Source organism: Janthinobacterium sp. SUN120 (assembly GCF_030397735.1).
GTDB classification, from domain to species: domain Bacteria; phylum Pseudomonadota; class Gammaproteobacteria; order Burkholderiales; family Burkholderiaceae_D; genus Janthinobacterium; species Janthinobacterium kumbetense.
The window spans coordinates 1-57,671 of sequence record NZ_JAPUBW010000008.1 but is presented as its reverse complement, the minus strand read 5'-3'; the positions used below and the strand labels follow the sequence as shown (position 1 = coordinate 57,671).

General features: G+C 63.8%; 37 protein-coding genes and 1 rRNA gene (1 of these 38 running past the window's edge). 14 read left to right on the top strand and 24 right to left on the bottom strand.

The window, feature by feature from the left end:
* The 16 genes from O0879_RS27545 to O0879_RS27470 all read right to left on the bottom strand — a co-directional run.
* Nucleotides 1-2,985, bottom strand: the 5' portion of a protein-coding gene (locus O0879_RS27545) for a glutamate synthase-related protein (protein ID WP_289919829.1). It extends 1,716 nt beyond the left edge of the window; only the first 2,985 of its 4,701 coding nucleotides appear in the window; its start codon is at nt 2,983-2,985; the stop codon falls past the left edge of the window.
* Between the two features lie 194 nt (nt 2,986-3,179).
* Entirely contained in the window at nt 3,180-3,887 is a 708-nt protein-coding gene (locus tag O0879_RS27540; RefSeq protein WP_289919827.1) for a transposase, read from the bottom strand.
* A gap of 155 nt (nt 3,888-4,042) precedes the next feature.
* Nucleotides 4,043-4,723: a response regulator transcription factor gene (locus O0879_RS27535; RefSeq protein WP_034753797.1), complete on the bottom strand. Its 681-nt coding sequence runs from the start codon at nt 4,721-4,723 to the stop codon at nt 4,043-4,045.
* A 138-nt stretch (nt 4,724-4,861) separates the two neighbouring features.
* Nucleotides 4,862-5,998 (bottom strand): HAMP domain-containing sensor histidine kinase, encoded by a 1,137-nt coding sequence (locus tag O0879_RS27530; protein WP_289919824.1) that lies wholly within the window; start codon nt 5,996-5,998, stop codon nt 4,862-4,864.
* Between the two features lie 49 nt (nt 5,999-6,047).
* On the bottom strand, nt 6,048-9,152 hold the full coding sequence (locus tag O0879_RS27525; RefSeq protein ID WP_251351534.1) for a DEAD/DEAH box helicase: 3,105 nt from the start codon (nt 9,150-9,152) through the stop codon (nt 6,048-6,050).
* 208 nt (nt 9,153-9,360) lie between these two features.
* Nucleotides 9,361-9,849, bottom strand: coding sequence for a YbjN domain-containing protein (locus O0879_RS27520; RefSeq protein WP_070280193.1), 489 nt, complete (start codon nt 9,847-9,849; stop codon nt 9,361-9,363).
* Nucleotides 9,850-9,878: 29 nt separating this feature from the next.
* Nucleotides 9,879-10,577 carry a hypothetical protein gene (locus O0879_RS27515; RefSeq protein WP_289919822.1) on the bottom strand — a complete coding sequence of 233 codons (699 nt, stop codon included), beginning with the start codon at nt 10,575-10,577 and terminating at the stop codon, nt 9,879-9,881.
* Between the two features lie 6 nt (nt 10,578-10,583).
* Complete coding sequence (locus O0879_RS27510) at nt 10,584-12,317, bottom strand: putative porin (protein WP_289919819.1); 1,734 nt, start codon at nt 12,315-12,317, stop codon at nt 10,584-10,586.
* Between the two features lie 37 nt (nt 12,318-12,354).
* On the bottom strand, nt 12,355-13,071 hold the full coding sequence (locus O0879_RS27505; protein ID WP_289919817.1) for an energy transducer TonB: 717 nt from the start codon (nt 13,069-13,071) through the stop codon (nt 12,355-12,357).
* Between the two features lie 10 nt (nt 13,072-13,081).
* Entirely contained in the window at nt 13,082-13,492 is a 411-nt protein-coding gene (locus tag O0879_RS27500; RefSeq protein ID WP_289919816.1) for a biopolymer transporter ExbD, read from the bottom strand.
* Between the two features lie 13 nt (nt 13,493-13,505).
* Nucleotides 13,506-15,287 carry a MotA/TolQ/ExbB proton channel family protein gene (locus O0879_RS27495; RefSeq protein ID WP_289919813.1) on the bottom strand — a complete coding sequence of 594 codons (1,782 nt, stop codon included), beginning with the start codon at nt 15,285-15,287 and terminating at the stop codon, nt 13,506-13,508.
* A gap of 56 nt (nt 15,288-15,343) precedes the next feature.
* Entirely contained in the window at nt 15,344-16,981 is a 1,638-nt protein-coding gene (locus tag O0879_RS27490) for a ShlB/FhaC/HecB family hemolysin secretion/activation protein (RefSeq protein WP_289919811.1), read from the bottom strand.
* A gap of 146 nt (nt 16,982-17,127) precedes the next feature.
* Nucleotides 17,128-30,780 carry a filamentous haemagglutinin family protein gene (locus tag O0879_RS27485; RefSeq protein ID WP_289919808.1) on the bottom strand — a complete coding sequence of 4,551 codons (13,653 nt, stop codon included), beginning with the start codon at nt 30,778-30,780 and terminating at the stop codon, nt 17,128-17,130.
* A gap of 181 nt (nt 30,781-30,961) precedes the next feature.
* Nucleotides 30,962-31,909 (bottom strand): FecR domain-containing protein, encoded by a 948-nt coding sequence (locus tag O0879_RS27480; RefSeq protein WP_289919806.1) that lies wholly within the window; start codon nt 31,907-31,909, stop codon nt 30,962-30,964.
* Nucleotides 31,902-32,459: an RNA polymerase sigma factor gene (locus tag O0879_RS27475; RefSeq protein WP_035823145.1), complete on the bottom strand. Its 558-nt coding sequence runs from the start codon at nt 32,457-32,459 to the stop codon at nt 31,902-31,904. Before O0879_RS27475 ends, O0879_RS27480 begins: the two co-directional genes overlap by 8 nt.
* A gap of 2 nt (nt 32,460-32,461) precedes the next feature.
* Complete coding sequence (locus O0879_RS27470) at nt 32,462-33,124, bottom strand: secretin and TonB N-terminal domain-containing protein (protein WP_289919804.1); 663 nt, start codon at nt 33,122-33,124, stop codon at nt 32,462-32,464.
* A 260-nt stretch (nt 33,125-33,384) separates the two neighbouring features.
* Between O0879_RS27470 and O0879_RS27465 the strand changes: the two genes are divergently transcribed.
* The 5 genes from O0879_RS27465 (at nt 33,385) to O0879_RS27445 (ending at nt 37,692) form a co-directional block, all read left to right on the top strand.
* Nucleotides 33,385-33,750, top strand: a complete 366-nt coding sequence (locus tag O0879_RS27465) for a hypothetical protein (protein ID WP_289919802.1) — start codon at nt 33,385-33,387, stop codon at nt 33,748-33,750.
* A gap of 94 nt (nt 33,751-33,844) precedes the next feature.
* Complete coding sequence (locus O0879_RS27460; RefSeq protein WP_289919800.1) at nt 33,845-36,193, top strand: Tex family protein; 2,349 nt, start codon at nt 33,845-33,847, stop codon at nt 36,191-36,193.
* Between the two features lie 4 nt (nt 36,194-36,197).
* Entirely contained in the window at nt 36,198-36,668 is a 471-nt protein-coding gene (locus O0879_RS27455; RefSeq protein WP_289919797.1) for a GNAT family N-acetyltransferase, read from the top strand.
* 105 nt (nt 36,669-36,773) lie between these two features.
* A complete protein-coding gene (gene grxD / locus O0879_RS27450; RefSeq protein ID WP_034753766.1) occupies nt 36,774-37,085 on the top strand; it encodes a Grx4 family monothiol glutaredoxin in 312 nt (103 codons plus the stop codon).
* Nucleotides 37,078-37,692: a UbiX family flavin prenyltransferase gene (locus tag O0879_RS27445; protein ID WP_289919794.1), complete on the top strand. Its 615-nt coding sequence runs from the start codon at nt 37,078-37,080 to the stop codon at nt 37,690-37,692. Before grxD ends, O0879_RS27445 begins: the two co-directional genes overlap by 8 nt.
* 151 nt (nt 37,693-37,843) lie before the next feature.
* Here O0879_RS27445 and O0879_RS27440 read toward each other — a convergent pair whose 3' ends face one another.
* Nucleotides 37,844-38,170 (bottom strand): hypothetical protein, encoded by a 327-nt coding sequence (locus tag O0879_RS27440; RefSeq protein WP_289919990.1) that lies wholly within the window; start codon nt 38,168-38,170, stop codon nt 37,844-37,846.
* A gap of 89 nt (nt 38,171-38,259) precedes the next feature.
* Nucleotides 38,260-38,667, bottom strand: coding sequence for a hypothetical protein (locus O0879_RS27435; protein ID WP_034753756.1), 408 nt, complete (start codon nt 38,665-38,667; stop codon nt 38,260-38,262).
* A gap of 244 nt (nt 38,668-38,911) precedes the next feature.
* Here O0879_RS27435 and O0879_RS27430 point away from each other — a divergent pair, with 244 nt between their 5' ends.
* The 7 genes from O0879_RS27430 (at nt 38,912) to O0879_RS27400 (ending at nt 46,051) form a co-directional block, all read left to right on the top strand.
* Nucleotides 38,912-39,286, top strand: a complete 375-nt coding sequence (locus tag O0879_RS27430) for a hypothetical protein (protein WP_251351519.1) — start codon at nt 38,912-38,914, stop codon at nt 39,284-39,286.
* A 94-nt stretch (nt 39,287-39,380) separates the two neighbouring features.
* A complete protein-coding gene (locus O0879_RS27425) occupies nt 39,381-39,785 on the top strand; it encodes a MerR family DNA-binding transcriptional regulator (protein WP_099666060.1) in 405 nt (134 codons plus the stop codon).
* A gap of 124 nt (nt 39,786-39,909) precedes the next feature.
* Complete coding sequence (locus tag O0879_RS27420; RefSeq protein WP_077398251.1) at nt 39,910-41,094, top strand: isovaleryl-CoA dehydrogenase; 1,185 nt, start codon at nt 39,910-39,912, stop codon at nt 41,092-41,094.
* A 53-nt stretch (nt 41,095-41,147) separates the two neighbouring features.
* Entirely contained in the window at nt 41,148-42,947 is a 1,800-nt protein-coding gene (gene aceK / locus O0879_RS27415; RefSeq protein WP_289919792.1) for a bifunctional isocitrate dehydrogenase kinase/phosphatase, read from the top strand.
* A complete protein-coding gene (locus O0879_RS27410; RefSeq protein WP_099666058.1) occupies nt 42,944-44,140 on the top strand; it encodes an acetyl-CoA C-acyltransferase in 1,197 nt (398 codons plus the stop codon). The genes aceK and O0879_RS27410 overlap by 4 nt, the downstream gene beginning before the upstream one ends.
* Before the next feature lie 74 nt (nt 44,141-44,214).
* Nucleotides 44,215-44,883 carry an SDR family oxidoreductase gene (locus O0879_RS27405; protein WP_289919790.1) on the top strand — a complete coding sequence of 223 codons (669 nt, stop codon included), beginning with the start codon at nt 44,215-44,217 and terminating at the stop codon, nt 44,881-44,883.
* A 40-nt stretch (nt 44,884-44,923) separates the two neighbouring features.
* The gene (locus tag O0879_RS27400) at nt 44,924-46,051 is read left to right on the top strand and encodes an acyl-CoA dehydrogenase family protein (protein ID WP_289914075.1); all 1,128 of its coding nucleotides are present in this window, start codon (nt 44,924-44,926) and stop codon (nt 46,049-46,051) included.
* A 479-nt stretch (nt 46,052-46,530) separates the two neighbouring features.
* Here the strand turns inward: O0879_RS27400 and O0879_RS27395 are convergent, their stop codons facing one another.
* From O0879_RS27395 to O0879_RS27380, 4 genes are all read right to left on the bottom strand, one after another.
* Nucleotides 46,531-47,451 carry a YihY/virulence factor BrkB family protein gene (locus O0879_RS27395; RefSeq protein WP_289907052.1) on the bottom strand — a complete coding sequence of 307 codons (921 nt, stop codon included), beginning with the start codon at nt 47,449-47,451 and terminating at the stop codon, nt 46,531-46,533.
* A 73-nt stretch (nt 47,452-47,524) separates the two neighbouring features.
* Nucleotides 47,525-48,604, bottom strand: coding sequence for an LD-carboxypeptidase (locus O0879_RS27390; protein ID WP_289919788.1), 1,080 nt, complete (start codon nt 48,602-48,604; stop codon nt 47,525-47,527).
* Nucleotides 48,605-48,692: 88 nt separating this feature from the next.
* Entirely contained in the window at nt 48,693-51,446 is a 2,754-nt protein-coding gene (locus tag O0879_RS27385) for a TonB-dependent receptor (RefSeq protein WP_289919786.1), read from the bottom strand.
* 221 nt (nt 51,447-51,667) lie between these two features.
* The gene (locus O0879_RS27380; RefSeq protein WP_289919979.1) at nt 51,668-53,485 is read right to left on the bottom strand and encodes an ABC transporter substrate-binding protein; all 1,818 of its coding nucleotides are present in this window, start codon (nt 53,483-53,485) and stop codon (nt 51,668-51,670) included.
* 216 nt (nt 53,486-53,701) lie between these two features.
* On the opposite strand from O0879_RS27380, the gene O0879_RS27375 reads away from it, so the two are divergent.
* Nucleotides 53,702-54,940: a nucleoside recognition domain-containing protein gene (locus O0879_RS27375; protein ID WP_034753725.1), complete on the top strand. Its 1,239-nt coding sequence runs from the start codon at nt 53,702-53,704 to the stop codon at nt 54,938-54,940.
* 8 nt (nt 54,941-54,948) lie between these two features.
* On the top strand, nt 54,949-56,451 hold the full coding sequence (gene dacB / locus O0879_RS27370; protein ID WP_289919784.1) for a D-alanyl-D-alanine carboxypeptidase/D-alanyl-D-alanine-endopeptidase: 1,503 nt from the start codon (nt 54,949-54,951) through the stop codon (nt 56,449-56,451).
* Nucleotides 56,452-56,473: 22 nt separating this feature from the next.
* Here dacB and O0879_RS27365 read toward each other — a convergent pair whose 3' ends face one another.
* Both O0879_RS27365 and rrf read right to left on the bottom strand, forming a co-directional pair.
* Nucleotides 56,474-57,337, bottom strand: a complete 864-nt coding sequence (locus O0879_RS27365) for a type II CAAX endopeptidase family protein (RefSeq protein WP_289919783.1) — start codon at nt 57,335-57,337, stop codon at nt 56,474-56,476.
* A 221-nt stretch (nt 57,338-57,558) separates the two neighbouring features.
* A 5S ribosomal RNA gene (rrf, locus tag O0879_RS27360) occupies nt 57,559-57,671 on the bottom strand.

Below are 57,671 nucleotides of genomic sequence, written 5' to 3'. Positions count from 1 at the left end.
GGCCATCTTGATCTGGATCTGGTCGGCCGAGTTCAGGTAGGCAGCCGTGACGCCGAAGCGTCCCGACGCCACCTGCTTGATGCGCGAACGCATGGAATCGCCTTCCTGCAGCGGAATATCGACGACGATCTGCTCGGCGCCCACGACGGACGCCATGGTGTCGCCCTGGCGGATCGGGATGCCCTTCAATTCCTGTGTGTAGCGGTTCGGATCTTCGCCGCCTTCGCCCGTGTTCGACTTGCCGCCGATGCGGTTCATGGCCACGGCCAGGGTCGCGTGCGCTTCCGTGCTGATGGAACCGAGCGACATGGCGCCCGTGGCGAAGCGCTTGACGATTTCCTTGGCCGGTTCCACTTCGTCGAGCGGGATCGCCTTGGTCGGGTCGAGCTTGAATTCGAACAGGCCGCGCAGGGTCAGGTGGCGACGGCTCTGGTCGTTGATGATTTGCGCATACTCTTTATAGCTGGAGAAATTGTTGCTGCGCGTGGAATGCTGCAATTTCGCAATCGCATCCGGCGTCCACATGTGGTCTTCGCCGCGCACGCGGAATGCGTATTCGCCGCCCGCGTCGAGCTTGTCCACCAGCACGGGATCGTTGCCGAAGGCCAGCGCATGCAGGCGCAGCGCTTCTTCCGCCACTTCAAACACGCCGATGCCTTCCACGTTCGAGGCCGTGCCCTTGAAGTATTTGTCCACCAGCGACTTGTTCAAGCCGATGGCTTCGAAAATTTGCGCGCCGCAGTACGACATATACGTGGAAATGCCCATCTTCGACATGACTTTCATCAAGCCTTTGCCCACTGCCTTGGTGTAGTTGTAGATGGCTTTGTCGCCCGACAAATCGCCCGGCAAGCCGTGCGCCATCTCGACCAGGGTTTCCATGGCCAGATACGGGTGAACGGCTTCCGCGCCATAGCCAGCGAGCAAGGCGAAGTGGTGGGTTTCGCGGGCCGAGCCCGTTTCCACGACGAGACCGGTGGACGCGCGCAAGCCCTTGCTCACCAGGTGCTGGTGCACGGTGGAGGTGGCCAGCAGCGCGGGGATCGCCACCTGGTCGGCGCAAATGGCGCGGTCCGAGACGATCAGGATGTTGTGGCCGGATTTCACGGCGTCGACGGCTTCCGCGCACAGCGAGGCCAGGCACGCTTCCACGCCTTCCTTGCCCCAGGCCAGCGGGTAGCAGATGTCCAGTTCGTACGACTTGAACTTGCCGCCCGTGTGGGCGCTGATGTTGCGCAAGCGGGCCATGTCGTCAAAGCCCAGCACGGGCTGCGCCACTTCCAGGCGCATCGGCGGATTGACGTTGTTGGTATCGAGCAAGTTCGGTTTCGGGCCGATGAAGGACACGAGCGACATCACCATCGCTTCGCGGATCGGGTCGATCGGCGGATTCGTCACTTGCGCGAACAGCTGCTTGAAGTAGTTATACAGCGGTTTGAGCTTGTTCGACATGACGGCCAGCGGCGAGTCATTGCCCATCGAGCCCGTCGCCTCTTCGCCGGCCACGGCCATGGGCGCCATGAGGAATTTCAAGTCTTCCTGCGTGTAGCCGAACGCCTGCTGGCGGTCCAGCAACGATGGCTGCTCTTTTTCGCCCTGGGCGCGGTCCTGTTTCGCCTGCCCCTCGGCCAGCTTGATCTCGTCGAGCTTGATGCGCACCGAGTTGATCCACGCTTTATATGGCTTGGCGTTGGCGTAGGTGTTTTTCAGTTCCTGGTCGTCGATGATGCGGCCCGCTTCCAGGTCGATCAAGAACATCTTGCCAGGCTGCAAGCGCCATTTCTGGATGATCTTCGACTCGGGAATCGGCAGCACGCCCGATTCGGACGCCATCACCACCAGGTCGTCGTCCGTGACGATGTAGCGTGCCGGACGCAAGCCGTTGCGGTCCAGGGTGCCGCCGATGTGGCGGCCGTCCGTGAACGCCATGGCGGCGGGGCCGTCCCACGGTTCCATCATGGCCGCGTGGTATTCATAGAAGGCGCGGCGGTTGTCATCCATGGTCGTGTGGTTTTCCCACGCTTCCGGAATCATCATCATCATCGCCTGGGCGATCGGATAGCCGGCCATCAGCAGCAGTTCCAGTGCATTGTCGAAGCACGCCGTGTCGGACTGGCCTTCATAGATCAGCGGGAAGAGCTTTTGCAGGTCGTCGCCCAGCACGGCCGACTTCATCACGCCTTCGCGCGCGCGCATCCAGTTGAAGTTGCCTTTCACCGTGTTGATCTCGCCGTTGTGGGCGATCAGGCGGTACGGGTGGGCCAGCGGCCATTCGGGGAAGGTATTCGTCGAGAAACGCTGGTGCACGAGGGCCAGGGCCGAGATGCAGCGCGCATCCTGCAAGTCCTTGTAGTACACGCCCACCTGGTCGGCCAGCAGCAGGCCTTTATACACGATGGTACGGGCCGACATCGACGGCACGAAGAATTCCTTGCCGTGCAGCAGCTTCAAGGCCTGGATGGCGTGGCCCGACGATTTGCGGATCACATACAGTTTGCGCTCGAGCGCGTCGGTGACCATGATGTCCGGGCCACGGCCGATGAAGATCTGGCGAATCACCGGTTCCTTGGCGCGCACGGTGGGCGACATCGGCATGTCCGTATCGATGGGCACGTTGCGCCAGCCCAGCACGACCTGGCCCTCGATGCGCACGGCGCGTTCGATTTCCTGCTCGCAAGCGATGCGCGATGCGTGTTCCTTCGGCAAGAAGACCATGCCCACGCCGTATTCGCCAGGCGGCGGCAATTCCACGCCCTGCTTGGCCATTTCTTCGCGGTAATACTGGTCGGGAATCTGGATCAGGATGCCGGCGCCATCGCCCATCAGCGCATCGGCGCCCACGGCGCCCCGGTGATCGAGGTTTTTCAGAATCAGCAAACCCTGTTCGACGATCGAATGGGTCTTGTTGCCCTTGATATGGGCGACGAAACCGACGCCGCAGGCATCGTGTTCATTGGCTGGGTCGTACAGGCCTTGCGCTTTCATGGGCTTCTCCGCTGCATATGACTATCGAAAAACTAGAGTAGTGCAACGCAACAAAAAACTCAACTACAACAATTAGGGTCGGAGTCGAATTAAATTCGATTCCGTCGCTCTAAAAATTTAATAGGGACATAGTCGAAGCAATTTCAATAAAAGCGCGGAAAGGAAGCATTTTTTGTTTTAAATGCGAATGCTTTTTAATTGGCGGCCGCGTCGGCCACGATTTTGCGGGGACGGCCCCGCTTGGCAGGCAGCACTTGCCGCTGCATTTTCTGCTCCAGCGCCTGCTTGAAAGCGTCGGAACCCAGCGGCCAGCCCTTCAATACAGCCTCTTCCACCACTTTCACCTGGCTGCTGCCCAGGCCTTGCTCGAACAGGCGCAGATACGCCGCCTCGCGGTCGAACGGCGTGTTGCCGAGCGCCCAGTACAGCGCATGGTCGGTGATGACGGGATCGGGACGCACGCCCGCATGGTGGGCATAGCTGGACCAGCTGTAATCAAGCGCCTGGCCCGCCAGGCCCGTTTGCACGGGCACGCATTCCAGGTAGCGGCAGCACGTGAGGAAGAAATTGTCGGGATCGATGACGGAAGTTTTGTAGCGTCCCTGCCACAAGGCGCCTTCGCGGCCGTATTTCTGGTTGAAATACGGCACGTAATAGCGTCCCAGCCACTGCATCAGCTGCCCCAGGCCCGCCGCATCGGCCGGCGTGGCCAGCAAATGTAGCTGATCAGGCAATAAAACATAGGCGTGGATGGCCACCTTGAACATTTTCGCCCCCGTTTTCAGCCAGGACAGGAATTGCGCATAGTCCGCCGCGTCCTGGAACACGGGTTGGCGGTTGCTGCCGCGCTGAATCACGTAATGGGGCAGTGCTGGAATGATGAGGCGGGGCAAACGGGCCATGGCAGAATCGGTAAAAAGAAGGCTAAGACCTTGATTTTACACACTTGCGAGCGCAAGGCACGACTCTGACCCTGTTTTATTTGAAATGCGGGAAAAAGCGGTTGACTCTGTCCCTTTTATTGCACCAACCACTTGCGGACGGCGCAACAAGGTCATCAGGACAGGTTGAAACTGGCCGACAGACTGTAGCCTTCGCCATACGCGCTGCGCAGCGGCAAGTCCTGGCCCAGGCCCGTCTTGGCTTTCTTGCGCAAACGATACACGAGCATGTCGACCCGGCGGCCCGCATCGGGATCTTCGCCCCCCATGCCGGCCACGATGACGTCGCGCGGCACGGGGCGGGTATTAATGGTGAGCAAGTGCAGGAAGTTGAATTCCTTTTCCGTCAAGGCGATGACGGCACCCATCAACTCAAGTTGGCGAGCGCTTACTTTCAACGTCCACTTGCCCGGCTCGGGTACGGGATCTTGCGGCCCGACGCGGCGGTCGAGCGCTTCGATGTGGGCCGCCAGTTCGGGGAATTTGATCGGCTTGGTCAGATAGTGGTCGGCACCCAGGCGCAAGCCCAGGATGCGGCTGTCGAAGGCGACACGCCCCGTCAGCACCAGCACGCCGATTTGCGGATACAGCTGGCGCATGCGGGGGATGACGTTGAAGCCGTCTTCATCGGGCAAACCCAGGTCCAGTACGACCACGCCGACATTGCCATGGCTCAACGCCGTCCACATACCGCCAGCGGAGCTGGTGATATGGACTTCGTGTTCGAGCTCAACGAGGAACTCCGCCATGTCTTCGGCGTAGTCGAGATTGTCTTCGACGATCAGTATTTTCGTCATTGCTACGCCATTCTTCCGTTAGTGAGCACACCGAGGGCAAACCATGCCATGCACTTCTACACCATGATGGACGGCACAATAGGTTTACGTCAAGGAATTATCACGGTTGCCTTCAGCGGAAGCAAGGCTTTTCCTTGTCTAGACAGGAAGCGGCAGCCAAATGCGGAAAAGTGCCCCGCCTTCGGGCAGATTATGCCCCTGCAAACTCCCGCCATGCACGTCCACCACGGCGCGCGCCATGTACAGGCCCAGGCCCGCGCCCGGATGCGTGGCATTAGTTCCACGGAAACCTTTTTCGAACAATTGCGCCAATTCTTCTTCCCGCAAGCCGGGCCCCCCATCGCGCACGCACAGGGCCACGCCGCCCTCGGGCACCAGCCTGGCCGACAAGGTGATGGCGCTGCCAGGCGGGCTGAACTTGACGGCGTTGTCCAGCAGGATTTTCAGGCACAGGGCCATGCCGGGCACGTCGCAGCGCAGCCTGGCCGGCAAGTCTTCGTCGAGTTCCAGCTGCACGCGGTGGCTGACAGGCACGGTGGCGGCCGCCTGCTGCAGCAAGGCCAGCGGCGCGATGCCGTCGGCGGCCCGCTCGCGGCCGATGGCCGCCATGCGTTCGGGCGACAAATAGTCGTCGATCATGCCCAACAAACGGTCGACGGCCGTCTGGATTTTCACGTAGCGCTTGCGCGTGGCCTCGTCCGCCTCGGTGGACGTCGAAACGAGACGCTGGATGGCGCCGTCGATGGTGGCCAGCGGCGTGCGGAATTCGTGCGACAGCATCGAGGCGAAGCGCTTCTGCTCCTTTTCCCGCTCGGCTTCCTGCGCCTGCGCAGCGCTGACGTCGCGCAAGGTACCCGCCAGGGTCACGCCCCGCCCTGCCGCCGCGGGCACGATGGTGGAATGGATTTCCAGGGCCAGCAGGTGGCCGTCGGCGTGCGGCAATTCCACTTCGCGCAACAGGGTCAAACGGCTGGCGTCACCGTCGCGCCAGCGCTGCAGCCGGGCCGGCACGTCCGCCGCCAGCTGCGCCGCATGCGCGCGCAAGGCGGGCAAGTCGTGGCCCGTCAGGCGCTGCGCGGCGGGACTGATATAGATCAATTCGAGGGTGGCGGCATCGAGCAGGAAGGCCGCGTCGCGGCCGTGTTCGGCCAGCAGGCGGAACTGCGCTTCGCCCGCCCGCGCGCGCAGCAGGGCGCGGCGCAACTGGACAAAGCGCAGCGCCATGAGGATGGCGCCGGCCAGCAGCAATACAAGAAAGGGCAGGAAGGGCAGCATGCGTTATACCTGGCAAGAAAGAATCGCCAAGTATAAGCGTGCGGCAACGTTAATCTTCCAGCGGGGCGAAAATCTGCTGCAAGTCTTCCTGTGTGAGGGCCATCTTTTGCGATTCGCCTTCGGCCAGGATCGATTGCGCCAGCTCCGATTTCTTTTGCTGCAGCAGCTGGATTTTTTCTTCCAGCGTGCCCTTGGCGATCAACTTGTAGACGAATACGGGCTTGTCCTGGCCGATGCGCCAGGCGCGGTCCGTGGCCTGGTTTTCCGCCGCCGGATTCCACCACGGGTCGTAGTGGATGACCGTGTCGGCCGCCGTCAGGTTCAGGCCCACGCCGCCCGCTTTCAGGCTGATCAGGAAGATCGGCACGGCGCCCTGCTGGAAGGCCGCCACTTGCGCGCCCCGGTCCTTCGTTTCGCCCGTCAGCAAGGCGTAGGGGATGTCGCGCGATTCGAGTTCTTCCTCGATCAATTCCAGCATGCTGGTAAATTGCGAGAAGACGAGAATCTTGCGCCCTTCGTCGAGCAAGTCTTCCACCATCTGCATCAGGTCGAGCAGCTTGGCCGAACCGGCCGATTGCTTCTTCGCCGGCAAGGATTTCACGAGGCGGGGGTCGCAGCACACTTGCCGCAGTTTCAGCAGCGCTTCGAGGATGACGATCTGGCTGCGCGCCACGCCCTTCTTGTCGATTTCTTCGCGTACTTTTTGATCCATCGCAAGACGCACGGTTTCATACAGGTCCCGCTGCGGCCCCGTCAATTCCACCTTGCGCACCATTTCCGTTTTCGGCGGCAATTCCTTGGCCACATTGTCCTTCGTGCGGCGCAGCAGGAAAGGCTTGATGCGGCGATTCAAGAGCATGCGGCGCAGCGGATCATCCTGGCGCTCGATCGGATGGCGGAACTGGGTGTTGAACGTCTTCTCGTCGCCCAGCAAGCCCGGCAGCAGGAAGTGGAATTGCGACCACAGCTCGCCCAGGTGATTTTCCAGCGGCGTGCCGGACAGGCACAGGCGGTGGCGCGCGCGCAGCAGGCCCGCGCTTTGCGCCGCCTTGCTGCGCGTATTCTTGATGTAATGCGATTCGTCGAGGATGACCAGGTGGAAATCGTGCTCGCGCAAGGTTTCCTCATCGCGCGGCAACAGGGCGTAGGTGGTCAGCACCAGATCGCATTGGTCGATCTGGTCGAACTGCTGGGCGCGGTCCTTGCCTTGCAGCAGCAATACCTTCAGGCCAGGCGCAAATTTGGCCGCCTCGTCCTGCCAGTTGCCCATCAAACTCGTCGGTGCAATCACCAGCGCCGGATGCGTCAAACGGCCCGCCTCCTTTTCCACCAGGATATGCGCCAGGGTTTGCACGGTTTTTCCTAAACCCATGTCATCGGCCAGGATGCCCGCCAGGTCGTGGTCGCGCAGGAATTGCATCCACGCCAGACCATCGGCCTGGTAATCGCGCAGGGTCGCCTGCAGGCCGGCTGGTGCCGCCACTTTTTGCACGGCGCCGAACTGGCTCAGCTTGCGGCCCATGGCGCGCAGCTGCTCGCCGCCCGTCCACTGCATGTCCAGGCCGCGCGCCAGCTCTTCCAGGCGCGCCGCATCCAGGGTCGACATGCGCACCGCATGTTTGATCTTGTCGCTGAAATACAGTTCCCCCAGCGTGTTCAGGATGGGACGCACGCGGCCCCACGGCAGGGCCACGCGCGTGCCGTCCGACAAGGTCGCCAGCATCTGGTCATCGTCGGCATGCGCTTCGATGACTTTCGGGTTGAAATCGTTGGGTGCGTTGCGGATCAGCTGTACCAGCACGGGCAGCAGCGGCACGCGCTCGTGGTTGACGACGATGCCCAGTTCCAGCTCGAACCAGGCGTTGCCGCTATCCGGGTCCTGGTCGTCGATTTCCGCGTACCAGTCGCCCACGTCGCTCACGTCGTAGCGGTACTTGGCCGTCTTTTCCACGATCCAGCCCTGCGCCAGCAAGGCGTCAATGCCGGACTCGGCAAAACGCAGCCATTCCGCCTGGGAAGGCAGTTGCAAGGCGCCCTTCAAGCCGCTCAAGGGGGCCGAGCCCGGCTTCTTGAATTGCAGCTCGGCCAACGTCGCCAGCGCGCGCGCTTCATCGACCGTGTTTCTCTGGATAATTTCCGTCACATCGCCCACTTGCCGCACCACGCGCTGCGACGGGTCGAACGAGACTCTTTCGCCATCGTAGTCGTAGGACAGCACGGCGAAGTCGCTCCAGCGCTGCGCGCCGCCATCGGCCAGCATGGCGCTGTCTAACAGCAAGACCGGCTGCGCCGGCACGTCCTTGCGCAAGCGCTGCGGCAACGGTTGCGGCAGCGGCATCAAATGCTGCAAGCCCTGCGCCAGCAGCAGTTGCGACACGCGCACCTTGTCGTTCGCGTTCAGGGGCGGCGCCTGCGCCACCAGCGCCTGCAAATCGGCCAGGGAAATGTCGGAGCCGCCCTGGTTCAGTTCCAGCACGCCGCACGACAGGTTGTCGATGTACCACGGCGGATCGGTGGGCAGCATGTAGTCGATCTGGTCGGCGCCATGGTGCTTCGCGCCTTCCGGCGGGTCCACTTGCCAGCCCAGGCGCATGGTCTTGCCCTCGTCGCGCCAGAACAGGCGCGCGGGACGCACGGGACCTTCCTTCAACGGGTACACGAGGCCATTGCCGACGTCGGCCCAGGAATTGGCCCACAACAATTTATCCTGCTCGGCCAGCATTTTCAGCAGGGCCGCACCCACCTTGCCCTTCGGCTCCGTGGCGCTGCCCGTCTGCGAATTCTGCCCGCTGCGCATGGCCACGAAGAAACGCACGAGGTCTTCGTCGGCTGGCGTCAAAAACGTGGGGGGCGCCGACAGCAGGGAAAAGATTTCGCTGATGGGGGACGCCGCCGCCACGTCGCCATTCGGCCGCAGCCGCGCCTTGTACAGGCACAGGGCCACGTGGCGGCCACCGCTGGTGGGCGCCAGCACGTAGATCAATCGATGCTGGTTGAGTTTGGGGTCCGGTTCGGCAATGCTCAGCACGGCTTTCGGATGGGCGGCTGCCTCCACCCGCTGCAGCCAGGTGGCGACGGCATACGGCAAAGGCGCTCCCGGCGCGCTGGCCGGGGCAACTGGGGTTTCACTGGTTTCGTCGCGGGTAAAATCCATGGGGCGCATTTTTGTGTAAAGGTCGTATCCAAATCGGCAACAGGCAATATTATCCGCCATACAGCCGTTGCTGGCTTGATTCACACACGCTCTTTGAGCAGTTTTAATGCGCGATGCCTAAAAAATAAGTATTTAATACGACACTTGGGACCCGCAGACGACAAAAAAGGCCCGTCACGAGCCTTTTTTACCGCCGTTGACCCGCTTGTCAGGCCGGCACAGTTTCTTCTTCTGCCACGTTGACGGCTTCGACCAGCGGAGCGGTGCTCGTATCGGCTGGCGTAAAGTTGCGCAAAAACAAGAAGAACTGGCCCATCATCTGCGTCCACAGTTGCAGATTGATATTCAGGTACTCGCGGCTGACGCCGCCGGCGACCAGCACATCCATTTCCAGCACGACGAAATCGCCATGCTGGGCCACGCGGGCAAAACGCTTGCTGCGGTGCCATTCGGCCAGCAAGCCGGCCGGCAAGTCGCCGCCCTGCACGCGCAGCGGGCAGCTCAGGGTCAGGTCCGCATACTGGCCAGGCGATGCTTCATTGCCCCACAGCACCTGAAATCCGATGCCATGGCTGGCGCTGTGCAGGCGCACGACGCCGTCGTGTTCGATGCTGGTGACGGCGCAGCCGGCCGCCTTGATGGCCTCGGCCGTTTGTTCCGCATTCAGGGTGGTCAGCAAGCTATTCGTGTTTTCCATCGTCATTCCATTCATTTCAAAAAGTAAAATTATTGGGGGGCCGGCGCGGGGGCGGCCGGCGTTGCTGCCGCTTCGGTTTGACGCGCATCAAAGCGGCCCAGGTACAGCTGGTCGCCGTACTGCTGGGCGATTTGCTCCAGCTTGACCCGGCTTTGCGCGGCGAACGGCTGGCGTGCCTTCATGACGTCCAGCACATCGAGCCCTTCATACGCTTGCAGGATTTCCTGTCCGGCCGCATACAGCTGGGCATTCTTGCTTTCGCAGCGCGCCAGGGCGCCGCGCTGCGACGCCACTTCGCCGTCGAGGCGCACACGCTCCGCTTCCAGCTGCTTGCCCGTGGCGGCCAGCTGTTCGCTGGCCTGGCGGTACTGCGCCAGGCTGGCGCTTGCCTCTTGCGCGGCGGCGACGCTGCGCTGTTGCTGCTCGCCCAGTTTTTCCCGTTGCGCGCGCTCCTGCGCCAGTTGCGACTGGCTGCGCGCCAGTTCCTTTTTCAAGCCATCGCTGGCAGACGCGGCGACGGGCGCCGCCTTGGCGGCAGGTGCGCCCTTGGCTTTCAGCAATTCCAGCTCGCCGCGCGTCTGCTGCAGTTGCGCCGTGACATTGCGCAACTCGGCGCGCAGGCGCTCTTCCATGCTCTGGCCCTTCTGTCCCTGCGCCTGGGCCGTGCCGGCGGCCAGCAAGCTCAGCAACAGTAGCGGCACGCGCATTTTGTTGGATATCAACATCATGGCTCCTTAAAAACGCGCGTTCAATTCGATTTGCAGGGTGTCGATCGACAGCGCCGAACCGAACACTTCGCGGCTCGACGTCCAGCGGCCGTTCAGCCAGGTATTCTTGTCGAGCGCATACGCGCCGCCCAGGTAGTAGCCGCGCGCATTCGTGCCGCCCAGGTGGAAGGTGGAATCGTTGTAAGCGTCAGGCAAGGCATCCGGTTCGATGCGCTTGTAGCCCAGTAAAACGTTCCAGTCGCCGCGCGCTGCCGGGCTGGCCTTGCCCAGGGTCGCCTGCAGCATGTAGGCATTGCCACCGCTCCGGAAATCGGCTTGCGACACGCCGCCCGTGCCGCCGAAGTTGTTCATGATGCCGCCCTTGGCGCGCGCCCACATTTCGTTCTTGTCGTAGGCCATGTTGCGCACATAATCGCCTTCGATGCGCAAGTCCGTGCCGCCGGCCACCTTGCTATCCCAGCGCGCATTCAGGTTGGCCAGGCGGAATTTCGACGCCAGGCCCACGAATTGCGGCTGCGGCGTGTTCGCCGGGTCCAGCGGATTCAGGGCGATATTGCGCAACAGCATCAAACTGTTGCCCTTTTGCATGCTCGATGGACGCGACCAGTCCGTGTTGCAGCCATCGGCGCCCGCATACAGCGCGCACGGCTGCGAATACTCGCCGCTGATGTTGCGGAAGTTGTAGTAGGCCAGCGCGCCGCGCAATTGGTGGTCGCTATTGATCTTCCACGACGCGCCCACTTGCGCGCCCAGCAGCCATTTGTTTTCGCTGGACATTTTTGTCTGGCTGCGGCTAGGCGCATTGTCGGACGAATACTCGAGCGGAATCAGGCCCAGGGTACCGAACACGGTGACGTCCTTGCTATCGCCCACCGGTTGCTGCACCTTGGCGGCGATGCCGTCGAAATTGAGTTCGCTGGAAAACAATTCATCACTGGAAACAAACGGATTGTCGAAGCGGCCCGCCGTCAGTTTCAGCCAGGAAGCGGGCTGGTAAGACAGCCAGGCCTGGTCCAGCCAGATGTTTTTCTTGCCCAGGCCGCCGCCCAGGGTTTGCGTGGTGGATACGGGGCTGTCGTCGTTGCCGCTGGCCAGGCGGATGCCTGCCTGCGTGCTGTCGGAAATGTCGGCCAGGATGCCCAGGCGGGCGCGCGCGCGCAGCAAGTGCTTGCGGTCTTCGCGCGTGTTCAGCAGGGCCGGCAGGGCCAGGTTGGTGTTCGAATTGACGTCGTAGCCGCTGCCGCTGTTGAGCGAGCGCCAGTCGATCTCGATATTGCTGTTGGCCATGTCGTAATAGCGCGATTCGTAGCGCGCGCGCACGTCGCCTTCCACGCGGATGCGCTTGGTCCAGGCCGGCGTTTCATTCGGCGCCGCCCAGCCGCCCGCCTTCGCCTCGGCCAACACTTGTCCCTTGATTTCGTCGCGGATCTGCTCGCGCACGGTTTGCGAAATATACGGCACGCGCACGTCGCCCGGCTGCACCTGCGCCAGGGCCGCCGGCGCGGCGGCAGGACGGGCTTGCGCGGCGGCCAGCGCTTCGCTTTGCGCCTGCGCCAGCAGCGCTTCGCCGGCATCCTTGTTGAGGGCGCCGCTCTGGATCAGGCCGCGGATCAGTTTGACCATGGTGCTGTCGGCCGGTGCTTGCGCTTGCACGGCGCCTGCCGCCACGCTCAGGGCCAGGGCAGCGAGCGCCAGCGGAAGGCGGCGCAGGCGCTGTGGGGAAGAAAATAAGGAATTCATTGTTTCTCTCGAAAAAAATTAATATGAATTGGGGGCGCTATGGCCGGCGGCCTTTAATGGAAACGCGGGCCGGGAAACGCAGGGACGCCGGCGGCCGCTCGTCGGCGCGGAAGTCGCGCACCATGGCCAGCACTTGCTCGTCCGTCTGCGCATTGCCCGTGCCTTGCACCAGCTGCACTTTCGTCGTCTTGCCTTCCGTATCGAGCCACAGGTCGACGCGGATGTCGGCAAACGCCAGCTGGCGCGTGCGCGGATCGCGGGCAAAGGCCAGCTGCAGCGCGTTGGCGACATAGCGACCATACGATCCCGCGCCGAGTCCGCCGCCACCGCCGCCGCCCGTCATGCCGCCGCCGCGTCCGGCCTGGATGCCGAAGGCGTCGCTGCCGGCCTGCGCCGCGCCATCGATGGTGACGGGGTCGCCCTTGTCCGGCGACGGGCTTTCCGGCGCGTCATCCATGGGCTTGTCGGCCGGCGTCGGTTCCGGCTCCGACACTTCCGGCACCACCTTGTCGGGCGTCGGTTCCGGCAGTTTTTCCGGTTCCGGCGGCGGTGGCGACGGAGGGGGCAGCATCAGCATCGGCGGGGCCGCCACTTCGCGCTTGGTCGCGGCCGTGTCCGACAGCAAATACCAGACCAGCGCGGCCAGCGCACCGGCCAGCAGCGCGCCGCCGGCCACGCCGCCCCAGCGGCGCCACCACTGCGCCGCGCCCGACGGTTCCGAGGCGGCCATCTTCATCATGTCGTCACGCTTCACCTTGCGCTCCTCATGCCGGCTTGCCGGTCACCAGGCCCACCTGGTTCAGGTCTATGCGGCGCAGCAAGTCCAGCACTTCGACCACTTTCGCGTATTGCACGGCGGCATCACCGCGCACGATCACGGGGAAGTCGGGCGTCAGGGCCTTTTCCGTGCGCAAGCGCTCTTCCAGCTCGGGCAAGGTGACGGGATAGGCGTCGAGGAAGACCTGGCCCGCGCTGTCGATGGTGATGGCCTTGGTCTTCGGTTTTTCCAGCGCCATGGCCGAACTGGCCTTGGGCAGGTCGACCTTGATGCCGGGAATGCTGGCATTGCTGGTCAGGATGAAGATCACCAGCACCACCAGCAGCACGTCGACGAAGGGCGTGATGTTGATGCCGCCGCTACGCTTGCGGGGGGTAAACTTGGCGGAGGTGGCCATGGTTATGCGCCCCTCACGCCTGTTGCAGCACGGGACGCATCTGGCGTCCATCGCCCTGCTCTTCAGCCAGACGCGTGGCGAATTCGTCGACGAAGACAGCCATATCGGCGACGATGGCGTCCGAACGCGACGACAGCCAGTTGTAGCCGAACAGGGCGGGAATCGCCACGCCCAGGCCTGCAGCCGTACACAGCAGCGCTGCCGCCATGCCTGGCGCCACCGAGTTGATGTCCACGGCGCCGGCCATGGCCGCCACGACGAACACCAGCATGATGCCGATCACGGTGCCGAACAGACCGACGTACGGCGCGCCTTCGATGGTGGTCGAGAGCCAGATCATGCGTTTCGACATGCGCTCGCTTTCGCGCACCATCACGCCATCCATGGCGGCGCGGATGGCGCCGATCGTCGCGTTCGACACGGCGTTCAAGTCGTAGCCGCGGTCGTGGCGGCGGCGCATCTCGTCGATGGCCACGTCATACAGGCGCCACAGCGAGGAATCCGTCTTCACGGAAGTGCTCAGCTTGCCGTTGCGCGCCAGGTGGTCCAGCGGCGCGCCGGCCGCTTCGTGGAACGACTGCATGAATTGCGCATTGGCGCGCGAGATGGCGCCATAGCTGCGGCCCTTGCCGATCATGATGATCCACGACAAGACCATCATCAGGCCCAACACGCCGACGACGATCCACGCGTCGAGCGGCATGGCGGCGATGATGAAGCCGAAATGGCTCTTGCCGGCCTGCTGTTCGTCGGCGCCAAACACGGCCAGGCGCGATTCGGAACCTTGCGAGACGGCATCGGCCAGCAGCAGGGCGTCGGGACGGGCCGTGCGCGACAGGCGCAGCTCGTCGATGGCGCCCGTGAAGTTGTTCAGGGTGGCGGTGCCGGAAGCGACCGGCGCCGCATCGGCGCCCACCGACGCGGCGCTGGTGAAGGCTGGCAGCGCGGTGGCCAGCGACACGGCCGGACGGCCGCCCACGTACAGGGCCACGTTGGCTTTATCGGCTTTCACAGCCAGGTGCGACCATTGCGCGGCCTGGATCGGTTGGCCGGGCTTGCTGCGCTGGCCATTCACCTGCACGAAAGGCACGCCCTGGTCGACGCCGATCAGCAATTCGTTGGCGCCATCGCGGCGCGCATACAGCACTTGCTGCGGGCCCAGGTTGTCGGGACGCACCCAGGCGGAAAAGGTGAAGGGCGCGCCGGCGGCCAGCGCCAGCGAAGGCGAGGCAGGCAGCATCAGCGGTGCCGTACCCAGGCGGGCGCCGGCGCCGATGACGGAACCGTCCAGCGCCGGCACGGCTGTCTGGGCATGGTTGCCGTAGGCGGTGCTGTCGCGCGAAGGCACGCCAGGCTCGGTGAAGTGGTACACGAGGCTGTAATCGGGGTCGAAGGTGCGCTGGCCGTTGCCGGAAGCGGGCGCCTTCGGATTGCCGTAGTACATCCACAGCTGCTGCGGCGTGCCGGCCGTCAGGGCCGGTACGTCGACCCAGATCAGGGCGATGCCCAGGAGCGGGTTGAACTGTTCGATCTGGTGGTTCAGCACCGTCTTGTCGTCGCCCGCCACGAAGCGCAGGTCGGCGCCGTTGTCGCTGACGCCTTCGAAGTTGAAGTTACCAGAATGCAAGCGCAGCAGCACGGGAATGCGGCCGGGATCGCCGCCCACGGCGCCCGCCTTCGGGCCGGCGTCGACGGTGACGGGTTTGCGGTAAGCCCAGTCGGGCTGCCACCAGGCATGCGCCAGGCCGGGAACGAGCGTGCCCAGGATCGTGAGCAGGAAAAGAAAACGTTGCATGACAGTGATTCTCCGAAGAAAAGTCTAAAAAAGTGCAGTGCTGGTGAGCTGGCCCGTCAGTAGCTGGCCGACAGGTTGAAATTGATGCGGCGCACGTGTTTGTGCGTGCGCGGGCCATCGCGCAGCGGGTAAGCGAAATCGATGCGGCCATTCAGGTAGCGCAGGAACTGGAAGCTGCTGCCCACGCCCACGGAGGCCAGGCCGAACAGGTCTTTCTGCTCGATCATCGGATCGCGCAGGCGCAGGCGCGCGCCATCGGCAAAGGCAAACAGGCGCCAGTTTTCCAGGCGGCTGAAATACGTCAGCTGGGGCGTGCGCCATTCGACGGTGCCCGAGACGCCATAGTCGCCCGTCGCTTCGGCCGACAGATAGCCGCGCACGGAATTGGCGCCGCCGGCGGCCATCTGCTCGCCCGACACGAGCGCCGCGTCGGCCAGCTGGCCCGACATGCGCCCGTGCAGCTGCGCGCCGCTGCCCAGGGTGTAGGTGGCGTTGGCGTCGCCCTTCAGCACGAGGAAGCTGGGCGAGGCCTTGTAGCGCTTGTTGTCGTAGACGGCGCTGTCGCTGCCGTAGCCGAACGCGGCGCGCGTGCCGGCCACCAGCGACAGGCCCAGGCCGTACGTCGCCGCATCCGTCTGCGCAAAGCCGTTATACGACACACTCAGGGGCACGTACTTGAGCGGAATATTGCTGCCCGTGCCATTGAGCTTCAAGGCTTCCTGGTTATCCTTGAAATCGATGCCGGCAGAAAAGCTGTGCCACCAGATGCCGCTGTTGGGCACCGTGTAGTTGACTTTCATGCCCAGCGCGTGGCCCTTGCCCAGCACGCTGGTGCCGCCCGTGCTGGCCACGTTGCTGTTCGACTGGTAGCCGGTCGCTTCCACGCTCCAGCCCTGCGTGCCGATCGGCGCCACGTACGAGGCGGACCACACCTTGGTCTGGTTCAGGTCTCCCGGCGTGCCGAAAAAGCTGATGGTGGCGCTATGCCCCATCTGCCACAGGTTGTCGTGACCGACCGACATGCTGCTGCGCAACTTCTTGGTATCGGCGCTGTAATCGTTGTTCAAGCCGATGCTGGCACGCCATGGGCTGCTGTCCTCGACTTTCAAGTCCACATCCATGGTGCCGGGCAGGCTGCCCTGCTTGACCAGCGGCATCACCTGGCGCTTGGGACCGCGGTTCAGGGCCGTCAGCTCCACTTGCGCCTGCGTAAAGTCGGGCACCTTGCCTTCCGTCAAGGCCGGTACTTGCTGGCGCACGTCGAGCGGCGAGTTGTATTGCGCGCCGACGACGCGCAAGCGTCCCACCTTCGTTTCGCTCACCTGCAGCACCACCACGCCCTGCTCCACCTGCTGCTCCGGCAAGTCCACGTAGACGGACTGGTAGCCGCGGGCTTGATATGCCGCAACGAGGGCGTCGCGCGCCCCTTCCACGTCCTTCAGGGTGCGGCCCGGCCCCAGGAAGGGCGTCACCGCCTCTTCGATGGCACGCGCATCGAGCACGGTATTGCCGCGCACCAGGTATTCCTCGATCGTCACCTGCCGTTCCGGCGCGGCCACAGGAGCGGCCGCCGGGACCGCGTCCTGCGCGCGCGCCATGCCGGGCAGCGCCAGCATGGCCAGGCACAGCATCGTCAAGGCGGTTGCAGGCGCCGCTGGCGGCACGCCCCTGCCCTTGGTTGTCATTTCACGCATCTTCCATTCACCTTAAAATCAAACGGTTGCCCTGTGTTGCGGCGCTGGGCCGGCGTATTTTTGTTGCTAATGCTGATCTACTGATGCCTAGACAGCCGCCGCGCGCGGCGACTGCCGAATGTCATCAAATGTTCATAAAACTCCGCTCAAGGCTGCAAACCGCGCCGCTCGTTCGGCGTGAGCGCCTGCAGCTGCGGCGCCGTCAACGGCCCCGCCCCCAGCACCTGCACCACGCCGGCCGGCTGGTAGCTGGACGCCTGCGGTTCGCCGCCCGTGTGCTTGCCAACACCGGCTTCGTCCGCCTGCTCGTTGCCAAAGCCCAGCACCTTCACCGTGAACAGCGACGGCTGCGCCTGGCGCGTGGCAGCCCGTTCGCGCTGCAGCACGTCCTGCGCCGCGGTGACGGCTTGCGTGGCGGCCGCGCTGGCATTGCTGAGCGCCCCCACGTTCACCGAGGCGATCACGGGCATGCCCGTGGCCTTGCCCTGCACCTGGATGTTTTCCGCGTTGACCACCTGCAAGGCCGCCAAGTTGACGTTGCCCGAGACGCGGATGCCCGCCTCGCCCGCGTCGATGGTGCCCAGCGGGGCGATCAGGTCGATGTCGCCGGGCGGCACCTCCGGGATCGGGTTCAGGGTGGCGATGCCGGCGCCCGTCGTCGGCGTGCTCGGCGACAGGCTGACGAGGCCGATGCTGTCGTAGGTGCGGCGCTGCGGCGTGTAAACGACGGTGGACTTGGTGCCGCGGCCCGCATTGATGTCGCCCGTGGCCGACCAGGCCAGGATGTTCCCGCCGAAAGTGGTGAAGATGCGGCTCTGGCCCAGCAGGATGCTGTCTTTCGCATACATCTGGATCTCGCCCGCCCCCTGTGTCAGCACGCCCGAGCCTTCGCCCGGCGCATAGCCGCCGTCGACGCCGATCAGCGCGCGCCCGCCCGGCACCGCGATGCCGATATCGCCGCCGAAATCCGTGTGGATGCCGGCATCGTTGACGATCACGTGCGGCACGTTGACGGTCGGACGCCCCGCCTCGGCCCACTCCTGCGGACTCAGGTAGCGCACGCCCGCGACGGGCCGCTTGGTATAGATGCCTGCGTAGTCGTTGACCGTGTACAGAGCGCTGCTGAACATCGTCAGGTCGCCCTTGTACTCGATCTTCTTGCCCGCCTTGTCCTGCGTCGGAAAGAGGGTGGCGATGGCTTCGCGGCCGCGCAGGTAGCTGCCGCGGCGCACGCCGTCCGGATCGTTGTACTCGCGCCCGGCCGCCTTCAGTTCGGCAAAGTAGACATTGCTCAGGTACACCTGCTGCTGTTCCTTCGGCAAAGCGGCAAAGAAGCTGCGCGCATCGGTGGCCGGGTCGTAGCGGATACCCAGGCCGCTGTCGCCGCCAAAGCGCGTCGTCAGCCAGTTCACCAGGTGCAACTGGCTGACCTGCGCGTATTCGCGCGCCAGGTCGCGCCGCACGCCGCCCGTTTGCTGGCCGGCCTTTTCCAGTTCCGCCTGTTTCGTGCCGAGGAAGGCGGCAGCGCCCGCCTCGTCGCCTTTGTAGCCGAACTGGCCGCGCAGCCAGTCGGCCAGGGTCAGCTTGCCGCCGTAGACGTACACGGCGCTGCCGGCCTGGTCGGCCAGCGGACGGCCCGGGTCGGCCAGCTTGGCCGGGTCCAGGTAGCGCGCCGCGAAGGCCGCGTAGTCGGGGCCGTTGCGGCCCACGCCAGCGGCCACGCTGATGCCGGCGCCATTGCCGCGCTCGCCGGGACCGGTGCTGACGATGGAACCGAGGCTGCGCAGCTCGCCCTTGTCGGCCATGTACAGGTCGCGTCCGGCGCTCACATTGAGCTGGCCCGGTCCCGCCACATAGAAGGTGCTGTAGCGGATATCGCGCCCGGCGCTGACGACGGAAACGTCATCGGCATGGCGGTGCACGAACAGGTTGCCGCGCGCCGTCGAGCTGCCGGTGACGACCGGCTTGTCCGGATAGTCCGGCCGGCCGACAAAGCCCTGGCTGGTCCATCCGGCCGCGCCGTCCGGCACGCCCTCGACGCTACCGAGCGGCGTGCCCGAGTTGACGATATCGCGTCCGGCGCGCACGGCCACGGCGCCGCCGCCCTCGTACCACAGGCCCAGGGCGCCGCTGACGCCCTTCAGGTTGCCCCGGTACACGATGCCGCCCGTGCGCAGGCCGACGATGTCGCCGCTGCTGGCATAGAAATGCGCGGGCAGCTGGCCTGCCGGCACATAGTCGGACACCGTCGGCGGCGTCATGCTGAACAGCGGATACAGTTGTTGCCCGGCATCGCTGGCACCGTTCGGGGTCGAGCCGAACCATTTCAGCGCACCGGGCGCCAGCGCATCGGCGCTGACGTTATGCAGCGGCAGCAGGCCGAACCAGACCTTGTCCAGGGCGCCGACGAAGCCCGGATTGAACGGATTCGGCAGCATGCGCGGGTCGGCGCCCGATGGCGTGATCGGATAACCGGCCGCATGGATGGAATCGGCGGCCAGCATTTCCAGCTGGCCCGTGCCCGTCCTGACAAATTGCGGCGCCACCGGCGACGGCGCCAGGATCACGCCGTTTTGCGGCATGTCCACCTTGCCGCCATCACCACCCAGCCTGCCCAGGCTGGCATTGCCGTAGTACAAGCTGCCGCTGGCGGCCACGGCGCGCAGCACGGACGGCATGACGAAGCGCCCGTCCGTCGGCGCGTGGTTGTCGCCGATCGTCGAATTGATCCAGGACGAGGTGGGCGTCAAGTTGCCGCCCGCGCTGAACAGGTCGATGGCCGTGGCCGGCGTCCACAGCGAGAACCAGCTCCAGCCTTCGCCGGTGCGCGCCACGCCCTGGTAGTTGAACGGCGAACCGTTGCCCAGCTGCTTCACGCGGCCCGCATCGGCCGTGCCGCCCAGCACCAGGTCGCCGCGCGCATCGATGCGCACGCCGCTGTCGCCCGGCACCAGGATAGGCCCGCCGCTGGCGATGGACGTGCCCGCCGTGTAGGTTTCGTACGGCCGCGATTCCGTCGGATCGGCGCGGTCGAAACGCAGTTCGACGCCGCCCACGGCGCCCGCCTCCATGCGCAGCGCGCCACGCAGGTTGGTGAAGGTACTGTTGAGCGTGGGATACTGGCGCTCGAAGCGCGTATCGACATTCGCGAAGTCTCCGTTGCGGTCGAAACTGCGCACCGCGGCGACCGGATTGAGGCCGCCGCCGATGCGGATGTCAAGGTCGCCCCCGCCCGTCAGCAGCAGCTTGCCGTCCGGCGTCACCCTGCCCGTGCTGCCCACGGCCACGTTCAGGCCCTGGCTGCGCGGCGCGAATTCGCCGGCCGGGTCGGCACGCGAGGTCAGCATGCCGGCGTCGCCGCCCGCCTGCAGCAGCACATTGCCGCCGCCCAGGGTGCCGATGCCCGTAAAGCCCGACACGACCGGCAAGCCGGCAAACAGGTCGGGACCTTCCGGGCGCGCGACGTAGGTGCCGAAATTGACCCACCACGCCGTCGGCACGCCCGCGCCCGTGCTGCCGCTGCCCTGGCGCCACAGCCAGCTGCCGATATCGCTGGTGTCCTGCTGCGCGTTGAGGAAGCCGATGGCATCTTCGCGGCGTTGCGTGGAGGTGCCCAGGGTATCGCCCTTGACGTCACCCTGGGCGCGCAGCAGCAGATTGCCGCCGTGCTCGGGATACCAGGCGCGGTACAGGCTCTCGCTGCCGCCATCGACGAAGCGCGTCAGCTTGTCGCCCAGGGCGCCGAGCAGCTGGCCCTTGGCGTTCAGGCCGCGCGGCAAGTTGAACAGATCCTTGCCATCGACCAGCGGCGAGGCCGACTGCGTGCCCGCCGTGTAAACGCCATACAGCGAACGCATGTCGAAGTCGCCCGCGGCCAGCAAGTCGAGGTCGCCCGTGCCCGTGCGCAGCACACTGAACAGGGGCTGGCGCGCCGGTTCCACATTGGTCACATATTCGGGCGGCGTGCCGTCCGCCACCTTGATCACATAATGGGCATAGTACTCCAGCATGAACTCTTCGCTGCCAAACCACGTCTCGATATCAACCTCGCCTTCCGGCATGCCCTCGCTGATGGCTTGTTCACTGAAGATATATTTGCCCGGCAAACCCGTACCCGGCTTGACCGACGTCTTTTCCCCCATGCCGTAATGCGTATCGGCCAGCATCAGATGGGCGTCCTTCGCATGCGGCCGCAGCGCGCGCGTATCGGCCGCGGCCGTATCGGCGCCGCCCACCAGGCGCAGCGACCACGCTTGCGAACCCTGGGCCAGCATGGGCGCCAGCGCCAGGTTGCGGCCCTGGCTGCCGCTGCCATCCTCGCTGCGCAGCGCCACCATGGTCGCGTCGCCAGGCAGCTTGACCAGCGTGCCGGCTGGCAGCACGCTGCCCTTGTCCAGCGCCAGCGCGGAGGCCAGCACCACGCCATTGATGGAATTGACGCTATCGCCCGTGTCGCGCGGTTGGCCTTCCGGGAAGGGCAAGGCCACATTCGCCGGCCACACCATGGCCGCCACCTTGGCCGCGCCAGGCAGGCGCAGGCCGGCATCGAGCTGCATGCCGCTCGATAAGGTCAGCGCCTTGGGCAAGACGGTGCCGGCCGCGTACAGCACGCTGCCGTCGGCATTGCGCACAGCACCGCCCAGCACGCTGCCTGCTGGCAAGTTCAACTCCGCCGTCAAGGTGGCGCGCGCCGCCAGCAAGGTGCCGCTGCGCAACTCCATGGCTTTCATCGGCACAGCAAAATTGACGCTCGTGCCCGATTTGAAATACGTGTCCTCGGCCAGGGTCACCAGGCCCGCTTGCGGCACGACGACCTCGCCGCCCCACGGCAGCCGGCCCTTCACCAGCTGCCAGCCCTTGTTATCCACCGTGACCGGCAGCTTGCTGGTATCGAAACCATCCGTGATGCTGCCAAAGACGCTGAGCTTGCCACCGGCGCGCAGCACCAGCGCACCGGCCTCGCCCGAGCCGTACACGCCGCTCAGGCGCGCCAGCGGATTGACGCCGTCGTAGCGGTGGCCGGACAGGTCGATGTCGCCATCGATATGCAGGTCGCCGCCCGGCGTGGCGCTGACGATCTCGACGCCGGGACGCAGGTGGAAGGCGTTCGCATCGCCGCGCAAGCCGCGCAATTTGTTGTTCATCAAGTTGCCGTTCGCCAGCGCATTGACCATGAAGGCCTGGCTGTCCCCGTGCTTCCCGTCCAGGTAAGCCTGGTTGATGCTCTGGTAGCTGCGGCCGTCCGCATCCTTGCCGGCGCCGGCCGGGGTATCCTTGTATTGCCAGAAGGCGTTGACGTTGACGGTGCGCGCACCGGCGATGTTCAGCGCGCCTGCCGCATCGATGTCGATGTCGTCGCCCGTGGCGCCACCGAGGCGGCGCGCGTTCAGGTCGATGCTGCCATAGTTGCCGCCGCCTTTGCCAGCCTCGCCGCTACGCAGGTCGAAGCGCGCGCCGTTTTCCAGGGTCAGGCGGCCGCCAGGCGACGCCAGTTCGATCACGGCGCGGTTCGGCGCCTCGATCACCTGGCCATAGCTGTCCGTGCGCAGTACCGTGCCGTGCGCGTCGAGCACGGCGCCGGACTGGATGGTGACGCCGTCGCGGCCGGCCAGGCGGATGCTGCCCACCTGCTCCCCGCTGGCGTCGATGCGGCCATGCACCGTCAGGCTGCCGCCGTCGACGGAGACGCTCACTTCGCGCGCCTTGAGCTCGTCGCCGATGGCCAAATTACCCTGCTTGAGCTGGAAGCTGCGGCTGCCGAATACCTTGCCCGTGTTCAAACGTTGGTTCAGGCCGGCGAAGTCGCCGATCCGCTGGGCGCGGATGTCCGCACCGCCGGCCGCGTAGCCTACCTGGGTGCCGCCCGCGTCATAGCTGCCGCTGGCGCCGCCCAGCAAGGTGCCGCGCAAATCGACGCTGCCGGCAGCGTCACCGGTGGCTGTCGCGCTCAGCTTGCCGGCGCGATTGTTCACGGCCGACACGTCGATCACGGAGGCGGCCGCCTGGCGCACGTCGCCTTCGCGGCTGTCGAGGATCACGTCGCCGCCCCAGCTGTACTTGCTGGTGTCGTAGAAATCGATCTTGCGACCCGCCAGGTCCAGCTTGGCCTTGTCGCCCAGCAGCACATCGCGCTCGGCCGACAGGGTCAATTTTCCGCTTGGTAAGACCACCGACGTATCCACGCTGACATTGTTGCCGCTCAGCGCCACTTCGGCGCCCAGTGCGCCGGCCAGCGCCGCATTCGTCGGCGTGGCGGCGGCCGCGCCTGCCGGTGCGCTCACCTTCAGGTCGCCGCCCGCCGTAATGCGGTTGACGGAGCCGGCCGCGCCCGTCAGCAGCGGCGTGTTGATCAGCAAATCGCCGCCGCTGTAGCGGTAGCCATTGGTGGCCGTATCCCACGCGCTTTGCGACTGGTAGACGGACAGGCTGCCTTTGTTGTTGGCCGTCAGCTGTTCGCTGGCGTTGAGCGCCACCTGGCCGAAGCCCAGCACCAGGCGGTCCAGCTTGTGGATGGTGTCGGGACGGCTGTCCGGCGTGAAGCCGAACTCGATGCGCTTGGCATCGACCTGCAGGCGGCCGCTGCCCGTGCCGGGGCCATTCGCAACCACGGCGCCGGGCGCGTTCGTCGCGCCCTGCCACACGAGGGTGTCCGTGTGGATGCGCGCCAGCGCGTCCGCGCCGCCGTAGCCGTAGATGGCGGGCGTATTGAGCACCAGGCGCGACAGCGACGACTTGCCCGTGGCCGCATCGATGGTCGACAGCTGCGACGAATCATAGAAGTTGAAGGAATTGCGCGCCGTCAAGCCCAGGCTTTCCAGCGCCGGCGCGCCCGTGCTGGTGTCGCCGCGCAGCAGGCGGTCGAGCACGCCCTGGTTCAGCGCCAGGCCGTCCGGCAGGGCGCCGCGGGCGCTGGCATCCGCCAGGGACGCCTCGCTGCCGACATTGATCGCCCCCATCGCCAGCACCAGGTTGCGCGTGCCATAGCGCACGTTGTCGCGCAGGGTGAACGCGCGCTCCGTCACCGCGGCGATGGTGCCCTCGGAATACAGCGAGGTGCCGCCGCCGCAGGCGCCCTCCGCCTTCTTGCAGGCGCCGATGTCGATGATACCGGGGCCATACGATTCGGACGATGGCGCCGCGGCCGGCAGCATGTCCAGCCAGCCGTTAGAGACGGCCAGCACGCTGCCCATGGGCAGGTACACATAGCCGTCGCGCGAGTCCCAGGCCGCCTTGCCGCGGCCCAGCGTATTGATGCCGGAACCCTGCTCGAGGATGATGCCGTCGTCTTTTCTCGCCGTCACCAGGAACACTTCGGCCGCCTTCAGCACGGCGCCGTCGCGCAGCACGATGCCGCCCGCCGATTCGTTGATGGCGGCGATATTGGCGCGCTGATTGCTGCCCGTGCCAAATTCGCTGTAGGTCACGCGCGGCAAGCCGCCGATGCCCACGCGCTGGGCGCCGAAGGCATTGATCTGCGACGCGTGCACGGAGACGCCATTGAAATCGGCCAGCGGCGCCGTGCCGTCGGCCAGCACTTCGTAGCGGGTCGATGCATGGTTGCCCGTGCCCAGCAGCAGGGAGCCGCCGAAGCCGCCCTCGGCCGGCGCGTACAGGGTGCTGCCATCCATCATCAATGGCGTATGGTTGTTCTCGACGCTGTGCAGGGATGGAGCGATCAGTTGCAGCCGCACGCCCTTGGCGTCGCGTTCGAGCATGGCGCGCGGCACGCCGTCGCGCGCGGCCTGCGCCACGGCGAAAGCGGCATAGCCCGTTTCATTGTATTGCGAATAGCTGCGCAGCACGTCGGCCGGCGTCAGGATGGCTTGCTGCGCCACCACGTCGCGGAACGCCGTGCCCGCCACGCCCGTCTGCGCCGCGGTGGCAAACGAGCCATTGCGCATGGCGATCGTGCCGCCTGTCTCGACGGCGCCGGCCAGGCCATTCAATTCCACGCGGAATGCACCGGGCAGCAGGGCGAAAGTCGATGGCAGCAAGGTGTAGGTGCCGGCCGCCAGGCCGGGCACGCCCGCGCCGATGGTGATCTGGCGTCCCACGGCGGGCTTGCCCGCGCCTTGCTCGGCCGTCAAAGGCGCCACGTCCGGCTGTACGCCGGGAATGATGGCGTACACGGGGTTGGTATTCAGGCCGGGCAGGGTGAAGCCGCCGTTCGGCTTCATCTGCACCAGCGGATTGAGGCGCGCGTCGGTGGAGCCGCCGCGTCCGGCCAGGAAGGCCGCGCCCGTCAAGGTGCCGCCGCCCGACAGGTCGAGCACGGCGCCGGCTTGCACGTCGACGGCGGCGCCCGTCAAGGCGATCTCGGGACCGTTGCCCACGCCCTTGAACACGACGTCGTTGCCGTCATACAGGTAGCTGAGGCCATCGAGCGTGCCGCCGTACGGCATCGTCAAGCCTTTCGCGCTGACGGACGTCAGGCTGCCCGGCAACAGGTTGACATGGCCCGTGTAGGCTTCATAGCCTTCGGCGCCCAGATTGATCTGGCCCAGCGGCGCGCGCAGCACGCCATGCTGGTTGATGGTGGGGGCAACCAGGCTCAGGCTGCCAAACACGGAGAACGGCTGGTTCGGCGTGGCGCTGCCGGCGCTGCGCCCGATATCGAGCGTGCGCAGCGGATCGAGCGTGACGCGGATAATGCCGTATTCGTCGATGGCGCTCTTCTGGCCCACCGTGACCATGCCGCTGTCGCCCGTGGCCGGGTAGATTTGCGCGGCCACCAGGGTGGCATTGCCCGGCTGGTACAGGGCGGCGCTGTTCGACAGGCGCATGTCGCCGCGGCTGTTGAGGGTCAGCTGCTCGAAGGCATCGCGTTCGACCACCAGGTCGGCGCCGCTGCTCTGCGCGATGGTGCCGCGCGTACCCATGTTGACCTCGCCCGCGATATCGAGCATGCCCGCATCGATCTGCAGCAGGGAATCCTCGGCCACCAGCGGCACGCCCAGCATGCCCCGTCCCCTGCCCAGGTTTTTCGAGCCTTTCACGGCATTGGGCACGATGTAATCGTCCTTCTGGGCACGCACGGCCGTACCCAGGCGCACGTACGGTGCCGCCAGGCGCACCTGGCTGGCAAGGCTGGCCGCCTTGTCCTGGCCATCGGGCAAAGGCTGCTGCGCCAGCCCCAGCGAGGTGGCGCTCAGGCGCAGGCTCTGGCCCAGCGACAGGTTGACGTCGCCGTCAAAACTGAGCATGCCATTCACATGCAGGGCAAGGTTGTCGAAGCCGCCCGCCTGCACGCGGTCGACGCCCAGGCGCGCGCTGCCATAGCGCAGCGCCGCATCCTGCTGGCCGGCGCGCAAGTCGACGGGCAAGGCGCTCTCGCCCTGCGCCTGCGCCAGCAGCATTTCGCGCGGCACGCGCACCGCGTTGTCCACGTTGCCGCCTTGCAAGTTGTAGCGGTCGACCTTGCCATAATTGGGCGTGTCCAGCGCCAGCGCCAGGGTGCCGCCGGCCGCACCGGCGCCACCGGCCGCGGCGCGCAGGGTGCCGTCGGCAAAGATGCCGTTGTACGAACTGAGCGAAATCAAGCCGCCATTGCCAGCCACGTTGACGGCGCCCTGGCTCGGCAAGTCCAGCGCGGCTTGCGCGCCGCTGGCGTCGAGCAGGGCGCCAGGACGCACGACGACAAAGGCATCGGCCGCGTCGACGCTGGCGGCGTCAGCCTTGTAGCGGGCGCCGATTTCGATGCTGCCGCCCTGGTCCGCACGGCCATAGCGACCGCCGCGCATGTCGGTGGCGACCGTGGCGCGGCCAGCGACATCGAGCACGGCCTTGTCGCCGATCCAGATCGACGTGGCTTGTCCCTTGCCGTTCGGCAGGTCCACATCATTGCCCGTGCCAAACGTGCCTGGCAGGATGGCGATCTTGCCGCCCCAGGCGTCGAGCCGCCCATCGACGGTGATCTGGTCATTGCCCGTCAGGCTGATCTGGCGGCCCGGATCAACCTTGATGACGGCGCCCTGGGCCACCGCCAGGGCGCCCTTCACGTGCGGACTGCCGGCCGTCAGCGACAGGTTGGCGCCGGCGCGCTGCGTCAGGCGGGCCTTGCGCGCATCTTCCTGGTACAGCTCCGGCGTCCACAGTTCCAGCGCGGCGCCAGGATCGGTGCCGCCCGCCACCGTATGGCCCGTGGCGGGACTGAAATGCAGCACGGGCATGGTGACGTCAATATGCGCATCCTTGACCACCACGACGCCATCGCGGCCCGTGATGGCGTAGTCGGCAAAACCGCTCCGGAACAGGCTCGCGTCCAGCGCCAGCAGCGGCTTGACGGCCGCGTCGCGCCCCAGCACCATGCCGGCCGGCAGCACCAGACCAGGCGGCGCGCGCAATTCTTCGGTGGCGATGCTGCCCGCCGCGTACTTCGTCGTCACCGGTACGATAGGCAAGCCCTGCGGAAAGGCCGCCGCCGACACCACGAAGCCGGCATTCAGGCCATTGATGACCGTCAGCACGCTGCCGGCTGGCACGATGGAACCCTCCCATACATACGTCGCGTTGTTGATGACGACGTGCGCGCCAGGCGGCAACAGCAGGTCGGCCCCCAGCACCAGCGGTTTTTGCACCGACACATCCACCACCACGGGTTTGCTCAAGGCCTGGCCCGGCTTGATCACGCTGGTGGTCAAGGTGAAAGCCAGGGGAATCGTCTCGCCCTTGGCGATCAGCAATTCATCGGCCAGGCGCAGGGCCAACGGCGAACTGCTGCCGCCTGGCAACACATCGCCTTCGAGCAGCTGGCCGCCGATGCTGACGGCCGCGCCGCTGTCGATCACCAGGCGTCCGCCGCCTTTCACGCCATAGCCGCGCAATTCGCCATCGAGCTTGAGCATGGCGCCCGTCGGCGCCTTCTCCGTCGGCAGATCGACCGCCAGGGTGATGTCGCCGCCGCGCCCGCCCTGCAGGCTGCCATTGCCCATCAGGGCCGCGCCGGACGAGACGTCGATGACGCTGCCGCCCGTCAGGTCGATGCCGCCCGAGCTTTTCAGGCTGACCTTGCCGCCATTGATATACGGCAAACCGGCGCCGGCGCCGGGATCGAGTTCCAGGTTGCTCCACAGGCCGCGCGCATCGAGGCGCACGCCGGGCGCCACGCGCACGCCGGCCGTGCCCGTGGGACGGTTGTCCGGCACGAGCTTGCCATCGGCCCATACCGCGCCCGCATTCGCCAGGTAGCGCGAGACGATGTCGCCGGCGGCGATGCTGCCGCCGCGCGCGCTCACGTTCGCTTTCAGCGCCACGTCGGTGGCGTGCAGGGCGATGTCGCCGCCATCGGCCACGCGCACGTCGGCATTGACGTCGAGCTTGTCGTAGGCATAGATATTCAGCACGCCCAATTCCAGCCCGTTGAGCCAGTCGGCGTCGAGCTGCAAGGTCTGGCTGCGCGCGGCCGGCAAGGCGGCGTCCAGCAGTTGGCCATCGGCGATGCTGGCCACCTTGCCGATTTGCACCTTGTCCAGCACGGCTTGCGGGCTGTCGCGCATCTGGCCCGTCTTGGTATCGAAGACGGGTGTCATTTTGCCGACGATCAGTTGGCCGGCGCGCGCCGCCGCCGTCTGCGCCTGCTTGTAGCCATCCACGCCGTCATCGCGCTTGCGCTGCTGGCGCTCGCCCTGGAACACGGACGTGTCGATATCGCCTTCCAGCACGGCCGCGCCCGTAGAAACGATCAGGCGGCCCGCATCGCGGCCCACCGTATAGCCGTTTTCCAGGCGTTCGCGCGGGCCGATCAGGGCATTCGCATAGGTTTCCGTCGTATTCGCGCCCCAGCGCGCATGCGTGCTTTCATAGCCGCGGTACAGACCCGTGTACAGATTGTCGCCCGGCGCCGTGCTGAGCTTGTACATCGCGCCATCGGCGCCCTTCAGCCACGTCTGCTTGACCATGCCCGTCTGCACGTCCAGCGAGCCGCCGGCGATATTGATGCGCGAACCGGCCTGCGTCACCACTTCGCCGCCGCCAAAGCCGACGGTGCCGCCCTGGGCCGCCCATTCACCGATGCCGTGGCCGCTGGTGTTCAGGTAGCCGCTCACTTCCAGCAAGCCGCCGGCCGTGTACCAGCGGTCCGTGGCATAGCCATTCGTGCCGGCCGGCACCAGCACCAGGTCGCGGCGGTCGACCCACACATCGCTGTTGTTCAGGTATTTGGCGTCGCGGCTGCCGGGCGCGTCGCGCTGCTCGTTGCCCTGCACGTTGATCAGCACATTGTTGCTGCTCATGTCGACCTTCACGCCGACGGCGCCGGAGACGTCGATGGCGGCATCGCGCGCCACGTGGCTGCGGCGGGCCGCGTCGACCAGCACCTGGCCGCCCGTGGCGAGGGTCAGCGAATCGCCTTCGAACTCCACGTTGCCGGCCGAAACGATGCGCACCAGCGACTGGTCGCGCCGGTCCAGCGGCGTGTCCGTTCCCTTGCCCGTGTCTTTCAGCAGGGTATCGCGCTGCACATCGAGCGCCGTGGCGCCGTTATCGTCGATAACAATGGCGCTGACGCTGCCGCGGCCCATGGTGACCTTGGCGTCGTCGCCCGCCGCCGCCAGGTGGATGGCGCCGCGTCCGTTGACGGAGGTGCTCGACAGCAGCACGCCGTCCTGGCGCAGCGTGTTGCCGCTCAGCGTGATGTCGCCGCCGGCCGACTGGATCAAGCCGCTGTTGACGACGGCGCCGGCGTCGCTGCCGGCCGCGCGCAGCATCCCGACTTCATTGCCGCGCGTGCTCGAATACTGGTTCTTGTCCGTGCCCTGGCCCGGGCGCACGACGATGGCGTCGCCGGCGGCCAGCGTGGTCTGGCCGTTCGGCGTGGTGATGACGCCCGCGTTGTGGACGCCTCGGCCGGCCAGCAGCACATAGCCGCCGCCTTCCGTCACCGTCTGCGGCTTGCGCGTGTCGATGCGCGCGCCGGCGGCGACGACGACATCGGCCTCGGCCTTGCCATGTTTGAAGGTATTCTGGTCCAGCAACAAGTCATTCGCAAAGGTCGGCACGGCGCCCGTGCCCTGCGCCTTGCCGTACAGGCCGCTCTTGAACTGGCTGTCGCTCATGCCCATGGCGGCGGCCACCAGATTGCGCGTATCGACCTGGCTGCTGCCCGTAAACACGATGCCGTTGCGGTTGACGATCATCACCGTGCCATCGGCCTTGATCTGGCCCTGGATCTGGCTGGGGCGCGCCAGCGGATCATTGACCCGGTTCAATACGGACCAGTTCGATTTCTGGTCGAATTGCAAGGTGGTGTTCTTACCGACGTTAAAACTTTCCCAGTTCAGTATCGCCTTGTCGTCCGTCTGCACGACCTTCACGACGGTCTTGCCGTCGGCCTGGCTCTGCACCGGTCCCTGGGCATTGAGCCAGCCGGCCGTCAGGCTGTTGCTGTCGACCTGCAAGCCGCCCTTGACCAGGCCATCGGGAGCGCCGCCCGCCGCCAGCGCCGCCTGGCGCGCGGCCGCCTGCACCGCCTGCTCGGCGGCGATGCCGCGCGCGGCCAGCAACAGGTTATTCAGCGATTGCTGCAGCTTGCCTTCGGCCTTCTGCTGCTGCAGCAAAGGATTGTTCAGCGACGTGGCTGGCTGGCCATTCGGCAAGCGTCCCGTGGCGGCCGCCGTGCCCTGCTGTGCACCCTTGCCGGCAAACCAGGCGCCGCTGAACGGCTGCTGCGCCTGCGTGCCGCCCGCCTGCAGCAGCACGGCGATGGCCAGCGCCAGCGGTTTCAGGCGCACGGGGCGCCCGGTCCGGTTGCCCGCCATGGCGGAGGAGGATGCGTGTTTCGTGACCGACTTGCTTCGCTGCATGGCGACATTCCCTTTTCATGTTCCGTTGCTGACCGATATCGCGAGGCGGCGCGCGGCACGCACGGGGGCGGGCGGCAGGCACTGATTCGCGGCTTCCAGCAGCATTGACAGGGAACAAGGTCCGGGACTGCAAAAGGTCATGAAAATGTCATAATTGGCGGCATGCCATCGGCGTGCATCGCTAGCCAAACAGCACGATGCCGCCCGGCAGCCGCGTCACGCGCGCGCCATACGCGTCCTGGATCAGGGCGATCACGTCGTCGAGACGGTCGAGCGAAAAGCTCGCTTGCACGCGCGTGAGTTTCAAGGCGTCGCCATTGAGGATCAGCTTGCCGGGCCGGTAGCGGTTCACCTCGTCCACCACTTCGGCCAGGGTGCTTTGCTTGAACACCAGCAAGCGCTGGCGCCACGCGCTGACGTCGCCCCTGGCCACCGCGCGGGCGATGCCGAAATGCTCGGGCCGGTAGCGCAGCTGCTGGCCCGCGGCCAGTTCCGCATCGTTGCCGGCCTGCGCCACGCGCAGGCGGCCCGCCAGGCACGTCACGCACACTTCCTGGCCAAACAGGCGGATATTGAAACGGGCGCTGCCGGCCGACACGGTGCCGTCGCCCGCCTGCACGCGCACCCGCGCCGCGCCGCGCAAGCCGGCCTGGAATTCCGCCTCGCCCGCCAGCAGCACCAGCGCCGCGGCGCCGTCCTGCACGGGCGCCGCGTCGAGGCGCGTCTGCGTATTCATCTGCACCAGCACGCCGCCGTCGAGCGCCACTTGGCGCTGTTCGCCCGTGCCCGTGGCGTAGTCGGCGGCAAGACCCGCGACGGCCGGCCACAGGTCCATCGGTGGCCTCAGCACCAGCAAGCCCAGCGAGGCGGCCACGGCGCCGCCGAGCCAGGCGCGCCGCGCCGTGTTGACGGGCGCCTGCGCCCGCTTGACGGCGCGCGCGGCCGGCGCCATGGCGCCCCACACGGCGCGCGCCTCGGCAAACGCGTTGGCATGCTTGCGGCTGCGCGCGCACCAATGGCGAAACACTTGCGCATCGCGCTCGCTGACCTGGCCCGAGGCCAGGCGCACGACCCACGCCTGCGCTTCCTTCTGGATGACACCCATGTCGTCTTCCGCTTGTTCAGTCATGATGTTTAGACGTTTTTCCCGCGCCGGGACCGAAGCGCTGAATAAAATCGCGTCCCATGCGCTCGCAGCAATGTTCCAGGCCGGCGCGCAATTCTTTCTCTACCGTGCGGGCGGAAATGCCGAAGCGCTCGGCGATATCGCGGTGCGGCAACTGGTCGACGCGGGCGGCGATGACGATGGCGCGCCGGCGTTTCGGCAACTCCTGCAAGGCCCGTTCCAGTTCTTCCAGTTCGGCGCGCGCGCTGAAGGTGCGGGCCGGGTCGGCCAGCTCGTCGGCCATCTCGTACAGGTCGTCGATATCGGGCAAGCTGAGCAGGCGCGCATTGTCGCGACGTTGATCTTCCGCAATGTTGATGGCGATGCGCATCAAGTAGGCGGACGGGTAGCTGATCGCCTCGGGCGCATTCATCCGTTCGACCCGCAAATACGTTTCATGCAGCGCGTCGTTGGCCAGATCTTCCGAGCCCAGGCGGCGCTGCAAGTGGCGGCGAAACTGTCCGTAGCGTTCCAGGAACAGCTTGCGCAAGGTGGTCTTGAGCAATTCCGGCATGGTCAGGGCGCCCCGGCCAGCAGGTAGGGCGCGCAGTCGGCATCCGGATCGGGCCGCGGCGTCAATAAAATCGTCAGCGGCTGCGGCAAGCCCGCCGGCGGCGCGCCATCCATCAGCAGGCTGCGCAAGCGCTGCAGCACGGCGCGGTCGCGCTGTTCCACGCCGCTCGGTTCCAGCACGTGTACGGCGCGCACCTTGCCCCGCTCGTCAAGCCACAGCTGGAAAGCCAGGCGGTAGCGGCCGAAGGCGTCCGGATGCAAGCGGCACAGGGCGCGCGTGAGCGAGCGCTGCAGGATGGCCGCATACCCCTGCAACGGGGGCGCGGCGGGGACGGCCTCGGCCGGCACGGGCGCCGGCGCCACGGGGGCGTCGGCCAGCGCCAGCAAGGTAAACGCATTGCTGCCGCTGAAGCGCGCGCCCAGCTGCGTGCCTGCCAGCAAGCGCTGCAACGCTTCGGCCGGCGTGTAGTCGCCGCGCACGGGCGCTGCCACGCGACCTGCCGCCAGCTGGCTGCTGACGAGCACGGAATACCCGGTCACTTCGCCGAACGCCACCAGGGCCGCATCGAGCGGCTGGGCGGGCAAGTCGAAGCGCAGGGTCGCGTGCGCGCTGGCGTCAGCACCGTCCGCGCCCGCAGCCGGCCGCACGAATGTCATCAATGTCATGAATGTCATCAGCAAGCAGGCGGACAGGGCATTGCCCGTTGCGGCGCGGCGGTGGCTTAGTGTCATTTTCCAGGGGAATCAACGAAAAATCCTGCTCATGAAGTGTCTTGACTGCAATGTTGTCTGCAGAATGGCAAGATGGTAGCTTCATAAAATGACAACTGCATGACATGGCATCGGCCCGCATGCCGGCCTGTGTCATCGCCGCGACATATGATCTTGCTATGCTGAACGCCTGATCCACCGTTCCGGGAGCCGCCATGGCACGCCTGTTATCACTATTGCTGCTGGCCTGCGCCGCCCTGTCCGCACAGGCGGACGAGCACACCGTCGTCGTGAAGGCGGCCGCGCCGGAGAAGGGTTGCGTGGAAGTGGAAGTCAATGGCAAGCGCGCGCAATCGATGTCTTGCTTGAATGAAAAATTATTGCCAAATAGCAACGCCGTGAACCGGCAGCCGCCCGCCCTGTCCGGCGCGGAAGCGATCGTGCAGCGCCCGTCGAACCAGCTGGGCCTGTACAACCGCGCCGCCCTCGAACACCGCATGGGCAATGCCTTTGGCAAATCCGTCACGCCGCAGCGCCCGCCTCCGCCGACGCCCGCCAGCCCGCTGCTGCCGGCCCGTTGACGCTGTTGTCAACGCACAGTCCATTTGCGCTGTCAAGATTGCGCAATCGCGCCGATTGCGTATCATTCCAGGCTTGATCGCTCTGGAAACAACCATGCTGCCCACTATCGAACAACGTCTTGCCCTTGAACTTGCCGCCAAACCGGTGCAGGTTGCCGCCGCCATCGAACTGCTCGACGAAGGCGCCACCGTGCCCTTCATCGCCCGTTACCGCAAGGAAGCGACCGGCGGCCTCGACGATATCCAGCTGCGCCTGCTCGAAGAGCGCTTGCGCTACCTGCGCGAGCTGGAAGAGCGGCGCGCCGCCATCGTGGCCTCGATCACGGAACAGAACAAGATGACGCCCGAGCTGCTGGACGCCGTCATGCACGCGGAAGACAAGACGCGCCTGGAAGACTTGTATCTGCCATACAAGCAAAAGCGCCGCACGAAGGCGCAGATCGCCATCGAAGCGGGCTTGATGCCGCTGGCCGACGGCTTGCTGGACAATCCGGAACTGACGCCGGAAATGGAAGCAGGCAAGTTCCTGCGCGAAGCGTTCACGAGTGCCGACGGCAACAACCCGGGCGTGGCGGACACCAAGGCGGCCCTCGACGGCGCGCGCCAGATCCTGATGGAGCGCTTCGCCGAAGACGCAACCCTGCTGCAAACCTTGCGCGAATACGTACAGGAACACGGCATCGTCGAATCGAAAGTGGTGGAAGGCAAGCAGGACGAAGGCGAAAAATTCGCCGATTATTTCGATTACTCGGAAACCATTTCTACAGTGCCATCGCACCGCGCGCTGGCGCTGCTGCGCGGCCGCCGCGAGGGCATCCTCGACGTCACCCTGCGCCTGGATACGGAAGCGGAAAAACCGAAATGGGATGCGCCGCACAACCCGTGCGAAGGCCGCATCGCCGCCCGTTTCGGCATCAAGCAACAGGGCCGTCCGGCCGACAAATGGCTGGCCGATACGGCGCGCTGGACCTGGCGCGTGAAAAGCTTCATGCACCTGGAAACGGAACTGATGGGCGCGCTGCGCGAACGCTCGGAACTCGACGCCATCAACGTCTTCGCCACCAACCTGAAAGCGCTGCTGCTGGCCGCGCCGGCCGGCCAGCGCGCCACCATGGGCCTGGACCCTGGCTTGCGCACGGGCGTCAAGGTCGCCGTGGTCGATGCCACGGGTAAAGTGGTCGACACGGCCGTGATCTACCCGCACCAGCCAAAGAACGACTGGGATGGTTCGCTGCATACGCTGGGCCGTCTTGCCGCCAAGCACAATGTGTCCCTGATTTCCATCGGCAACGGCACCGCCTCGCGCGAGACGGACAAGCTGGCGCAGGATTTGATCAAGCAGCATCCGGAAGCGAAGATGACGAAGATCGTCGTCTCGGAAGCGGGCGCGTCGGTGTATTCGGCATCCGAGTTCGCCTCGAAAGAGTTGCCGGACATGGATGTGTCCCTGCGCGGCGCCGTCTCCATCGCGCGCCGCCTGCAAGACCCGCTGGCCGAACTGGTGAAAATCGACCCGAAATCCATCGGCGTGGGCCAATACCAGCATGACGTGAGTCAAAGCCAGCTGGCCCGTTCGCTCGATGCCGTGGTGGAAGATTGCGTGAACGCCGTCGGCGTGGACGTGAACACGGCGTCGGCGCCGCTGCTGGCGCGCGTCTCCGGCCTGTCGGCCAGCGTGGCGCAAAGCATCGTCACATACCGCGACATGAAGGGCGCGTTCACCTCGCGCGCGGCGCTGAAAGCCGTGCCGCGCCTGGGCGACAAGACCTACGAACAGGCAGCGGGCTTCCTGCGCGTGATGGGCGGCGAAAATCCGCTGGACGCCTCGGCCGTCCACCCGGAATCGTACCCGCTGGTGGAAAAAATCCTGGCCGATATCAAGAAGGATATCAAGGCCGTCATCGGCGAAACGGCCCTGCTGAAAACCCTCAGCCCCGCCAAGTACGCGGATGAAACCTTCGGCGTGCCGACCATTTCCGATATCTTGAAGGAACTGGAAAAGCCGGGCCGCGACCCGCGTCCGGAATTTACGACGGCCACCTTCAAGGAAGGCGTGGAAGAAATCCGCGACTTGCGCCCGGACATGATTCTCGAGGGCGTGGTCACCAACGTGGCCGCCTTTGGCGCCTTCGTCGACATCGGCGTGCACCAGGATGGCCTCGTGCATATCTCGGCCCTGTCGAACACCTTCGTCAAGGACCCGCACACGGTGGTCAAGGCGGGACAAGTCGTGCGCGTGAAAGTGCTGGAAGTCGATGAAAAGCGCAAGCGCATCGCGCTGACCATGCGTTTGACGGATAGCGCGCCGCAGGCGGGCAGCAAGCCGGAACAGCGTGGCGACCGCAACGACCGCCGCAGCATGGCGCAGCACCAGTCGCAGTCGCGCAACGCGCCGGAACCGGCCGGCAGCATGGCCGCCGCGTTCGCCAAGCTGCGCGGTTAAGCCCGTGGCCGCCGGGCAGGACCTTGTCATCCTGGCGGCGGACGCGGCCGGCCCGGATGCGCAGCTGCTGCTCGACGAATTGTCGGAAGCATTGCTGCGCATCAATGGCGACAGCGGCCGCTCTTCCTTCGATGCCGAGGCGGCCACGCCGCGCGGCGGCTTTTATCTTGCCCGCAACGCCGCCGGTGACCTGCTGGGCTGCGCGGCCCTGCGCCCGCTGGGCGGGCCGGACAGCGCCACGGCAGAACTCAAGCGCATGTATGCGCGCCCCGGCCAAGGTGGCGTGGGCGCGGCCCTGCTGGCCCATGTGGAAGCGCAGGCGCGCTGCTTCGGCTATGCGCGGCTGCACCTGTCCACCCGCGTGGCGAATACCCGCGCGGTGGCGTTTTATGCCAAACACGGCTATGCACCCGTCGTTGCCTGGGGCAAATACGTGGGCGCGGCACAATCGGTGTGCTTGGGCAAACAGTTATAAGCGTCAACGTGGCTGACTTGCCCGATTTATGACTTGAGCGCATACCCGTGCCGGCGTTTTCTTATAAAATGACGGCATCTATTTATTTACCCATCAGAGGCAGCTATGAGCGACGTACAAACCTGGATCAAAGAAACCGTGACGAACACGCCAGTCGTGCTGTTCATGAAGGGCACGGCCCAGTTCCCGCAGTGCGGCTTTTCCGGCCGCGCCATCCAGATCCTGAAAGCATGCGGCGTGGAAAACATCGCTACCGTCAACGTGCTGGATGACCCGGAAGTGCGCCAAGGCATCAAGGATTACTCGAACTGGCCGACCATTCCGCAGCTGTATGTCAAAGGCGAGTTCATCGGTGGTTCCGATATCATGAATGAAATGTTTGAATCGGGCGAACTGAAGTCCCTGCTCGATGCCTGATAGTCAACAGCAGCGGCCGCGCCGTATCGTCGTGGCCATCACGGGCGCCACGGGCGCCGTGTATGGCTTGCGGCTGCTGCAATTGCTCGGCGCCATCCCCGGCGTCGAGACGCATCTGGTCTTGTCGGATGCAGCCGTATTGACCCTGCACCAGGAAACGGGCGTGGGGCGCAAGGACATCGAAGCGCAGGCGCACGTGGTGCACAAGCTGCGCGATATCGGCGCAAGCATCGCCAGCGGCTCGTTTCAATCGGATGGCATGGTCGTCGCACCGTGCTCGATGAAGACCCTGGCGGCCGTGGCCCATGGCCTGTCGGATAATTTGATCACGCGGGCAGCCGATGTGGCGCTCAAGGAGCGCCGCCGCCTGATTTTGATGGTGCGCGAAACGCCGTTCAACCTGGCGCACCTGCGCAATATGACGGCCGTGACGGAAATGGGCGGCATCATCTTCCCCCCACTACCCAGCTTTTATCACCACCCGCAAAGCATTGCGGAGATGGTCGACCATACGGTCGCGCGCGTCATCGACCTGCTCGGCATCGAGCACGCCCTGGCGCCGCGATGGGGTGGTTTGAAAACCCCAGACCAGTCAGCAACAAACTAACAGACTACATCACCAACTACGCACGTCACGATGCCTGACAAAAGCGTAGCGAGCGGAAGGAAGAGGTGGCCGAGAAGCACAACCGTGCTCTAGCACGGTGAGCATCGCAGACCGCCTATGCCGACGCGCAGCAGCTTTGGTCAGGCATCCATCACCGCTTCTCAAACTGAACAGCACTGGCCTGCTTCAAATCCCTGGCTTCTTCAACCATCCTGCGGTGGGCGATCCGTTTGCGCATCACTTCCGCATGTTGCGCGGCAGTCATGGGGGGCACGGTCATCAAGTCCTTCAGCTGCGCGGTATTGCTGTAGTTACTTTTCATAAGACGGCTCAAATGCTCGGCTCCGTAGTGGATGAACTGGCTGCTTCTGATGTGATTATGCGCTGGTATTGGCCGCTGCGCCGCTGCGCGCGGGATTATTGTCAAATAATTCCGCTGCAGCGCAACATGCGAGGTCTTATTGTGCGACAAAATCATGTCTCCAGTATGACGTTGCGCAAATAAAAGGACAGGAAGAGCGCCGCCAGCGAAAGGCGGACGGCGCCGGCCGGGGATGGCCTGAATGCTTACTTTTGGTAGTTGACTCTGACCAGCATGCGAATAAATTCTCGCGCGATTTGACGATGATGTTCATCTAATCTTTGCAAATCGGCAATTAATTTCACATCGGCGGACTCAAACCGCGACAAAGCGCTGCCCGCTTCGCCATTCGGCGTGGCGCTTTCCGGGCCGCCAAAACGCAACCATTCCGCCGGAACGCCCAACCATTGGGCAATCATGCGCAATTTCTCTTGCGTCGGAATTGCTTCACCTACTAACCATTTCCTAGCTGCATGCACGGTAATCGGGCGCCCGTCGAAACGGATATTGAATTCCCGGGCCAGTCTGGTCGGGCTGTCTGGAGAATAATGGGCGTTTTTGAGAGCCAACTGAAGTCGCTGGCTGAAGCTTTCGCGTTCGTTAGAAGAATTCATAGGTGTACTATTTCATGTTGTAACATGAAAGTCAGTTTCTTGAATGACCATACAGAATGTTACATTTGAAAAGAGTATCAATTAACAATTAACACTCCGGCCGGGCTTTCCGGGTAGAAAAGTGGGCCGAATTTTCTCTTGTGATTCTGCGTGGCTTCGGGTCAAATTCGCGGCTGGCCTTGATTTTCGCACTGCAGCACGATTCAAAGCCTCGGTTTGGCATTACAACGTACGGTATCGGATAATGCCCTCCTCTACCGATGTACGCAATGCCCATGTCATACAATTTCTTGTAGACAAAGTTTTCAGAAGGGCCATTTTGTTTCCAACATGGAAACGATTCGAACAACGTGCTCAGAGTGAAACGTTGTTTTTTGATCGTGCCGGTTGGAAAGAATCTGCGCCCGAAAAATTTTACTGCCATCGCAGCGAAAAGAATGTCGCTGTTATGCCAGGAAAGCTCTTTTTGGTGTCATCTTGGCCACCAACTCTCGATCTTAAGCGCGTTTGCGCCAGAAGAATCAATTTATTTTCAGTAACTGTTGCCTTATTCGCCAAATTCCCCTGTCCAGGTCCTCTTTTTTCTTTGTTGCAGCACGGGCAGGGCACGCTACAATAGTATTGACGTTGACGTAAACGGCACTTTGCCCCCCATTACCCTGCAGCACCCATCCAGCGACCGACCACCCATGCAACCGACACCGCCCGCAGCAATGACGACCTATACCATTACCGAACTGGCGCGGGAATTCGACATCACGGCGCGCGCCATCCGCTTCTATGAAGACCAGGGCTTGCTCAGTCCGAAACGCGAAGGCGCGGGCGGGCGCAGCCGCGTCTACACGCCGCGCGACCGCACCCGATTGAAACTGACCCTGCGCGGCAAGCGCCTGGGCCTGGCGCTGTCGGAGATCAAGAGCCTGGTCGACATGTACGAGTCGCCGAAAGACACGCGCGCGCAGATGGACCGCTTCCTGGGCGTGCTTGCGCAGCACCGGCAAACCCTGGAGCAGCAGCGCATCGATATCGAAATGGCGCTGGCGGAAATCAGCGCGCATGAAGACGCTTGCGCGCACATGCTGGCGGACTTGAACCTGGATCCGGCGCAAACCAGCTAGGCAGCGATGCGGCGGCGCTGGCCGCACGCGCATCGCTTTACGTTTACGTAAACGTCACAACTGAGTATCATAGCTTCACTGACCCGGCATCCATGACCGCCACACTTATAACGACGAGGACGACATGCTCCATCTCCCAGGCTTGACCTTTGACCACGGCGAAGACATCGCCTCGCTGCGCGAAGCGATCCAACAATTTGCCGCCGCCGAAATCGCGCCTCGCGCGGCCGAGATCGACCGCACCGACCAGTTCCCCATGGACCTGTGGCGCAAGATGGGCGACATGGGCTTGCTCGGCATTACCGTCAGCGAAGAGTACGGCGGCGCCGGCATGGGTTACCTGGCGCACATCATCGCCATGGAAGAGATTTCGCGCGCCTCGGCTTCCGTCGGCCTGTCCTACGGCGCCCACTCGAACCTGTGCGTGAACCAGATCAAGCGCAACGGCACGGCCGAACAAAAGGCCAAGTACCTGCCGAAGCTGATCACGGGCGAACACATCGGCGCGCTGGCCATGTCGGAACCGAACGCGGGCTCGGACGTCGTCAGCATGAAGCTGCGCGCCGACTTCAAGGGCGACCGCTGGGTCTTGAACGGCACCAAGATGTGGATCACCAACGGCCCCGACGCGGACGTGCTGGTGGTGTACGCGAAAAACGACCTGGAAGCGGGTCCGCGCGGCATGACGGCGTTCCTGATCGAAAAGAATTTCAAGGGCTTTTCCATCGCGCAAAAGCTCGACAAGCTGGGCATGCGCGGCTCGCACACGGGCGAACTGGTGTTCCAGGATTGCGAAGTGCCGGCCGAAAACGTGCTGGGAGGCCTGGGCAAGGGCGTCAACGTGCTGATGTCGGGCCTCGACTTCGAGCGCACCGTGCTGTCCGGCGGCCCGCTGGGCATCATGCAGGCCTGCATGGACCTGGTCGTGCCTTACGTGCATGACCGCAAGCAATTCGGCCAGCCCATCGGCGAATTCCAATTAATGCAGGGCAAACTGGCCGATATGTATTCGACCATGATGGCGTGCAAGGCCTACGTGTATGCCGTGGGCCAGGCGTGCGACCGCGCCACCACGCCGGAAGCCGTGCGCCAGTTGCGCAAGGATGCGGCCGGCGCCATTCTGTATAGTGCGGAGAAGGCGACGTGGATGGCGGGCGAAGCGATCCAGGCCCTGGGCGGCAATGGCTACATCAACGAATTCCCGGCCGGCCGCCTGTGGCGCGACGCCAAGCTGTACGAAATCGGCGCCGGGACCAGCGAAATCCGCCGCATGCTGATAGGCCGCGAACTGTTTGCGGAAACCAAGTAAGCACGGGCGCGCGGCTATCGACTGGGTGAAGAGCTATTTATGCGAGCACAGCTATGACGCACATTGCCTTCCCCAAATTGCTCTCTTCCCAGATTGCATTCGATATCGCGCGCACCATCCGCGACGGCTTCGACAAGCATTACCGCCTGTTCCGCGAAACCAGCCAGCAAGCCAAGCAGTATTTCGAGCAAGGCGCCTGGGCCGCGGCACAGACGGCGGCCCGCGAACGCATCGACTTCTATGACAAGCGCGTGCAGGAATGCGTGCAGATGCTCGAAGATGAGTACGAAGAGTCGGAGTTGAGCGATGAAGTGTGGCGCGAACTCAAGCTGCACTACATCGGCATGCTGACGGAACACAAGCAGCCGGAACTGGCGGAAACCTTCTTCAATTCCGTCTGCTGCAACATCCTGCACCGCACGTATTTCAATAACGACTATATTTTCGTGCGTCCCGTCGTGTCCACGGAATACATCGAAACGCAAGACCCGGTCCCCACCTACCGCGTGTATTACCCCGGCAAGGACGGTTTGCGCCACACCCTGACGCGCATGCTGACGCACTTCCAGCTGGATTGCGCATTTGCCAACCTGGAGCGTGACGTGGCCCAGGTGGAAGCGCGGCTGCAGCAGCTGTTCGGCGGCGACAGGATCGAACCGAACCACCAGATCCAGGTCTTGACCAGTTTGTTCTACCGCAACAAGGGCGCCTATCTGGTCGGCAAGGGCATCAACGGCAACCGCGAATATCCGTTTGTCGTGCCCATCCTGCACAACCGTCACGGCAAGCTGGTGCTCGACACGGTGCTGTTCGAGCAGCAGCAGATCGCCGTGCTGTTTTCGTTTACGCGCGCGTATTTCCTGGTCGATATGGAAGTGCCGTCGGCCTACGTGCAATTTCTCCGAAGTTTGCTCCCGCGCAAGCCGCGCAGTGAGATTTATACGATACTGGGCTTGCAAAAACAGGGCAAGACGCTGTTTTACCGCGACTACCTGCAGCATCTGAAACACTCGTCGGACCACTTCGAAAGCGCGCCCGGCATCCGCGGCCTGGTGATGCTCGTGTTTGCCCTGCCGTCGTTTCCGTATGTCTTCAAGGTGATCAAGGATTTTTTCCCGCCGCCCAAGGAAACCACGCGCGCGCAAGTCCAGCAAAAGTACTTGCTGGTGAAACACCACGACCGGGTGGGCCGCATGGCCGACACGCTCGAGTATTCCAACGTGGCCTTTCCCCGCGCCCGTTTTGCCGAGGAATTGCTGGCCGAGCTGAAACAGTTCGCCCCCTCGCTGATCGAAGAAGACCACGAACAGATCATCATCCGCCACCTGTACATCGAGCGGCGCATGGTGCCGCTGAACATGTGGCTGAGCAATGCCGAGAAGGAAGGCCGCGACGACCTGGTCGAACACGCCATCGTCGAGTACGGCAACGCCATCAAGGAATTGGTGGCGGCGAATATCTTTCCGGGCGATATGCTGTATAAAAATTTTGGCGTCACGCGTCATCAACGTGTCGTTTTTTACGATTACGATGAAATCGAGTACATCACCGATTGCCAGTTCCGCGTCATTCCCCAGGCGCGCACGGAGGAAGAAGAAATGTCGGCCGAACCTTGGTATCCCATCGGCAAGCACGATGTGTTTCCCGAACAATTCGGTACCTTCCTGCTGGGCAATCCCCGTATCCGCACCTATTTCATGCAGCACCATGCCGACCTGCTGACGGCGCAATATTGGCAGGCGCGCAAACAGCGCATCGAAGACGGCCACATCGAGGACGTCTTCCCTTATCCGCAGCACCTGCGTTTTTGTATGCAGTCATCATCCCCACCCCTAACCGGAGATCCAACATGAATGATCCAGTCGTAATCGTCGGTGCCGCGCGCACCCCCATGGGCGCCTTCCAGGGCGACTTTGCCAACGTCACCGCCAGCGACCTGGGTGCCGTGGCCATCCGCGCCGCCGTGGAACGGGCCGGCGTGGCGCCGGATGCCGTGGAACACGTGTTTTTCGGCAATTGCCTGATGGCGGGCCAGGGCCAGGCGCCCGCGCGCCAAGCCTTGCGCAAGGCTGGCTTACCCGATTCCACGGGCGCCGTGACCCTGTCGAAAATGTGCGGCTCGGCCATGCAGACGACCATGTTCGCGCATGACACCTTGCTCGCCGGCAGCGCCGACGTGGTGGTGGCGGGCGGCATGGAATCGATGACCAACGCCCCTTACCTGGTACCGAAGGCGCGCGGCGGCTACCGCATCGGCCACGGCATGATCTATGACCACATGATGATGGATGGCCTGGAAGACGCCTACAGCCGCGATGAAAAGGGCAATGCCCGCTCGATGGGCACGTTTGCCGAAGAGTGCGCCAGCCAATATCACTTCACGCGCGAAGCGCAGGATGCCTTCGCCATCGAATCCGTGAAACGCGCGCAAGCGGCCACCAAGGATGGCAGTTTCGAATGGGAAATCGTGCCCGTGACCGTGTCCGGCCGCGGCGGCGACACCATCGTCAGCATCGATGAAGGCCCGCAAAAAGCCCGCCTGGAAAAAATCCCCACCTTGAAGGCGGCGTTCAAGAAGGATGGCACCATCACGGCCGCCTCGTCTTCGTCGATCAACGATGGCGCGGCAGCCCTCGTGCTGATGCGCGAATCGACGGCGAAAAAGCTCGGTTGCACCGTCATCGCGAAAATCCACGGCCACGCCACGCATGCGCAGGCGCCGAACGAATTCACCACGGCCCCCATCGGCGCGGTGAAAAAACTGTACGCCAAAACGGGCTGGAGCAGCAGCAATGTGGACTTGTTCGAGATCAATGAAGCGTTCGCGGCCGTGCCGATGGCCGCCATGCACGACCTCGACATTCCACACAGCAAGATCAACATCCACGGCGGCGCGTGCGCGCTGGGCCACCCGATCGGCGCCTCGGGCGCGCGCATCATCGTCACCCTGCTGGGCGCCCTGAAAAAAACCGGCGGCAAGCGCGGCGTGGCGGCCCTGTGCATCGGCGGCGGCGAAGCGACGGCGATGGCGATCGAACTGGTATAAGCTCTTCCTGAGCCCGGGCGCGCACCGCAGTTCACGGTGCGCGCCCTTTCATTTTATTTTCAGGGAGAAAACATATGCCTACCGCATTGATCATCGGCGCCTCGCGCGGCATCGGCCACGAAATCGTCCGTCAATACCGTCACGATGGCTGGCGTGTCATCGCCACGGCCCGCACACCGGACGCTTGCGACGCCCTCGCGCAACTGGGCGCGGAAGCGCACCAGCTGGACGTGACGGACGTGGAAGGCTGTGCCGGCCTGGGCTGGAAACTCGACGATGAAAAGCTCGACGTAGCCATCCTCAACGCGGGCGTGTACGGCCCCCGCCACGACGGTTTCCCCGCGCAAGCCGATTTCGACCTCGTCATGCACACGAACGTGCTGGCGGCCATGCGGCTGCTGCCGATCCTGGCGCCGCTGGTGGCCAACGCGAAAGGCAAGCTGGCCGTGCTGTCCTCGCACATGGGTTCCCTGAGCGAACGGGGCAATCCCACCGGTTCGCTGTACCGTGCCAGCAAGGCGGCCCTGAATTCCGTGCTGATCGACACGGCCCTCGTGCATGGCCCGCAAGGCGTCAGCTGCGTGGCTTTCCACCCGGGCTGGGTGCGCACGGACATGGGCGGCGCCGGCGCCGATATTTCCCCCGAGGAAAGCGCTGCCGGCATCCGCGCCACCCTGGCCAGCCTGCCGGCCACGGACAAGGCCGTGTTCCGCAACTACGATGGCAAGCCTATCGGCTGGTAACTCCCTGAATTCACGATAAAAACAAACGAGACGACGTCCCATGATACTCAATGAAGAACAGACCATGATCCAGGAAGCGCTGCGCAGTTTTTCGCGCGAGCGCCTGGCGCCCAACGCGGCCCGCTGGGACAAGGAACATCATTTCCCGAAAGAAGAATTGCAGGAACTGGCCGCGCTGGGCGCCTTTGGCGTGGCCGTGCCGGAAGCGCTGGGTGGCGCCGGTCTCGACTATGTGTCCCTGGCCCTGGTGCTGGAAGAAATCGCCGCCGGCGATGGCGGCACTTCGACCATCATTTCCGTCAACAATTGCCCCGTGTGCAGCATCGCCATGATGTACGCCAACGATGCGCAAAAGGAACAATGGCTGCGTCCGCTGGCGCAAGGGACCATGCTGGGTGCGTTTTGCCTGACGGAACCACACACGGGCAGCGACGCGTCCGCCCTGCGCACGACGGCCACGCGCGATGGCAATGACTACGTGATCAACGGCACCAAGCAGTTCATTACCAGCGGCAAGTATGCGGACGTGGCCATCGTCATGGCCGTCACCGACAAGGCGGCCGGCAAGCGCGGCATCAGCGCCTTCTGGGTACCGACGAACACGCCCGGCTACATCGTGGCGGGACTGGAACAGAAGATGGGCCAGCATTCGTCGGACACGGCGCAAATCCTGTTCGAGAATTGCCGCATCCCGGCGGAAAATATGATCGGCGAAGAGGGACAAGGCTACAAGATCGCCCTGTCCGGCCTGGAAGGCGGCCGCATCGGCATCGCCTCGCAAGCCGTCGGCATGGCGCGCGCCGCGTACGAAGCGGCGTTAAGTTATGCGCGCGAGCGCGAGAGTTTCGGCAAGCCCATCTATGAACACCAGGCCGTGCAATTCCGCCTGGCCGACATGGCGACGCAGATCGAAGCGGCGCGGCAACTCATACGCCACGCGGCGGCCATGAAGGATGCGGGATTGCCGTGTTTAAAAGAAGCGGCCATGGCCAAGCTGTTCGCGTCGGAAATGGCGGAAAAAGTCTGCTCGGACGCCATCCAGGTGCACGGCGGCTACGGTTATGTATCCGACTTCCCCGTCGAGCGCATCTACCGCGACGTGCGCGTGTGCCAGATTTATGAGGGGACCAGCGATATCCAGAAGATACTCATCGCCAGAGCTTTATAAGCAAGGAAAGAAGGCGCGTGAAGCGGTAAAAGTCTCGGCGCCTTGAGCAACCGTAGCGAGCAAGCTCGATATCGGCTTGAGTAACGCAGCCGTACTGAAGTACGGCGAGTAACGCCGAGTCGAGAGCGGGCTGCGCAGTAAGTTGCCCAAGGCGCCAGCCACAGACGAAAAAAAAGCCCGCGGTCGCGGGCTTTGTTCCAATGTATTACCAATGCTTTAATCGTGTCATGGACGCCAGTGCTATCTGCAAAGTGCCTCCTGATTTTCGGACTCCCATGCTATCTGCATGGTGACTCCAAGTGTAAATCGACCAACGTATCCGGAATTACAAAAATCCACTCTTTCGCACTGTCACGCCATCGACATTACACCTGTCGGTCGCCGCGCTGAGCCTGGATAGTGAGACTATTCGCAAGCGAATCTCAATCACTGAACGGAGTATAGCACAGCTTTTTGTGCAGTGCAATAATCTTTTTAAATCAAGTCCTTAGCGCCAGCGGCTTGTCTTCTTCGCCGCCACGGGCCACCCTTTCATACTCGGAAATCACTTGCGCGCCCAGCAGCAGCAAGGTGGCGCCTATTTCCAGGCTGAACATGACGACGATGGCCGTCGTCATCGAGCCATACACGATATTGACCTGCGACAAGGTGGAAAAATACCAGACCAGCACATGGCGCGCGATTTCCCACAGCAGGGCCGCCGTCACGCCGCCGATCAGCGCATGCGTGATCGACAGCCGTCCGACGGGCATGACCAGGTAGATCGAACTGAGCACGAGGATTTCCCCCGCCAGCCCCAGCAAATACAGCAACACGCCGGACACGCCTTCCAGGCCCCAGTCGTGGCGCAAGAAGCGCACGCTTTCCTCGCTCATCACCTGCAAGCTGCCCGCCACCAGGGTAATCAGCAAGATACCCACGCCCAGGCACAGGATGTAGCAGTACGGCAACACGGCGGAAATGAGGAAATGGCGGCGGCGGATGGCCACGCGGTGAATGAAAATCACGCTCATGGCGTTTTCCAGCACGGTAAACGCCAGCGAACTGAAAAACAGCATGGTCAGCAGCAAGAGCCAGCCGATCACGCCCCGATTGTTGAGGAAATGCGCCACTTCCGCCACGATGGCCTTCGATTGCCCGGGCACCAGCCATTCCAGGTAATGGCCGATTGTCTGCAGCAATTCGTCCTGCGCGATCACGTGCGACAGGGCCACCACCACCAGCATCAGCAAAGGCACGATGGACAGCAGCGAGTAATACGCGACGGCGCCCGCCAGCAGCAAGCCCTGGTTGGCGCGAAAGCCCTTCAGCACCTGCAGCACGAAGGCCAGCGGGTGGCTCAAAATGTAGGCGCTGGCGCGGCGGTTGATCATGAGCAAACCGTTCAAGGATGCCGGCATGGCCCGATGCCTTGCCGCACATGCCCCTAGCATACTGACTATCCCCGTACTGTGCCGTGCGCGAACGAACAGACTAGCTCACGGCGGCTTCCAGCAAGGTCAAGGTTTGCCGGTCCGCATCCAGGGTGGCAAGGATGCCCATCGGTATCGTGAACTGGTGGCGGATGTGGCCAAACGAATAGCCGCTGACGGCCGGCACCTTCAATGGCAGCAAATGCTGGTCCAGGGTGGCATCGAGGGTCAGCGCCGTATCGCCCTCGGCCGCCTCGCAATGCTCGAAGATGCCCAGCATCAATGCCGCCGCCTTGTTGAAGCCCACGGACAAGTCGAGCTGGCACAGCATGCGGTCGATGCGGTAGGGCACTTCATTGATTTCTTCGAGGAAAAGGATGTGTTCACGGAAATCGGCCGCATACGGCGTGCCGGCCAGCGCGCTGACCATGCACAGGTTGCCGCCCGTCAAGCGTCCCGTCGCCTGGCCGCCATGCACGGTGCGGATGGCGAAGTTCGGCTGCGTCTGCGCGCGGCGGTGGTTGTCCAGCGCCATCGGGATCGTGTAATTGTCTTGCGGCGTCATCAGCACATTGCGCAGCTGCGTCACCGTGTAATCGGACAACGTGGATGACGCCACGGGGCCGTGGAACGTCACCAGGCCCGTCTGGCGGCCGATGGCCAGGTGCAGCGCCGTGATGTCGGAATAGCCGATCAGCACTTTCGGGTTGCGCTGGATCAAGCCATAGTCGAGCAGCGCCAGCAGCGAAATGCAGCCGGAGCCGCCGCGGATGGCCCAGATCGCCTTGACGTCCGGGTCGCGGAACGCGGCGTGCAAATCGTCGAGGCGCTGCTGCACCGTGCCCGCATAGTTGCCGTGCACGGCACGGATGTTCGCGCCCAGGCTGGCGCGCAGTCCCAGCGATTCGATATTGCGCTGGGCCTTGGCGATGGACTCCTCATCCGTAAAACCGCCCGGTGCGATGATGGCGACCAGGTCGCCGTCGCGCAGGCGCGCCGGTTTGATCAATGCGTGTTGCTGTTGCATGCGTTTTCCCTTCCCTTGCGCGGCCGCCGCCCATGCCGGTGTGCCTGCCGCCCCGAGGGTAGCGGCCAGCAAGCCGCCGAAGTGGCGCCGGCTGAGATTGGTCTGACTGGACATGCGGCCCTTTCCTGGAATAAAAACGGCGACGCCAGGCGCCGCCGCACGAGGTTAGCATGCCGGCGGGATCGCCGCCGGCATGGTTGCCTTACATGAACTTGTACTTCAGCTGGAACGACAGCGAACGGCCGCGCGGGTCGGCCACGCGCGGGTCCCAGCCGGCGCCCACCACTTCATCCACGTTGTGCGCGGTGAACGGTGGATCGCGGTCGAACAAGTTCTGGATGCCCACGGTGATGGTGGTATTTTTGAAGCCCGTGTACGTGCCCGACAAGTTATACGTCGTGTAGCTGGACACGTCCGGCTTGAAGCCCGGTGGCGGCGCGCCCTTGCCGCCATTCGGCACCTGGTCCTTGTAGCCCGACGAAAAACTCTGGATCAGCAAACCGCTCCAGTCGCCGCGCGATACGCCGAAGCTGGCATTGTGTTTCCAGCGCAGGTACAGGTCGCGCGTATAAAACTTGCCGACCAGTTCCTGGTATTCCTGGCCTTGATATTCCGCAAACTTGAAACTGTCCATATACGTGCCATCCAGGGTCGCCGTCCATTTCGCGTCCCGGATCTTGCCTTCGCCGCGCAAGCCCACGTCCAGCCCGCGCACGCGGCTGCCTGCCGCGTTGATCCAACCCGCCTGCACGTACTCGATGGTGCCGTCCGGATTGCGGTGGATGTACTGGTTCAGCGCCTGGTAGTTGGTCAGCACGATTTGCGGCGTACGGTTCAGGATGCGGTCCTTGGTGTTGATGGCCCAGTAGTCGAACGAAGCGGAATAGCCCTTCACCGGTTCGATGACGATACCGACGCTGCCCTGTTTCGACGTTTCCGGTTTCAGGTTGGTATTGCCGCCCGTCTTGTAGTCAAGGCGGTCGATGGCGCAGTATTCGGGCACGCCCGGATGCTTGGCGCAGCCTTCCTGGTCGATCACGCCGTTCGGCAATTCCTGGCTCAGCGAACCAGAGTACAGCTGCTGGAAGCTTGGCGCGAGGAAACCTTTGCTGGCCGAACCACGGAACAGCAGGAAGTCCGTCGGCTGGTAGCGGAAGGCCACTTTCGGATTCGTCGTCGCGCCCACCAGGCTGTAATCATCGCGGCGGATGGCCAGCTGCATTTCCAGGTCCTTCGTGACCGGCACCAGCAATTCGGCATACACGGCCTTGACGGTACGGCTGGCATCTTTCAATGCGGCATTGCCTGGCGCCAGCAGGATCTGGATGGCGTCGACATCTTGCCCGAAGCTGTAGCCTTCGCGGCGCAAGTCAAAACCGGCTGCCATGGCCAGCGCACCGGCCGGCAGCTGGAACAACTCGCCCGAAACGGAACCATCGATCTGCGTCAGGGTTGTCTTGCCATGCTGGAAGTCGCCACGGAACTTGGTCGATTCGATCAATTGCTTGGCCGCTTTCGTCTGGCTCTGGCCGGCGCCCACCCACGGATTGATGATGCCCGTCGCCAATGCCGCGTACAGCTTGTCCGTATAGGAATAGCCATCCGTCAGCTTGGTCTTGGTGCTGCTTTCGGCGCGCGAAATGCCGGCCTTGTAATCCCACTTGCCAAAGTTACCCTCAAAGCCCACCAGCACGCGGGCATTGTCGGTCGTGTTTTCCTGCGTGCGGTTCCCCACGTCATTGGCGCGCCATTTGTAGGAAATCGGCTTGGTCTTGTCGAACGACGGGATGTAGGCCGACAGGTCCTGGTAATACGCGCCGCCGACCGGATACAGATTCTTGTTGGCGACGGTCGCCTGCACCTGCATCGGCGTCAAAATGGCCGTGGCCTTGGTGCGCGAACCGAGCACTTCGACAAACATGCGGTGGTCTGGCGCCAGCTGGAACGTACCGCGCGACAACAGATTGGCCCGTTCGACGGGGAATTGCAGCACATAGTCGGCGCCATAGTCGTAGGCGCAGGAATATTTGGTGCGCAGCGGCGAGGTCACGTCTTTCCACAGCTCCGTCTGGTACTGCGACATGCCGGCGATGCTGTCGCACTTGCCCTGGAAGCTCAACGGATTGGCTTGCAGGTATTTATTCGCGTCGCCGGGCAGCTGGAACGAGGCGCCCAGCGCCGTGCCGGCACCCGCCATCTGGTTGGCGAACGGCGTGCCCGTGGTATCGGGCGACAGGCCACGGCCCGGCTGGTAGCCGTTGACGAAGGAACGGTCGCTGCCGTTCAGGCGCTGCGCCTTGTCGACGGTCAGGCTGGCCATGATGTTGTAGCGATCGCTTTCCAGCGAGCCCGTGCCTGCCAGCAGCGAAGCGCGGCGCGTGGCGCCGCCGCCTGCCTGCGTATCGTTGGTGGAAACGGACGCTTCCACGCCGCTGTAATTGGTTTTCAGAATGAAATTGATCACGCCGCCGATGGCGTCCGTGCCGTAGATGGCCGAAGCGCCATCCTTGAGGATTTCCACACGCGAAATTGCACCCAGCGGAATGGAGTTCAGGTCGACCGACTTGCCGCTGGCGCCATGCGTGGCGATGCGGCGGCCGTTCAACAGCACCAGGGTGCTCGACGGTCCCAGGCCGCGCAGCGAGGCGAACGAGGCGCCGCCGCTGACACGGTCGGCATCGGCGCCAAACACGTTATTGCCCGAAGTCATGTTATCGGCGCCCGTGCCATTCGCCGACAGGGTGCGCACCAGTTGCTCGGTCGTCGTGATGCCCTGCTTTTCGATCTGATCAAAGGTGATGACTTGCACCGGCAGCGCGCCTTCCTTGGCGACGCGCTTAATGCTGCTGCCCGTGACTTCGACCCGTTGCATTGCTGGCGCCGCCGCTTCCTGTGCCATCACCGGTCCCACCACCCCCATCAATGCCACCAATTGCGCTAGCTTCTTCAATTTCACGGGTCTCTCCTTTATTTGGGCAATCGAAACTTGAGTTCTCAAGTCAGGCTGTTTTTTTTCACGTCGCAACTGTCTGTCTCGCAGTACATTTTTTTATGACATTTGCGCATGACTTTATTTGTTTTCATTTTCAGAGTAGCGCGATGCATCCGGGCCCAGCCAATGAAAAATGCTTTCCTAACCATAACTTTTTGGAATGAATGCCCTTTTCAGCGACATGGTCACTTGCCTGCGGGGCTAGCCCTGGTTTTATCCACGTCCAGATAGCGCCAGGACGTGAATTCTACGGGGTGGCGCCTGTAGTTTTTTAGCCACGGTTGTTGCAGGTCGGCAGAGATGGGATGCGTCAGCAACACCCACGGCGTATAAGCGTGGATCAGCTGAAACAGGTCGAAGTACAGACTGCGTCGGCGCGGCGTATCGGATAGCAGGCGCGCCTCCTCATAGCGTTTATTGTAATCGGGCAAGTTGAAGCGGGCATAGTTGGCGCGGCCAACGTTGCCGCCGTACAACAATTGCATAAAGTTATCGCCATCGGGGAAGTCGGCGATCCAGTTGGTCTCGAACATCTGCACCTTGCCCAAGCGCGAGGCCTTGATGATTTCCGTCTTCTTGTCGCTCTTAAACTCCACGCGCACGCCGATGGCGTTCAGGTTGCGGCGCCACAATTCGTCGCGCAAGCGTCCCACCGTACTCGGTTCCGTATGCATGGTGAGCAGCAAGGGCGTGCCGTCCGGCTGCGTGCGGAAACCGTCGGCGCCCGCCTTGTAGCCGAAGCGGTCCAGCAAGGCGCGCGCCAGCGCGGGATCGTAGCCGACGGGGCTGCGGTACTGCTTGTCGTAGCCGAGCACATTCGGCGGCAGCGGCGACTGGGCCGACAAGGCCAGTCCTTTTTTCAGCAGCGCGATGTCTTCGCGGCCGTTGTAGCTGAGGGCGATGGCGCGCCGCAGGGCCAGCTTGTCCTTGCTCATGCCGCCCAGCACGGGGTCGTCCATGTTCATCCACATGTAATATGTTTGCAGCACGGGAAAGCGCGTCAGCTGCAAGCCCTTGGCGGCCAATGCCGGTTTCAGCGCGCCGTTTTCCAGCACCATGTCCGTCATCGATTCCGGCACTTGCTCCAGGTAATCGAATTCGCCCTTCAAAAAACCCAGCATGCGCGATTGATATTCCTCAACGATGCGCACCTCGATGCGCTCGACCAGCGGCAAGCGCTGACCTTCCAGCGCGGTGGCGATGGCGCGCGCATCGACCGGCAAGGCGGCCAGCGCCTTGGCCTCCGTATGGAACACAGTGGCACGGAAAGTCGGGTTGGCCTGCAGCACGATCTTGTCGCTGCGCTTCCACTCCTTCACGAGGAACGGCCCCGTGCCCACGGGGTGGTTGCCGATCTGTCCTGCCGCCGGGTACGCTTCGGCCACTTCGCGCGCCACCACGGCTGTCGCCGGCATGGCCAGGTAAAACAGGAAGTTCGGATCGACGCCGTTCAGGCGGATGCGCAAGGTGTATTTGTCCATCGCCTGCAAGCCGGCGATCGGCGTGTCGTAGCTGAATTTGGTTTTCAGGGCGGCATCGCCCACCAGCTTGTCTTCCAGCAAGAACAGCCACGGCGACTTCAGGCTGGGGTCATACAGGCGCGTCAGGCTGTAGACATAATCCTGCGCCGTCACTTCGCGCGGCTGGCCCTTGAAAGCGGGATCGGGTGTGAAGAAGATGCCGGGCTGCAAGTGAAAGGTGTATGTGCGCCCGCCATCTTCCACCGTCGGCATGGCGCGCGCCGTATTGCCCTGCAGCTGCACGGGGCGCGCCAGGTAGTCATAGCGCAGCAGCGGATCAAAAATGTTTTCCATCAAGTTCAGGCTGGCCAGGTCCGAGGCCACGGCCGGGTCCAGGCCCGTCTCGCTGGTGCTCAAAAACAAGTGCAGGGTCTTGTTCGCGCGGGCCGTGCTGGGGGACGCAGCATCGGCGGCGTGGGCCGGTACGTTCAACAGCGTCAACAGGGCCAGGCCGGCGGCGCAGGCGGTTTTGCGTAAAAACATCATCAGTGATCCAGTGCAGACAAGGTAACGAACAGCGATTAGCGACAGGTATCCCCCACACTACGCGGGCAAGCTACGGGGCGCCAATGAAAACAGGCTGCCAGCTTATAACTTTTTGGCATGCGATTGCTGCATTCTTTCATCAACTCGTATCGGGCTGCCCCTATACTTTGTTTGCAGACATTTTTTACTCCCGACACACAGAACTGATCGCATATGGCACTTAATTACATCTGGTCCGGCTTTTTCCTCGTTGGCTTCCTGGCCGCAGTGCTGCAGTGGCTGTTTCTCGGCGATACCGATATCTTCAAGCGCATCATCGATGGCACCTTCGAGACGGCGCGCATGGGCGTGATGGATATCGCCCTGCCGCTGGCCGGCGTGATGACCTTGTGGCTCGGCATCATGAACATCGGCGAAAAAGCGGGCATCGTCGGCTGGCTGGCGAAAGTGATCGCGCCCTTCTTTTCGCGCATCTTCCCGGAAATTCCGAAAGACCATCCGGCCACGGGCCACATGGTGATGAATTTCTCGGCCAACCTGCTGGGCCTGGACAACGCGGCCACGCCGTTCGGTTTAAAAGCCATGGAAAGCCTGCAAACCTTGAACCCGAACAAGGAAGAGGCGACGAATGCGCAAATCATGTTCCTGGTGCTGCACACCTCGGGGCTGACCCTGATTCCGCTGGCCATCATGGCGCAGCGCTCCATCCTCGGCGCGGCCGACCCGTCCGACATCTTTATCCCCTGCATGATCGCCACCTATGTGGCCACCATGGTCGGCATCATCACGGTGTCCATCAAGCAACGCATCAACTTGCTCAACAGGGTCGTGCTGGGCTGGATGGGCGGCATGACGAGCGCCATCGTCGCCATGATCTGGTATTTCACGCAATATCTGACGAAACAGGAAATCGAGCTGGTCTCGAAGGTCGTCAGCAACCTGGTATTGATCAGCGTCATCGCCATCTTCATCATCGGCGCCCTGCGCAAGAAGGTGAACGTGTATGACGCGTTTATCGAAGGGGCGAAGGGCGGCATCCAGACGTCGATCACCGTGATTCCCTATCTGGTCGGCATGCTGGTGGCCATCAGCGTGATCCGCAACGCGGGCGTGTTCAATTTCCTGATGAGCGGCATGAACTGGTTCTTCGCCAACCTGGGCATCAATACGGACTTCGTGCCCGCCTTGCCGACGGCCATGATGAAGCCGCTCAGCGGTTCCGGCTCGAAAGCCATGATGATCGATGCCATGAATACCTACGGCGTCGACTCGTTTGTCGGCCGCCTGGCCTGCGTCTTCCAGGGCTCGGCCGACACCACCTTCTATATCGTGGCCCTGTATTTCGGTTCCGTCGGCATCCGCAAGACGCGCTATGCCATCACGGCCGGCCTGATCGCCGATCTGGCCGGCGTGATCACGGCCGTCTTCGTTGCCTACGTCTTTTTCCACTAAGGAGCACCATGTTACGTCCTGTTCTGATGGCTGCGCTGTTGGCGGGTCTGGGCCTGTCGACCGCCCACGCGCAATTGCCCGAATCCGTCAGCCTGCTGCTGCGCAGCGCGAATATCCCGGAAGACGCCATGGGCGCCATCGTCTTGCGCGGCAACACCACCGTGCTGTCGCATGGCGCCGAACGCAGCATGCAGCCCGCTTCCACCATGAAGCTGGTGACGACGGCCGTGGGCCTGGAGCAGCTCGGTCCCATCTTCCGCGGCCGCACGGAGCTGCGCACCAGTGCCGACGTCATCAATGGCGTGCTGAAGGGCGACTTGATCCTGCGCGGCGGCGCCGATACGGATTTCAATGCGGACGTGCTGGCGCACATGCTGCAAACCCTGCGCAACCAGGGCATCGTCAAAATCAAGGGCGATCTGATTCTCGACCGCCAGTTGTTCCAGCCGGCCCGGCCCGACATCGGCGCCGCGCCCTTCGACGAGTCGGCCGAGTTCCGCTACAACGTCATCCCCGATGCCTTATTGCTGAACACCAATCTGATCGATATCAACATCAGTGCGACGGAACGGCAATTGAGCTTCCAGATGCAGCCGCCGCTGGAGAATGTCAGCATCACGAGCGACATGAAACTGGTCAAGGGCAGTTGCGCCAAATGGGAAGATGGCTGGCGCCCGCCCGAATACCGGCGCGATGCAAGCGGCAAGCTGCAGGTGATACTGCATGGCACCTTCCCGCAGAATTGCAGCAAGGCCACCAGCATCAATGTGCTCGATCGCAACGATTATGCGGACAGCTTGTTCCGTGCCACCTGGAAACGCCTCGGGGGCACGATCACGGGCACGGTGCGCGAAGCACCAGGCACAGGCTTGCCGCCGACGGCCGAACCTGTCGGCACGCGCATGCTGGCCGACCACGTGGCGCGCGCCTTGCCGGAGGTCTTGCGCGATATCAACAAGACCTCCGATAACACCCTCGCCCGCACCCTGTTCCTGAGCCTGGGCAGTTTGCAAAGCGATGGCTGGCTGGGCAGCCGCCCCGTCGCCATGGCAGCGCCGGAAGATACGGCCAGCCGGGCGCGGCAAGTCATCCAGGAGTGGTTCCAGCGGCACCATATCGACACCCAGGGCATGCTGGTCGACAACGGTTCCGGCTTGTCGCGCACGGGACGCATTGCGCCTGCGCAAATGGCCGGCGTCTTGCAGGCGATGCAGCAAAGCCCGTGGGCGCCCGAGTTCCAGTCCAGCCTGCCCATCGTGGCGCTGGACGGCACCATGCGCAAGCGCCTGTTGAACAGCCCGGCCGCCGCGCGGGCCCGCATCAAGACGGGAACGTTAAAAAATGTCGTGGCCATCGCCGGCTACGTGCCCGACGCCAACAACCAGCAATGCGTGGTGGTCGCCATGATCAATAGCGACCTGGTGGGTAACGGCAATGGCCGCGCGGCCGTCGATGCGCTGATCGAGTGGGTCGCCAGGAGCGGCGCCACGCCGGCAGTCGCCGGACAATAAGGTTCCAGGCCGGAGTAGCGGGCTAGTTGCGCGACGTGCGTGCTTCGCTGGCAAAAGCCAGGCGCAGCACGTACGCGGCGACGGCGCCGATCAGCAAGACGGTCACCAGCGAACCTTCCACGCCGAAGGCGCCGCCGGTCAGCACGGCATTGCCAGCCAGTTCGCCGCGCAGCAGACCATCCGTGGCCGCATGGCCCGATACGGTCGAGGAGAATACCTGGCCGACGCAATAATTCCAGCCGACGTGCGTGCCGATACACACCCACAGCCGGCGCGTCTTCATATACAGCGCCGCCTGCAGCACGCCATACGCGACAAGCGCGATGATCGCCAGCAGCGAAAAGCCGGCATTGGGCAAATGGGCCAGGGCAAATACCAGGGATGAGATCACGATGGCAGCCTTGTTGCCCAGCGCACGTGCCGTCACGCCGAACAGGATGCCGCGAAACATCATCTCCTCGGCCATGCCAACCAGCACCAGTTCGGCCAGAGGGAGCAGCAACAAGACGCTCAGGGCGTTGACGCCGCTAAACTGATACACGCCCAGCGCAGCCAGCACACCGAAGGTCAGGGCGACCAGCCCGGCGCCGAGCAGCAATCCACGCCCCAGTTCCCCCGCCATGCCCGGTATCGCCATTTCTGCCGGCTGGCGCTTTTCGATGCGGCTCACATAGAAGCGGTAGCCAAACCACACCAGTACCGCCGCCAGCAACTGCGGCCACAGGATGCGGTAAGGCTTGTCCACCAGCTGGGAAGCGAGGCCCATCACCAGCGGTACAGCGGCAAAGGTGAGAACCATCCCAAGCACGATCTGCACCAGGGGATAGGCCATCAGGCGCGCCAAGGGGGATTTCTTCGTTGCCATGCTCAGGGTGCTGTCCATCATCGCTTTCCTCGTGGGTTGTCAGGGAGTGGCTGCTGCTTTCTTGTTTCATGTAGCGATAGTAACAGCATTTATATAAGCACTTATGTAAATATCGAAGGATGTTGTATTTTATGCACCCGTGGTGAATGAAGGAAAGCGGAAGGGGGGAACAGCAAGGAAGCGTCAGACGAAAAAAAACCCGACCATTGCTGGTCGGGTTTTTCTCTTACTGCGAATAACAAGCCTGACGATAACCTACTTTCACACTGGTTGCAGCACTATCATCGGCGCAAAGTTGTTTCACGGTCCTGTTCGGGATGGGAAGGGGTGGGACCAACTTGCTATGGTCATCAGG

Bases quoted from the DNA above. Each gene is read 5' to 3' on its own strand.
- O0879_RS27510 (WP_289919819.1), bottom strand. From the start codon at position 12,317: ATGAATTCCTTATTTTCTTCCCCACAGCGCCTGCGCCGCCTTCCGCTG.
- O0879_RS27470 (WP_289919804.1), bottom strand. From the start codon at position 33,124: ATGACATTGATGACATTCGTGCGGCCGGCTGCGGGCGCGGACGGTGCT.
- O0879_RS27395 (WP_289907052.1), bottom strand. From the start codon at position 47,451: ATGCCGGCATCCTTGAACGGTTTGCTCATGATCAACCGCCGCGCCAGC.
- O0879_RS27500 (WP_289919816.1), bottom strand. From the start codon at position 13,492: ATGGCCACCTCCGCCAAGTTTACCCCCCGCAAGCGTAGCGGCGGCATC.
- O0879_RS27490 (WP_289919811.1), bottom strand. From the start codon at position 16,981: ATGCGTGAAATGACAACCAAGGGCAGGGGCGTGCCGCCAGCGGCGCCT.
- O0879_RS27480 (WP_289919806.1), bottom strand. From the start codon at position 31,909: ATGACTGAACAAGCGGAAGACGACATGGGTGTCATCCAGAAGGAAGCG.
- O0879_RS27440 (WP_289919990.1), bottom strand. From the start codon at position 38,170: ATGATTTTGTCGCACAATAAGACCTCGCATGTTGCGCTGCAGCGGAAT.
- O0879_RS27530 (WP_289919824.1), bottom strand. From the start codon at position 5,998: ATGCTGCCCTTCCTGCCCTTTCTTGTATTGCTGCTGGCCGGCGCCATC.
- O0879_RS27465 (WP_289919802.1), top strand. From the start codon at position 33,385: ATGGCACGCCTGTTATCACTATTGCTGCTGGCCTGCGCCGCCCTGTCC.
- O0879_RS27540 (WP_289919827.1), bottom strand. From the start codon at position 3,887: ATGGCCCGTTTGCCCCGCCTCATCATTCCAGCACTGCCCCATTACGTG.
- O0879_RS27515 (WP_289919822.1), bottom strand. From the start codon at position 10,577: ATGATGTTGATATCCAACAAAATGCGCGTGCCGCTACTGTTGCTGAGC.
- O0879_RS27535 (WP_034753797.1), bottom strand. From the start codon at position 4,723: ATGACGAAAATACTGATCGTCGAAGACAATCTCGACTACGCCGAAGAC.
- O0879_RS27435 (WP_034753756.1), bottom strand. From the start codon at position 38,667: ATGAATTCTTCTAACGAACGCGAAAGCTTCAGCCAGCGACTTCAGTTG.
- O0879_RS27400 (WP_289914075.1), top strand. From the start codon at position 44,924: ATGATACTCAATGAAGAACAGACCATGATCCAGGAAGCGCTGCGCAGT.
- O0879_RS27520 (WP_070280193.1), bottom strand. From the start codon at position 9,849: ATGGAAAACACGAATAGCTTGCTGACCACCCTGAATGCGGAACAAACG.
- O0879_RS27380 (WP_289919979.1), bottom strand. From the start codon at position 53,485: ATGTTTTTACGCAAAACCGCCTGCGCCGCCGGCCTGGCCCTGTTGACG.
- O0879_RS27460 (WP_289919800.1), top strand. From the start codon at position 33,845: ATGCTGCCCACTATCGAACAACGTCTTGCCCTTGAACTTGCCGCCAAA.
- O0879_RS27405 (WP_289919790.1), top strand. From the start codon at position 44,215: ATGCCTACCGCATTGATCATCGGCGCCTCGCGCGGCATCGGCCACGAA.
- O0879_RS27390 (WP_289919788.1), bottom strand. From the start codon at position 48,604: ATGTCCAGTCAGACCAATCTCAGCCGGCGCCACTTCGGCGGCTTGCTG.
- O0879_RS27365 (WP_289919783.1), bottom strand. From the start codon at position 57,337: ATGATGGACAGCACCCTGAGCATGGCAACGAAGAAATCCCCCTTGGCG.
- aceK (WP_289919792.1), top strand. From the start codon at position 41,148: ATGACGCACATTGCCTTCCCCAAATTGCTCTCTTCCCAGATTGCATTC.
- O0879_RS27495 (WP_289919813.1), bottom strand. From the start codon at position 15,287: ATGCAACGTTTTCTTTTCCTGCTCACGATCCTGGGCACGCTCGTTCCC.
- O0879_RS27445 (WP_289919794.1), top strand. From the start codon at position 37,078: ATGCCTGATAGTCAACAGCAGCGGCCGCGCCGTATCGTCGTGGCCATC.
- O0879_RS27410 (WP_099666058.1), top strand. From the start codon at position 42,944: ATGAATGATCCAGTCGTAATCGTCGGTGCCGCGCGCACCCCCATGGGC.
- O0879_RS27425 (WP_099666060.1), top strand. From the start codon at position 39,381: ATGACGACCTATACCATTACCGAACTGGCGCGGGAATTCGACATCACG.
- grxD (WP_034753766.1), top strand. From the start codon at position 36,774: ATGAGCGACGTACAAACCTGGATCAAAGAAACCGTGACGAACACGCCA.
- dacB (WP_289919784.1), top strand. From the start codon at position 54,949: ATGTTACGTCCTGTTCTGATGGCTGCGCTGTTGGCGGGTCTGGGCCTG.
- O0879_RS27525 (WP_251351534.1), bottom strand. From the start codon at position 9,152: ATGGATTTTACCCGCGACGAAACCAGTGAAACCCCAGTTGCCCCGGCC.
- O0879_RS27420 (WP_077398251.1), top strand. From the start codon at position 39,910: ATGCTCCATCTCCCAGGCTTGACCTTTGACCACGGCGAAGACATCGCC.
- O0879_RS27485 (WP_289919808.1), bottom strand. From the start codon at position 30,780: ATGCAGCGAAGCAAGTCGGTCACGAAACACGCATCCTCCTCCGCCATG.
- O0879_RS27430 (WP_251351519.1), top strand. From the start codon at position 38,912: ATGCCCTCCTCTACCGATGTACGCAATGCCCATGTCATACAATTTCTT.
- O0879_RS27375 (WP_034753725.1), top strand. From the start codon at position 53,702: ATGGCACTTAATTACATCTGGTCCGGCTTTTTCCTCGTTGGCTTCCTG.
- O0879_RS27475 (WP_035823145.1), bottom strand. From the start codon at position 32,459: ATGCCGGAATTGCTCAAGACCACCTTGCGCAAGCTGTTCCTGGAACGC.